Source organism: Bradyrhizobium liaoningense (assembly GCF_018130785.1).
In the GTDB taxonomy this organism is placed as follows: domain Bacteria; phylum Pseudomonadota; class Alphaproteobacteria; order Rhizobiales; family Xanthobacteraceae; genus Bradyrhizobium; species Bradyrhizobium liaoningense_A.
The window spans coordinates 56,354-107,500 of sequence record NZ_JAFCJT010000004.1; the positions used below are offsets into that span (position 1 = coordinate 56,354).

52 protein-coding genes (1 of these 52 running past the window's edge) are annotated in these 51,147 nt (G+C 64.4%); 20 read left to right on the top strand and 32 right to left on the bottom strand.

From position 1 onward, the window contains the following. The 7 genes from JQ627_RS12535 to JQ627_RS12565 all read right to left on the bottom strand — a co-directional run. Positions 1 to 325: the 5' end (the start) of a metal ABC transporter solute-binding protein, Zn/Mn family gene (locus JQ627_RS12535; RefSeq protein WP_212484523.1), read on the bottom strand. Its footprint begins 539 nt before the window's first position; the window shows 325 of its 864 coding nt (coding positions 1-325); the start codon lies at positions 323 to 325; its stop codon lies beyond the left edge, outside the window. 2 nt (positions 326 to 327) lie between these two features. Further along, entirely contained in the window at positions 328 to 1,197 is an 870-nt protein-coding gene (locus JQ627_RS12540; RefSeq protein ID WP_212484524.1) for a metal ABC transporter permease, read from the bottom strand. A 6-nt stretch (positions 1,198 to 1,203) separates the two neighbouring features. Further along, positions 1,204 to 1,962, bottom strand: coding sequence for a metal ABC transporter ATP-binding protein (locus tag JQ627_RS12545; protein ID WP_212484525.1), 759 nt, complete (start codon positions 1,960 to 1,962; stop codon positions 1,204 to 1,206). A gap of 2 nt (positions 1,963 to 1,964) precedes the next feature. Then, positions 1,965 to 2,213, bottom strand: a complete 249-nt coding sequence (locus JQ627_RS39015; protein WP_249143061.1) for a hypothetical protein — start codon at positions 2,211 to 2,213, stop codon at positions 1,965 to 1,967. 44 nt (positions 2,214 to 2,257) lie between these two features. Continuing rightward, positions 2,258 to 2,758 carry a hypothetical protein gene (locus tag JQ627_RS12555; protein ID WP_008138982.1) on the bottom strand — a complete coding sequence of 167 codons (501 nt, stop codon included), beginning with the start codon at positions 2,756 to 2,758 and terminating at the stop codon, positions 2,258 to 2,260. Then, positions 2,755 to 3,366 (bottom strand): permease, encoded by a 612-nt coding sequence (locus JQ627_RS12560; RefSeq protein WP_212484527.1) that lies wholly within the window; start codon positions 3,364 to 3,366, stop codon positions 2,755 to 2,757. Before JQ627_RS12560 ends, JQ627_RS12555 begins: the two co-directional genes overlap by 4 nt. A gap of 281 nt (positions 3,367 to 3,647) precedes the next feature. Next, positions 3,648 to 4,244 (bottom strand): superoxide dismutase, encoded by a 597-nt coding sequence (locus JQ627_RS12565; protein ID WP_212484528.1) that lies wholly within the window; start codon positions 4,242 to 4,244, stop codon positions 3,648 to 3,650. A gap of 243 nt (positions 4,245 to 4,487) precedes the next feature. On the opposite strand from JQ627_RS12565, the gene JQ627_RS12570 reads away from it, so the two are divergent. The 3 genes from JQ627_RS12570 (at position 4,488) to JQ627_RS12580 (ending at position 7,010) form a co-directional block, all read left to right on the top strand. Continuing rightward, on the top strand, positions 4,488 to 5,015 hold the full coding sequence (locus JQ627_RS12570) for a GNAT family N-acetyltransferase (protein WP_212484529.1): 528 nt from the start codon (positions 4,488 to 4,490) through the stop codon (positions 5,013 to 5,015). Positions 5,016 to 5,098: 83 nt separating this feature from the next. Then, positions 5,099 to 6,484, top strand: a complete 1,386-nt coding sequence (locus JQ627_RS12575; protein ID WP_212484530.1) for an MATE family efflux transporter — start codon at positions 5,099 to 5,101, stop codon at positions 6,482 to 6,484. A gap of 91 nt (positions 6,485 to 6,575) precedes the next feature. Further along, entirely contained in the window at positions 6,576 to 7,010 is a 435-nt protein-coding gene (locus JQ627_RS12580) for a DUF2147 domain-containing protein (RefSeq protein WP_212484531.1), read from the top strand. Between the two features lie 4 nt (positions 7,011 to 7,014). Here the strand turns inward: JQ627_RS12580 and JQ627_RS12585 are convergent, their stop codons facing one another. Then, positions 7,015 to 8,160 (bottom strand): DUF3095 domain-containing protein, encoded by a 1,146-nt coding sequence (locus JQ627_RS12585; protein WP_212484532.1) that lies wholly within the window; start codon positions 8,158 to 8,160, stop codon positions 7,015 to 7,017. Positions 8,161 to 8,385: 225 nt separating this feature from the next. On the opposite strand from JQ627_RS12585, the gene JQ627_RS12590 reads away from it, so the two are divergent. Then, positions 8,386 to 8,772 (top strand): hypothetical protein, encoded by a 387-nt coding sequence (locus tag JQ627_RS12590; protein ID WP_212484533.1) that lies wholly within the window; start codon positions 8,386 to 8,388, stop codon positions 8,770 to 8,772. 4 nt (positions 8,773 to 8,776) lie between these two features. Here JQ627_RS12590 and JQ627_RS12595 read toward each other — a convergent pair whose 3' ends face one another. The 5 genes from JQ627_RS12595 to JQ627_RS12615 all read right to left on the bottom strand — a co-directional run bounded on the left by JQ627_RS12595 (position 8,777) and on the right by JQ627_RS12615 (position 13,404). After that, positions 8,777 to 8,986: a hypothetical protein gene (locus JQ627_RS12595; RefSeq protein ID WP_212484534.1), complete on the bottom strand. Its 210-nt coding sequence runs from the start codon at positions 8,984 to 8,986 to the stop codon at positions 8,777 to 8,779. Between the two features lie 126 nt (positions 8,987 to 9,112). Then, complete coding sequence (locus JQ627_RS12600; RefSeq protein WP_212484535.1) at positions 9,113 to 9,835, bottom strand: SDR family NAD(P)-dependent oxidoreductase; 723 nt, start codon at positions 9,833 to 9,835, stop codon at positions 9,113 to 9,115. Beyond that, entirely contained in the window at positions 9,828 to 11,210 is a 1,383-nt protein-coding gene (locus JQ627_RS12605; RefSeq protein ID WP_212484536.1) for a class I adenylate-forming enzyme family protein, read from the bottom strand. Before JQ627_RS12605 ends, JQ627_RS12600 begins: the two co-directional genes overlap by 8 nt. Next, complete coding sequence (locus JQ627_RS12610) at positions 11,197 to 11,442, bottom strand: acyl carrier protein (RefSeq protein ID WP_015688794.1); 246 nt, start codon at positions 11,440 to 11,442, stop codon at positions 11,197 to 11,199. Before JQ627_RS12610 ends, JQ627_RS12605 begins: the two co-directional genes overlap by 14 nt. A 147-nt stretch (positions 11,443 to 11,589) precedes the next feature. Next, on the bottom strand, positions 11,590 to 13,404 hold the full coding sequence (locus JQ627_RS12615; RefSeq protein ID WP_212484537.1) for a long-chain-acyl-CoA synthetase: 1,815 nt from the start codon (positions 13,402 to 13,404) through the stop codon (positions 11,590 to 11,592). A 283-nt stretch (positions 13,405 to 13,687) separates the two neighbouring features. Between JQ627_RS12615 and JQ627_RS12620 the strand changes: the two genes are divergently transcribed. Further along, positions 13,688 to 14,386, top strand: coding sequence for an SGNH/GDSL hydrolase family protein (locus JQ627_RS12620; RefSeq protein WP_212484538.1), 699 nt, complete (start codon positions 13,688 to 13,690; stop codon positions 14,384 to 14,386). A 44-nt stretch (positions 14,387 to 14,430) separates the two neighbouring features. Here the strand turns inward: JQ627_RS12620 and JQ627_RS12625 are convergent, their stop codons facing one another. After that, positions 14,431 to 14,700 carry a DUF3551 domain-containing protein gene (locus JQ627_RS12625; protein WP_014491751.1) on the bottom strand — a complete coding sequence of 90 codons (270 nt, stop codon included), beginning with the start codon at positions 14,698 to 14,700 and terminating at the stop codon, positions 14,431 to 14,433. Positions 14,701 to 14,726: 26 nt separating this feature from the next. Continuing rightward, entirely contained in the window at positions 14,727 to 14,999 is a 273-nt protein-coding gene (locus JQ627_RS12630) for a DUF3551 domain-containing protein (RefSeq protein WP_212484539.1), read from the bottom strand. A gap of 427 nt (positions 15,000 to 15,426) precedes the next feature. Here JQ627_RS12630 and JQ627_RS12635 point away from each other — a divergent pair, with 427 nt between their 5' ends. Next, on the top strand, positions 15,427 to 18,561 hold the full coding sequence (locus JQ627_RS12635; protein WP_212484540.1) for a multidrug efflux RND transporter permease subunit: 3,135 nt from the start codon (positions 15,427 to 15,429) through the stop codon (positions 18,559 to 18,561). Between the two features lie 43 nt (positions 18,562 to 18,604). Here JQ627_RS12635 and JQ627_RS12640 read toward each other — a convergent pair whose 3' ends face one another. The 5 genes from JQ627_RS12640 to JQ627_RS12660 all read right to left on the bottom strand — a co-directional run bounded on the left by JQ627_RS12640 (position 18,605) and on the right by JQ627_RS12660 (position 24,026). After that, positions 18,605 to 19,591: an integrase core domain-containing protein gene (locus JQ627_RS12640; RefSeq protein ID WP_212484541.1), complete on the bottom strand. Its 987-nt coding sequence runs from the start codon at positions 19,589 to 19,591 to the stop codon at positions 18,605 to 18,607. Between the two features lie 186 nt (positions 19,592 to 19,777). Then, positions 19,778 to 21,655, bottom strand: a complete 1,878-nt coding sequence (gene htpG / locus JQ627_RS12645; RefSeq protein ID WP_212484542.1) for a molecular chaperone HtpG — start codon at positions 21,653 to 21,655, stop codon at positions 19,778 to 19,780. A gap of 137 nt (positions 21,656 to 21,792) precedes the next feature. Further along, a complete protein-coding gene (locus JQ627_RS12650) occupies positions 21,793 to 22,218 on the bottom strand; it encodes a hypothetical protein (protein ID WP_212484543.1) in 426 nt (141 codons plus the stop codon). A 251-nt stretch (positions 22,219 to 22,469) separates the two neighbouring features. Then, the gene (locus JQ627_RS12655) at positions 22,470 to 23,069 is read right to left on the bottom strand and encodes a nuclear transport factor 2 family protein (protein ID WP_212484544.1); all 600 of its coding nucleotides are present in this window, start codon (positions 23,067 to 23,069) and stop codon (positions 22,470 to 22,472) included. 150 nt (positions 23,070 to 23,219) lie between these two features. Next, positions 23,220 to 24,026: a response regulator gene (locus tag JQ627_RS12660; RefSeq protein ID WP_212484545.1), complete on the bottom strand. Its 807-nt coding sequence runs from the start codon at positions 24,024 to 24,026 to the stop codon at positions 23,220 to 23,222. Between the two features lie 220 nt (positions 24,027 to 24,246). Here JQ627_RS12660 and JQ627_RS12665 point away from each other — a divergent pair, with 220 nt between their 5' ends. Then, entirely contained in the window at positions 24,247 to 24,480 is a 234-nt protein-coding gene (locus JQ627_RS12665; protein ID WP_014491705.1) for a NepR family anti-sigma factor, read from the top strand. Next, on the top strand, positions 24,480 to 25,028 hold the full coding sequence (locus tag JQ627_RS12670) for a sigma-70 family RNA polymerase sigma factor (RefSeq protein WP_014491704.1): 549 nt from the start codon (positions 24,480 to 24,482) through the stop codon (positions 25,026 to 25,028). The genes JQ627_RS12665 and JQ627_RS12670 overlap by 1 nt, the downstream gene beginning before the upstream one ends. Before the next feature lie 100 nt (positions 25,029 to 25,128). Here the strand turns inward: JQ627_RS12670 and JQ627_RS12675 are convergent, their stop codons facing one another. The 8 genes from JQ627_RS12675 to JQ627_RS12710 all read right to left on the bottom strand — a co-directional run bounded on the left by JQ627_RS12675 (position 25,129) and on the right by JQ627_RS12710 (position 34,296). Next, positions 25,129 to 25,830: a nitroreductase gene (locus JQ627_RS12675; protein ID WP_212484546.1), complete on the bottom strand. Its 702-nt coding sequence runs from the start codon at positions 25,828 to 25,830 to the stop codon at positions 25,129 to 25,131. Between the two features lie 141 nt (positions 25,831 to 25,971). Continuing rightward, positions 25,972 to 27,216 (bottom strand): acyl-CoA dehydrogenase, encoded by a 1,245-nt coding sequence (locus tag JQ627_RS12680; RefSeq protein ID WP_212484547.1) that lies wholly within the window; start codon positions 27,214 to 27,216, stop codon positions 25,972 to 25,974. Between the two features lie 138 nt (positions 27,217 to 27,354). After that, positions 27,355 to 28,596 carry an acyl-CoA dehydrogenase gene (locus JQ627_RS12685; protein ID WP_212484548.1) on the bottom strand — a complete coding sequence of 414 codons (1,242 nt, stop codon included), beginning with the start codon at positions 28,594 to 28,596 and terminating at the stop codon, positions 27,355 to 27,357. A gap of 15 nt (positions 28,597 to 28,611) precedes the next feature. Continuing rightward, positions 28,612 to 29,739: an acyl-CoA dehydrogenase family protein gene (locus JQ627_RS12690; protein ID WP_212484549.1), complete on the bottom strand. Its 1,128-nt coding sequence runs from the start codon at positions 29,737 to 29,739 to the stop codon at positions 28,612 to 28,614. Positions 29,740 to 29,882: 143 nt separating this feature from the next. Further along, a complete protein-coding gene (locus tag JQ627_RS12695; protein WP_212484550.1) occupies positions 29,883 to 31,754 on the bottom strand; it encodes an AMP-binding protein in 1,872 nt (623 codons plus the stop codon). 44 nt (positions 31,755 to 31,798) lie between these two features. After that, a complete protein-coding gene (locus JQ627_RS12700; RefSeq protein WP_212484551.1) occupies positions 31,799 to 32,605 on the bottom strand; it encodes an enoyl-CoA hydratase/isomerase family protein in 807 nt (268 codons plus the stop codon). A 194-nt stretch (positions 32,606 to 32,799) separates the two neighbouring features. Continuing rightward, on the bottom strand, positions 32,800 to 33,558 hold the full coding sequence (locus JQ627_RS12705) for an SDR family NAD(P)-dependent oxidoreductase (protein WP_212484552.1): 759 nt from the start codon (positions 33,556 to 33,558) through the stop codon (positions 32,800 to 32,802). A gap of 54 nt (positions 33,559 to 33,612) precedes the next feature. Next, positions 33,613 to 34,296, bottom strand: coding sequence for a TetR family transcriptional regulator (locus tag JQ627_RS12710; RefSeq protein WP_212484553.1), 684 nt, complete (start codon positions 34,294 to 34,296; stop codon positions 33,613 to 33,615). A 128-nt stretch (positions 34,297 to 34,424) separates the two neighbouring features. Between JQ627_RS12710 and JQ627_RS12715 the strand changes: the two genes are divergently transcribed. Then, positions 34,425 to 35,597 carry an acetyl-CoA C-acetyltransferase gene (locus JQ627_RS12715; RefSeq protein ID WP_212484554.1) on the top strand — a complete coding sequence of 391 codons (1,173 nt, stop codon included), beginning with the start codon at positions 34,425 to 34,427 and terminating at the stop codon, positions 35,595 to 35,597. A 101-nt stretch (positions 35,598 to 35,698) separates the two neighbouring features. Then, entirely contained in the window at positions 35,699 to 37,243 is a 1,545-nt protein-coding gene (locus tag JQ627_RS12720) for an acyl-CoA synthetase (RefSeq protein WP_212484555.1), read from the top strand. A 128-nt stretch (positions 37,244 to 37,371) separates the two neighbouring features. Here JQ627_RS12720 and JQ627_RS12725 read toward each other — a convergent pair whose 3' ends face one another. Continuing rightward, on the bottom strand, positions 37,372 to 37,914 hold the full coding sequence (locus tag JQ627_RS12725) for a methylated-DNA--[protein]-cysteine S-methyltransferase (protein ID WP_212484556.1): 543 nt from the start codon (positions 37,912 to 37,914) through the stop codon (positions 37,372 to 37,374). 139 nt (positions 37,915 to 38,053) lie between these two features. Here JQ627_RS12725 and JQ627_RS12730 point away from each other — a divergent pair, with 139 nt between their 5' ends. After that, complete coding sequence (locus JQ627_RS12730) at positions 38,054 to 38,872, top strand: alpha/beta fold hydrolase (RefSeq protein WP_212484557.1); 819 nt, start codon at positions 38,054 to 38,056, stop codon at positions 38,870 to 38,872. A gap of 2 nt (positions 38,873 to 38,874) precedes the next feature. Then, entirely contained in the window at positions 38,875 to 39,687 is an 813-nt protein-coding gene (locus tag JQ627_RS12735; RefSeq protein WP_212484558.1) for an alpha/beta fold hydrolase, read from the top strand. A gap of 169 nt (positions 39,688 to 39,856) precedes the next feature. Here the strand turns inward: JQ627_RS12735 and JQ627_RS12740 are convergent, their stop codons facing one another. After that, a complete protein-coding gene (locus tag JQ627_RS12740) occupies positions 39,857 to 40,312 on the bottom strand; it encodes a carboxymuconolactone decarboxylase family protein (protein WP_212484814.1) in 456 nt (151 codons plus the stop codon). Positions 40,313 to 40,411: 99 nt separating this feature from the next. Here JQ627_RS12740 and JQ627_RS12745 point away from each other — a divergent pair, with 99 nt between their 5' ends. The 5 genes from JQ627_RS12745 to JQ627_RS12765 all read left to right on the top strand — a co-directional run bounded on the left by JQ627_RS12745 (position 40,412) and on the right by JQ627_RS12765 (position 45,918). Then, entirely contained in the window at positions 40,412 to 41,269 is an 858-nt protein-coding gene (locus JQ627_RS12745) for a sigma-70 family RNA polymerase sigma factor (protein ID WP_212484559.1), read from the top strand. A gap of 87 nt (positions 41,270 to 41,356) precedes the next feature. Further along, positions 41,357 to 42,613, top strand: a complete 1,257-nt coding sequence (locus JQ627_RS12750) for a M20/M25/M40 family metallo-hydrolase (protein ID WP_212484560.1) — start codon at positions 41,357 to 41,359, stop codon at positions 42,611 to 42,613. A gap of 194 nt (positions 42,614 to 42,807) precedes the next feature. After that, entirely contained in the window at positions 42,808 to 43,485 is a 678-nt protein-coding gene (locus JQ627_RS12755; protein ID WP_212484561.1) for a GntR family transcriptional regulator, read from the top strand. Positions 43,486 to 43,649: 164 nt separating this feature from the next. Then, positions 43,650 to 44,450 carry a phytanoyl-CoA dioxygenase family protein gene (locus tag JQ627_RS12760; RefSeq protein ID WP_212484562.1) on the top strand — a complete coding sequence of 267 codons (801 nt, stop codon included), beginning with the start codon at positions 43,650 to 43,652 and terminating at the stop codon, positions 44,448 to 44,450. A gap of 160 nt (positions 44,451 to 44,610) precedes the next feature. Next, positions 44,611 to 45,918, top strand: a complete 1,308-nt coding sequence (locus JQ627_RS12765; RefSeq protein ID WP_212484563.1) for an NAD(P)H-dependent oxidoreductase — start codon at positions 44,611 to 44,613, stop codon at positions 45,916 to 45,918. Between the two features lie 457 nt (positions 45,919 to 46,375). On the opposite strand, the gene JQ627_RS12770 is transcribed toward JQ627_RS12765, so the two are convergent. Next, positions 46,376 to 46,585, bottom strand: coding sequence for a hypothetical protein (locus JQ627_RS12770; RefSeq protein WP_212484564.1), 210 nt, complete (start codon positions 46,583 to 46,585; stop codon positions 46,376 to 46,378). Between the two features lie 42 nt (positions 46,586 to 46,627). Between JQ627_RS12770 and JQ627_RS12775 the strand changes: the two genes are divergently transcribed. Then, positions 46,628 to 47,017: a hypothetical protein gene (locus tag JQ627_RS12775; protein ID WP_212484565.1), complete on the top strand. Its 390-nt coding sequence runs from the start codon at positions 46,628 to 46,630 to the stop codon at positions 47,015 to 47,017. Between the two features lie 142 nt (positions 47,018 to 47,159). Here the strand turns inward: JQ627_RS12775 and JQ627_RS12780 are convergent, their stop codons facing one another. Beyond that, positions 47,160 to 48,245, bottom strand: coding sequence for an SDR family oxidoreductase (locus JQ627_RS12780; protein ID WP_212484566.1), 1,086 nt, complete (start codon positions 48,243 to 48,245; stop codon positions 47,160 to 47,162). A gap of 293 nt (positions 48,246 to 48,538) precedes the next feature. On the opposite strand from JQ627_RS12780, the gene JQ627_RS12785 reads away from it, so the two are divergent. Together JQ627_RS12785 and JQ627_RS12790 are read left to right on the top strand one after the other, a co-directional pair. Then, a complete protein-coding gene (locus JQ627_RS12785) occupies positions 48,539 to 49,630 on the top strand; it encodes a TRAP transporter substrate-binding protein (RefSeq protein ID WP_212484567.1) in 1,092 nt (363 codons plus the stop codon). A 327-nt stretch (positions 49,631 to 49,957) separates the two neighbouring features. Continuing rightward, positions 49,958 to 51,049, top strand: a complete 1,092-nt coding sequence (locus tag JQ627_RS12790; protein ID WP_212484568.1) for a TRAP transporter substrate-binding protein — start codon at positions 49,958 to 49,960, stop codon at positions 51,047 to 51,049. The last annotated feature ends 98 nt before the right edge of the window (positions 51,050 to 51,147 follow it).

Here is a 51,147-nt window from a genome sequence, read left to right on the forward strand (position 1 = left end):
TGAGCGGTGCGATGCCGGCACTCGCGGTGACCACCTGCGCCTTGCTTGCTGCGGACTGCACCAGACGCGGCAGCCAGCCCTCCAGCCCGAGCCCGTTGACGATGACGAGTTTTGCCTCCGCGATCCGCTTCGCATCGCCCGGCGCCGGCGTATAGACGTGAACGTCGCTGTCGGCGCCAACCAGCGTCGTCAGATTGATGCGGTCGCCGCCGACATTGCGGACGAAATCGGCGAGGATCGAGAAGCTGGCGACGACATTGAGCCGCTCCGCGGCGTGCAGCGGCGAGGCGATCAGCAGCAAGGCAGAGAGCAGCAGGAAGCGCATCGTCACGCCTCCAGATGCCGGCCAGGAAACATTTGCCTGACGAGGCCGCCGACGCGGCCGAACAGGACGGAGACGATGTAGAGCACCGTCGCCACCAGAATGATCGCGGGGCCCGAGGGCACGCGGGTCTGGAACGACAGCACGAGGCCTGCATAGCCCGAGAGCGCGGCGGCAACGACCGCGATGCAGATCATGACGGTGAGATCGCGCGACCAGAACCGGGCAATGCCGGCCGGCAGGATCATCAGGCCCACCGCCAGCAACGTGCCAAGCGCCTGAAAGCCGTTGACGAGATTGATCACGACGAGCGCGAGGAAGGCGAGATGCGCGGGGCCACCGGCGCGGCTGACGGTACGCAGGAACAGCGGATCGACACTCTCGATCACCAGCGGGCGGTAGATCACGGCGAGCACGAGCAGCGTGACCGTGGCGTTGAAGGCGACCACCAGCAGCGTCTGGTCGTCCATGGCGAGAATGTTGCCGAACAGCACGTGCAAGAGGTCGATGTTGGTGCCGTTGATCGAGACGATGGTCACACCAAGCGCCAGAGACGCCAGATAGAAGGTCGCAAGCGAGGCGTCCTCCTTCAGCCCGGTCGAACGCGCGACGAGGCCGGCGAGGATCGCGACGGCAAAGCCTGCAATCAGGCCGCCGGCGGTCATCGCAAACAGATTGAGGCCGGAGAGCAGGAATCCGACCGCCGCGCCGGGCAGGATCGCATGCGCCATTGCGTCGCCGACGAGGCTCATCCGGCGCAGCATCAGGAACACGCCGATCGGCGCGCCCGCCAGCGACAGCGCGATCACGGCGGCGAGCGCCCGCCGCATGAACTCGAATTCGGTGAACGGACCGATCAGCGCGTCATAGACCATCGGATATCAAGCCGCCCGCGAGCCGATGTCGTCGGCGGCGCAGGCGGCAGCGCTGTCGTCAAAAGCCTCGCACATCCGCATCGCGACCATCAGGTTTTCCGGCGTCAGCACCTCCGCCGTCGGTCCCCAGGCCACGGGGCCGCGCGCCAACACCAGCGTTTCGGTGAAATGGTTGCGCACCATCTCCATGTCGTGCAGCGCCGCCAGCACGGTGCGGCCCTCGCCGTGCCAGTGCTTCACCAGCGCGAGCAGATCGGCCGTGGTCTTGCTGTCGATGGCGTTGAAGGGCTCGTCCAGCACGATCAGCCTCGCATTCTGGAGCAGCACGCGCGCGAACAATATGCGCTGCATCTGCCCGCCCGAGAGCGTGCCGATCGGACGGTTCTCGAAGCCATTGAGACCGACGGACGCGATCGCGCGGAGGATTTTTTCGCGCGCCGCCTTGCCGATGCCGCCGAACAGGCCGGCATCGCGCCACAGCCCGGTGCCGACGAAGTCGAACACCGAGATCGGGAAGCTGCGGTCGATCTCCGCGCTCTGTGGCAGATAGGCAATATCGCGGGAGTCGAGCCCGCCGAGATGGATGCTGCCGTCGAGCGGCCTGACGATGCCAACGATGCCGCGCAACAGCGTCGACTTGCCGGCACCGTTGGGGCCGATCACGGCGACCAGCGCGCCGGCGGCGACCTCGCCGTTGAGATGATGCACGGCCGGGTGGCGGTCATAGCCGAGCGTGACGTTGTGAAAGTGCAGCGCCGCCGCCATGGTCACCTCATCGCCAGCAAGACCACGCCCCAGAGCACGGCACAGACGGCAAGCGCGGCCGCGAGGCGGCCGGCCAAGGTCATGCGCAGGATCGACCAGGGCGCGTCCTGGGCCGGATGGGGCGAGGCCGCATCATGGACATGGGCGTGGGTGTGGTCGTGCCCATGCGAATGCCCGTGGTCGTGCGCATGACCATGGGAATGGCCATGAACGTGGTCGTGGTGATGGGCGTGGGACGCGGCGGGGACCATGCCGAGGACGTTATATTATAACATTACTCCTGTCCACGCCGGGCTCAGGGCTTGCCGATCACCATCGCGATGGCGGCGGCGACGAAGGGGAACGGCACCGAGACGGCGCAGCGGAACCAGACGAACCGGGCCGGCATGAACGGTATTTCCCACAAAATCACGCGCTGGAAGGCAAACAGGGCCCAGGCGACGACATAGGCGACCACCTGCGGCACCCCGCCGCCCGACTTCAACGCCACCGTGCCGATGGAAAAGCCGATCACGGGCCCGCCGGGGGTGGCGGCGCCGGCGACCACGGCGGTTGCGACCCCAAGCCAGCCGCTGTCCGGGCCGAGCCAGCCGGTGATCACCTCCTGCGGGATGATGGCGGCGATGTAGCCGGAGCCGATCACACCGAGCGCGATCCGCGGCACGATGTTGATGAAGTCCATCGAGCCTTCGCGCAGCGAGGCCTTGAACACCGGAGGGCCACGGCGGAAGGCGATCAGGCCGACGCCGAACACCGAGCCCCACAGCAGGATGTCGATGAGAAGCGCTGCGCTCAATTCTCGTCGTCCCTCGCCGCCGACTGCGGATAGACCCGGACATAGACGAAGCGGCCGAGCGCGCCGGCGAGCACCGGGAGCGGCAGCGAGATCAGGATCCGCCACAGCGTGAAATCGGTGCCCATGATCGGGATTTCCCAGGCGACCGCCCGGCCGTAGCCGATCAGGGTCCAGCTCACGACCATGGCGATGGTGGCGCCGAAATCGGCGCCGACCGCGAGCAGCGCGCTCGCCACCGGATAGGCGGTGAAGGGGCCGCCCGGCAGGATCGCGCCGAAGGCGGTGCCGATCAAAAGGCCCATCAGGCCGGATTTCGGCCCGAGCGAGCGCGAGACTTTTTCGTGCGGCAGGATTTCGGAGATGAAGGCCCCGAGCAGGCAGCCGGCGAGTACGCGCGGCAGGATGCCGCCGAACAGCGAGAGGTCGTGCGTGAGAATCTCCAGGACGCCATCGGTGCCGTCACGTCGCCAGACGAGACCCGCGCTCACCGCCACCAGCGCCGCGATGATGATGGTCGACCAGCCGATCGGCTTGCGCACGCGCCCCGGCCGCGGCTCGGACTCCGCGTCCTCGGCAGGCGCCGGATTGTTCGGGGAAGGTTCTGACAACGGCTCGGTCGGATCGAGGGTGATGCCCGTTCTGATTACGGGCGGCGTCCACGCGATGCAAACGGTACGATCACAGGCCGATGTGCGCACTGCGCAGGGCAATTCCGCACAGCAAAAAGGCGACCGTGTGAGCGGCCGCCTTTTTGTCATTCCGGGGCGCGCGAAGCGCGAGCCCGGAATCCATTTGTCCACGCGGACTGACGCCCGATGGATTCTCTGATGCGCAATTGCGCATCATAGCTCGGCGCTGACGCGCCGCCCCGGAATGACGGAGTAAAATCTCAGACCTTGTTGAACAGGGACTCGACGTATTCCCAGTTCACGAGGTTCTCGACGAACGCCTTCAGATAATCCGGACGGCGGTTGCGATAGTCGATGTAGTAGGAGTGCTCCCAGACGTCCACGCCGAGGATCGGGGTGGCGCCGTGGACCAGCGGATTCTCGCCGTTCGGGGTCTTGGCGATCTCGAGCTTGCCGTTCTTGACCTGGAGCCAGGCCCAGCCGGAGCCGAACTGGCCGACGCCGGCCGCCTGGAAGTCGGCCTTGAACTTTTCGAAGCCGCCGAGGTCCTCGTTGATCTTCTTTTCGAGCTTGCCGGGCAGCTTGGTGCCGCCGCCGTTGGGCTTCATCCAGCTCCAGAAGTGGATGTGGTTATAGTGCTGGCCGGCATTGTTGAACACGGCCGGATTCTTACCGAACGAGCCCTTGACGATCTCCTCAAGGGACTTGCCTTCCCATTCGGTGCCCTTAAGCGCGTTGTTGCCGTTGGTGACGTAGGCCTGATGATGCTTGTCGTGGTGGAATTCCAGCGTCTCCTTCGACATGAACTGGCCGAGGGCGTCATAGGCGTAAGGGAGTGGGGGCAGCGTGAATGTCATGGGTTGTTGTCCGCAACTGATGGGGAACGAGGCTTAACGGTCACCCCTTATAGAAGGTTCCGCGGCCGTTAAATACCGCCAATTTGCGAAAACGCGTGATGGGGACCCTTGGCCGGATTGCATAAAATCGTCGCAGCACGCGCCGGTCCGTCAACCGCGCGGTTCGCAGTAAAATATCATTGCGTTTGAAGTGCTTATGACAGAACGAATGCGCCACGGAGCGGAGCTACGAAGGACGAAGCCATGAGCATCGAGATCGACATCCTGAACGGCGACGCCTCGTGGCCGATCGCGGAGCCGCTGCATCAGGCGGTCTGGGGACCACACATCGTCGCAGATAAGCCCTGGGCTCGCGTCAAATGGGCCAATGCCGACCTGCGCGTGCTGATCGAGACGCCCGAGGACGGCCTCGTCTGCCATGTCGGCGTCTACTTCCGCACCGTCACCTGGAACGGGCAGAAGGTCCATGTCGGCGGCATCGGCGGGGTCTGCACGCGCGAGGACCGGCGCGGCCGCGGTTATGCGACCGTGGCGATCGACGCAGCCGTGCACACCATGCGCGCCAACGAGGCGGTCCGCTTCGCACTGCTGTTCTGCGAGCCACACAATTTTGCGTTCTACGAGACCCGCAGCTGGCTGCCCTTCAAGGGCGAGGTCTATTGCGAGCAGCCGGATGGGCGGATCCGCTTCGACCACATGGCGCCGTACGTCTTCAACATCGTCCGCGCCCCGACGCTTGGCACCATCGACCTATGCGGCCTGCCCTGGTGAGCCCTGCGTGAGGGGAGGACTGGCGCGAAGCTGCTGCGCCCTATAAAATGTCGGTCATCATCCAATATTCCGCCCGGTGAGACATGACGATCGACGCCTCCGCAGACGCCGCGCCGCCGCGTGCCCCGGTAGCCTCCCCAATCGCCAGTCTGCTGACGGCGCCGATCCTGCCGACACTGTTGCGGCTGGCGATCCCCAACATGATCGCCATGGTCGGAAGCACGCTGGTTGCGATTGCGGAGACATCCTATATCGGCCGGCTCGGCACCATTCCGCTCGCGGCGATCGCGCTGGTGTTTCCGTTCGCGATGCTGACGCAGATGATGAGCGCGGGCGCGATGGGCGGCGGCGTCTCGTCTGCGATCAGCCGCGCGCTCGGCGCAGGGGATCGTGACCGCGCCGCGACGCTGGCGCTGCATGCCACCATGATCGGCCTCTGCGGCGGACTATTCTTCACGGTGATGATGCTCGCTTTCGGCCGCAGCTTCTTCACGCTGCTCGGCGGACGCGAGCGCGTGCTCGATGAGGCCAGCGGCTATTCGCAAATGCTGTTCTCCGGCGCGGTCGCGATCTGGCTCGTCAACACGCTGGCCTCGGTGATCCGCGGCACCGGCGACATGCGCCTGCCTTCGATGATTCTGATCGGGACGAGCGCGCTCCAGATCGCGCTCGGCGGCACGCTGGGACTCGGCCTGTTCGGCGTGAAGCAATTCGGCATGCCGGGTGTCGCCGCCGGCCAGTTGATCGCATTCAGCTGCGCGGCGATCTTCTTCCTCTGGTATCTCCTGTCCGGCCGCAGCCGGCTGCCGCTGAATTTCCGCGCCTTCCATTTCGAGCGCGCGATGTTCCTGGATATCCTCAAGGTCGGCGCGGTGGCCTGCCTGTCGCCGCTCCAGACCGTGCTCACGATTCTGATCTTCACAAAAATCCTCGCGACCTTCGGCACCGAGATGCTGGCCGGCTACGGCATCGGCTCGCGGCTGGAATTCCTGCTGATCCCGATCACCTTCGCCTTCGGCATCGCCTCGGTGCCGATGGTCGGCATGGCGATGGGCGCCGGACACGTGAAGCGCGCACGGCGTGTCGCCTGGACCGCGGCGGCTGCTTCGGGACTCACCGTCGGCCTGATCGGCCTCGTCATCGCGCTCGATCCCGCCTTGTGGGTGTCGCTCTTCACCGGAGATCCCGGCGTCACCGCGGCGGCGCACAGCTATTTCCACTGGGCGGGTCCGGCCTTCGTGTTCTTCGGCATGGGCGTGTCGCTGTACTTCTCCTCGCAAGGCGCGGCACGCGTCGGCGGTCCGGTGCTCGCCTCCACGGCGCGACTTCTGATCGTCGCGATCGGCGGCATCGGCCTGATGATGGCGCAGGCGCCGGCCTGGACCTTGTTCGCACTGATCGGCGGCGCCATGGTCGTGTTCGGGCTTTCGACCGCAGCCTCGGTCGCCTTCGTCCGCTGGGGCAAATAAGCGCAGGCAATACGCGCAGGAATGTGATTCCATCCAGCGTTGCACTATCCTGCTAGGCTGCTATGGAGGCGCTCCACTTCGGGGCCTCTCCATGACTTCCAGATTCGCTGTTCTCATCGTCCTCCTGGCTGCGCTGCTTGGCGCGACGGCCGCCCACGCGCAGAGCGCCGACGGGACCTGGCTCACCCAGGCCGGCGATGCGCGCGTCAAGATCAGCAAATGCAGCGGCGGCATCTGCGGCCATATCGTCTGGTTGCGGGAGCCCTATGACACCGCAACTGGCCAGCCTGCAACCGACAGCAAGAACCCCAATCCCGCGCTCGCCAAACGCGCGATGATCGGCCTGCCGCTGTTCAGCGGCATGGAGCCCTCAGGGCCGAACAAATGGTCGGGCCAGATCTACAATGCCGACGACGGCGGCACCTATGCGAGCAGCGTCACCATGACAGGCGCGGACGCGCTGCGGGTCGAAGGCTGCGTCGGCGCGCTCTGCGGCGGCGAGACCTGGACGCGCGCGGGACGCTAGCAGCTCACGCCATCATCGCCTTCAGCGCTGTGGCCGCCGAGGCATAACCGCCCCGCGCGCCATCGATGAAATGGACGTGGTCGCTACGCAGGGCCGATGGCGTGAAACAGGTCATCATCGCGGCGTCCTGCTGGTAGAGGCCGTAGCGCACGATGCCGTCGCGCGCCGCAGCCGCGAGCCGGTCGCTCAGCGCGCGCTCGAGCTGCGGTGTGCAGTCGAGGATCATGCGCAGGCCGTCATCGTATTTGCGAAAGTCTGAATTCTCGACCACCTGGCGCTTGTAGACGTTTGGCACGAAGCCGCCGACCTTGAGGTCGAAACGCATGATCAGATAGACGAACAGCGTGTAGGCCAGCACGCGGGCGCGGCGCGCGACAAGCGGACCGCCGCGTTTGGTGCGGGCTTCAAAGTCCAGCCCCTGCGGCGGCCATTTCAGTGGCGGCCCCTGCGGCGGCACTGGGCGGCCGCCATCCGGACTGCGCTCCACGAGATGGATGATGTCCTCGATCACCCTGCGGAAGGCATGCGGATCGGCACCACGCGCCGGCATCACCAGCAGCGACAGGATCAGGCCGCGCGCAGCCGGAATCACCTCGAATCGGCAGGACAGGCCGGACAGATCGGGCTGCGTGCCCGCCGGCGCCTCGACGACCGCGAACTCGCCGCGCTTCATGGCGGCATCGGCCCAGGCGAGCCCGCCGCCAGAGAACATCGCATAGGACAAATTGTCCGACGGACCGAAGCGTGCGACGCGCACGTCGAGCCCTTGCGCGCGAATCGCACTCACCGGCACCAGCGCGACGCGCATCTTCAGATCGAGATCCTCCCGCACCCAGGTCGCGGTCGCAGCCAGCGCCTCGCGCGCGCGTTCGACATCGGAAGGCGCAACCGCAAAGCTCGCGCCATCGCCGCCGAACACGAAGGGGAACTCGCGCCCCTCCAATGCGTTCGTCGCCGCCGCGATCACGGCGGCGCCGGCCATATTCACCGCCTTGTAGCGCTGCCCCGCGATGGCCTTGCTGGAATCGACGATGTCGGCAACGCCGATGCTCCAATCATCCGGCAGCGGCGCATAGAGCGCGGGGTCCATCAGGCTGGTGAAGCCGCGGAAGACGGGAATGCCGCCATAGAAGGATTCGCCTGATGTCATCGGGGGATGCCGGATGGTTGGGAAGCGCGTCCGAGGAAGATACGAGGCAGGATCGATCCGGGTTCACCGGCCGGCGCCCCTCTTTCGATTCCCGATCATTGGCCGAAATGCACCCGGACAACAAGATCGCGTCGCGCTGCAAATGCCGCGCTCCGTCATTGATCGACGTCAAACAGCCGGCCGGAAGAGCGGCTATGGTTGGGGCATCTCCAGAGATTGCATGGGATGATCGAAGTGCCCGACTTCGGCAACAAGGACTCGACCGCTCCGGTGCGCCCGCGCACGGGGCTCGACCCACTCAGCGCGGTGAAGATGCCGGAAGGACTGACCGCGGCCGTCGACGCCTGGGCTGAAGCTCATCACCTGTCGCGTTCGGCCGCGATCTGCAAGCTGGTCGAACTGGGGCTGAAGGTCGCGCCGCCGGCATTCACGCCGGCCCAGCCGATCGCATCCGACGCCACCAGGATCGAGGCGCTGGCCGTGCACGAGATCGAGCAGCTGCTCGACCCCGCATTGCCCACGGACGAACGCGAACGCCGCATCCGCCGCCTGACCGAAGGGCCACCGGAATTTTCACACCAACGGATTGACCTGCCGAAGCAACGGACGTGAACGCCTAGTGCAGCTTTTCGTCCTCGCGCTTGCGCAGGGCATCGAGAGAGGCGTCGTGGCAGCCGACCAGGCGTACGAATTGCTGCGGATACATTTCATGGCCGTGTCCGCCGGAATTCTGATGCGTCATCGGGGGGCAATGGACATCGTCCGCCTTTGCGCGAGGCTCCTCGGTCCGGCCGTGATTTGAAGCGGTCATGTTTGAGGTGGCCATGGACTGCTCCCTGTCAATTGGGGCAGATCGATTGACATAACGCAATCGATTGCGGGGCATCTTACGACCAAATCCGGCTTGATGTCATTGCGCCGGATCAACTCAATTGTGGCGGCGGAGTTCCGCTTACGCGGTATTCCCCGCGTCGACCGTGAACACGGTGCCGGTGACGTTGCGGCCGCCCTCGCCCAGCAGATATTCCACCATGCGCGCAACATCGTCGGTCTCCGGCAGGCGACGCAGCGCACTGCGGCTGGCGATGCGCTTGCGTCCTTCGTCGGAGAGATTCTGCGTGAGCTCGGTGTCGATGAAGCCCGGCGCGATCGCATTCACGGTGATGCCGAGCTTGCCGACCTCGCGCGCGAGCGAACGGGTGAAGCCGGTGGCGGCGGCCTTGGTCGCGCCGTAGACGGAGAGGCCGTTGTAGCCCGTGGTCGCGATGATCGAGGAGATGTTGATGATGCGGCCGGCGCCGTCCGCCATCATCTGCCGCGCGACATATTTCGTGAGAATGATCGGCGACAGCACGTTGAGCTGCACCAGCGCCTCGATCTCGGAATTGTGCATGGTGGCGAGCAGGCCTTCGGTGCCGAGGCCGGCATTGTTGATGAGGCCGTAGGTCGGGCCGAACTCGTCGCGGACAAGCTTTGCGAAAGCCGGGATCGCGTCGATCACGGCGAGGTCGCAGGCGCGGAAATGCAGGCGCCCTTCGGAGAGGCCGATCGCCGCCTTGAGCTCTTCGCTCTCGCGCCGTGCCGCCGCAATCACGTTATAGCCGGCATCGACCAGCCGCTTGCAGATCGCGAGGCCGATGCCGCGGCTGCCGCCGGTGACGAGGACATTATGCATCGGTGCGCGCCAGTTTGCCGGCCGGGGTGACGTCGAGTGCCTCGACGAAACGGATCACCGCCGGCACCTTGTGAGAGGCAAGCTGCGCGCGGCACTGATCCAGGATCTGGTCACGGATCTCTTTCGTCCGCGCCTGATCGGTGCCGTCGGCGAGGATCACGTCGGCCACGACGATGCCGCCTGTGATCGGGCTACGGCGCGATTTCGCCCGCGACATCCGCACGTCGGGATGACGATTGATGACCGCCTCGATCTCCTCGGGGTGAACCTTCAGCCCGCCGATATTGATGATGCCGCCGCGGCGGCCGACGAAATAATAGCGGTCACCGCGCAACTCGACGATATCGCCGCTGTCGACGAACCCGTCGCCATCGGTCAGCGCGGCCGCATTGCGGCCGATGTAAGCATGTGCCGTGCGCGTCGAGCGGATGCGCAGCGAGCCATCGACGACCTTCATCTCGACGCCGTTGCGGCTGCCGAGATAATCGGCCGGAAAGCCCTCCAGCCCGTCATTGACGGCGAAGCCGACGCCCGCCTCGGTCGAGGCATAGGCGTGACCGACGGAGGCATTGGGGAACGCGGCCTGCAGGCCGTCGAGCACCGCCTGGTCGGCGATCTCGCCGGAGAGGCGGACATAGCGCGGCGCGAACTGTGCAGCCGAGCCGCTCATCAGGAGCTTGCGCCAGTGCGAGGGCGTGCCGGAGATATGGGAGACGCCGCGCGCGTTCAGCCGCGTGACGTGATCGCCGAGCGCCTCTTGCGGATCCGACAGCACCATCGAGCCGCCGGAGAGCACGGCGCGCAGGAAGATCTGAAGACCGCCATAGCGGCGAATGTCGTAGAACGTCGCCCACACCGGCGCGGGTCCGCGTGCAGGGCCTTCGGCGACGATGGCGCCGGTCAGTGCTTCCAGCGTATGGCCGACGATTTTCGGCACGCCTGAGGTGCCCGACGTGAGCATCAGCCATTCGGTCGCGCGCTCGGTCCTGGCAGGTGCGGCGGCCTGAAGCGGCAGTTGCGCGGCGACCACGAGCGATACGTCGGTCTTGCCCCAGTGATCGGGCTCATCGGTGACGACCGCATCGATGCCCGCATCGGCGATCAGAGCTTCGAGATAGGCCGGGTTGAGATCAGGCGGACACAGCAGCATGCGACGGGCGATGCCGTCGAGCTCGATCATGGCAAGGCCCGACCGGAGCTGATCGGACAATTTCAGCAAGACGGCGCGACCAGACAGCTCGCGCAGGCGGCCGCCCATGACCGTGTACGACAGGATGTCCGTCAGCGACACGACATGGTGCGCATCCGACAGCGTGCGGCCCGTCAGCTCCACGCCAAGATGGTCGCGGAGCGCAAAGATCTCACGCGGGGACATTTTCGTAGGCCCGCACGAAATCGCCCACGGTGGCGGGGAACGCTGCGTCCTCGGAAATGGTGAAGGGATCGACGCCCGTCTCGTCCTCGAGGCGCGCCACCAGGATCGCGAAGGCGAGCGAATCGAAACCGGTCTCGTGCAGGGACAGATCGTCCGAGAGGGCGGGAAGCGTGACGTGCTGCTCTTTGGCGATCTGCTGGATCGCCTCGATGACCTTAGACCTTACCGACATGGCTGGCTCCCTCTTGTTATTGACGGTTCGTGTTGCGGCGGCTCTTGATGACCGCCTCCCCATGGCCCGTGTGTTTACCCGACAGAAGTAAATGGCCTCTTGGACAATTCAGATAAAATTGGACCTATCTGACGGATTTTCGCGGCGTTAGAGCCTGATCGAGCCATCGACGATCTGCGAATACGTGCCGGCATCGAGCGCGACATAGGTCCCCGACTTCGGGTCCGCCATGAACAGCGGATCGCCTACCCCGGCCGGATCGAACCCCTCCCGGGCCAGTTCGCCCTTCTTCTGCTTGAACGTCTCGGTCGCATCGAGCTCACGGGAGATGCGGACGAAGACGGGGCGGGCGTAGGCCGGCAAGCGCTGCGCGAGATGGGCGGGCAGCCTCTCGATGTCAAACCCCTCGTTCACGACGATCGCGCTCATGCCGGCGCGGCCGTCGGAGCCGGGGATGCTGACGCCATAGGTGGTGGCGTCGACCACGCCGGTGAAGTCGCGCACGGCGTCGTTGACCTCCGATGTCGCGACGTTCTCGCCCTTCCAGCGAAAGGTGTCGCCGATGCGGTCGACGAAATGGAAGAAGCCCTTGTCGTCGAGCCGCATCAGATCGCCGGTGCGGAACCAGGCGTCGCCCTTGGCGAAGACGTCGCGCAGGACTTTCTTCTCGGTCTCGCCGGCGTCCGTATATCCTTCGAAGCGGCCACCGCCCTCGTCCGCGGTGCCGATGCGCCCGATGGCTTCGCCGGCCTCGCCGCGGGCGCAGGCGAGACAAAAGCCCTCGTCATTGCGCAGCGGCGCACCGCTGTCTGGATCGAGCTTGACGAGACTCGCAGGAAAACGATGCGCGAGCAGCGGCGGGATGCGGCCGATCGCGCCCGGCTGGCCCTCGACGTTGAACAGCGAGAAATTGCCTTCCGTCGCCGCGTAGAATTCGAGGATGCGCGGAATGGCGAAACGGGTCTGGAAATCTTCCCAGATGTCGCCGCGAAGCCCGTTGCCGCAGGCAAGACGCAGGCGATGCCGGTTCTCGTATTCGGACGGCGGCGCCTTCAGAAGGTAACGGCAGAGCTCGCCGATATACTGGAATAGCGTGCAATCATGCCGCACGATGTCGGGCCAGAAATTCGAGGCCGAGAATTTTTCCGCGATCACCACCGAGCCGCCGGCAGCCAGCATGCTGCACGGCGCGACGATGCCGCCGACCGAATGGAACAGTGGCAGGCAATCATAGAGCCGGTCCTGCGGCGTGGCGCCGGTGAGGCCGGCGAACCAGAAGCCCCAGGTCAGGATGCGGCGGTGGCTTATGCTCGCCGCCTTCGGCAGGCCGGTGGTCCCGGAGGTGTAGATCAGCAAGGCACGGTCGTTGATCGAGACGTCGCCATGCTCCTCCGGGGAAAGCGGAGCATCGTCGAGCGCGGCGACCGCGACGTCGATGGCGCGTTCGCTGCGGGAATCACCATGGGTCCACACTTTTGCTGCGGTCTTCAGGTGTGGCGTTGCGCTCTCCAGCGTCTCCGTCAGCTCATGTGCAACGATGATATGCGATGGCTTTGCAACGTCGATGCAATGCGCGAGCGACTGGCCGACCAGCTTGGTGTTGATCAGAGCGACCACGCCGCCGACGCGGCTGATGCCGAGCCACGCGGCAACGTAGTCGATGCCGTTCGGCATCATCAACGCGACGGTATCCCCCTTGGCCACGCCGACCGAGCGCGCCCAGCGCGCATAGCGGTTGATGCGCTTCGAGAGGCCTGCATAATCGAGGTCTGCGTCGTCCGTGACCAGCGCGGTGCGATCGGGCTGACGCCGCGCCCAATCGTCGACGACGTCGGCGAACATCCGGCCCGGCAGCGTCTCGATGCGCGCGGTGAGCTCGATCGCCTTCAGCCAGATCTTTGAGGCCGAAGCTGCGCGCGCGGCTTTCGGTTGCTCGATGACGCCGATGGTCATGCCATTCAATCTTTCGGAACGTATCTGGTTTCCGGCAGCTTAGCTCGCACGCTTTGCCCAGGTGTTAAGAGACAAGGTAAAAGCAGGTTAGTGGGCGATTAACTCTAGCCATCCAGCGCGGGCGAGTTCGGCGGCATACTCACGGCGAAGACCGAGCGCTGGCGCAAGGTGGTCGAGTTGTCGGGGATCAGGACGGCGTAACGATCCGGCCTCGCCGAGGCTAGGCGCCTCCTGGTAAACGGGCTATGCTTTTCTACCCTGCGTTGTCAGGACTGCGAAAGGGAGGCGTCCCGTGGCTCTCGATCCGTCAGAGTTTCCGGTCCAGGCCGCGCCGTTCGAGCAGCCCCTGACGAATTTTGCCAGCCGCGTGAAGGGTGGGCAGGCCAGGGTAGTTGCGATCGGCTCGTCAACCACGGCGGGCGAAGGAGGCATCGCTCCGTATCCGCAGCGGCTGCTGGCGGATCTTCGGATCAAATTTCCAAATGTCGCAATCGAGGTGATCAACCGGGGCGTCGGCGGCGAAGACGCCCCGTTGGAGCTGAAGCGGTTCGAGCACGACGTCTTCGATCTCAATCCCGATCTCGTCATCTGGCAAGTCGGCACCAATTCGGTGTGGCAAGCCGGCGGTCCCTCGTTCGCGGACACCACGAAGGCCATCCGCGAAGGTGTCGACCAGCTGCTCGGCGCGAAGCGGATCGACGTGATCCTGATGGACCTTCAATATGTGCCTGCGGTGCTGACGCCGGCCAAGCGCCAGAAAGCGGACGCCATGGTCGCGGCGATCAGCCAGATCGCCTACGAGAAACAGGTCAACGTCTTCCGCCGCTTCGCGCTGATGAAGGGCTGGCACGAGGTCGCAAGGATCTCGTTCGACCGTTTGGTCGACCCGGGCGATGACACGAGGCTGCACGCCAGCGACTGGACCACGGACAAGATGACCTGGCAATTGACCGACGCGATCTTCGCCGCGGCGGCGCCGCACGGCACCTAGTCCTGCATGCTCCGTCGGACCGGACTCCGAACGAGCGATAGGCGCTAGCCGCCTCGCCTGTAACGTGGGCGCGGCGGCGCAGCGTTGACCGGATAATACGGATTGACGTCACAGCTCGCCGAGCGGCCTGACGCCGTGGCGCGGCACTGCGGCAGCGACGTGAAGGAGCAATCGTACCACTCCCCGCCGCCACCGTTCGCGCCTGAGTAGACGTGCATGCAGACCGGAAAGCTGGGATCGAAGGTCTGCGCATGCGACGGCGCGGCCATGAGCAATGCACCGACGAACGCGATCAGGCCGAATGAGCGAAGCATGAAAAATATCCCCGACATCGCAATCGCTAGTTCGACTTCTTGTGACGCCGGCGCGGCGGCGGTTCATCGAAGACATAGTAGGGATTGACGTCACAGCTCGCCGCGCGGCCCGACGCCGTGGCCCGGCACTGCGGGATTGAGGTGAACGAGCAGTCGTAATAGTCGCCGCCACCGCCCCGGCCGCCCGAAGTATAGACGTGCATGCACACCGGATAGCGCGGATCATAGGTCTGGGCGTCGGCATCTGCCGCCGCGAACAGCGCGGCAATCGCGGTGAGGGTCAGGAGAGGCAGGCGCATCGGACATTTCCTCGAATCGGTGGCAACGGCACGCGTTATGCCATTTCGATATGGCACAACGGCGCGGAAGAAGCGATTGTTCCTGTTCATACCTCTCCCGCTTGTGACACGTGGCGAAACAGATGAGACACAGCGCCGCAACGATGCGAAAAGCCGGAAAGCACCCCGTAATCAACCTGCGCAAAACGCATAACTCGCTGCAGCTGTCCTTCGACAAAGGTCGCAAGCATCCGTTGCAGGAATCCGTTCGCAGGCCGGAGCGAACGGACTAGTCTTTCGATCACAACGCCGGCCCCGGACCGACGACGTTCCAGGGCAATCAACAAGCAAATGGGCTGAAGGAAACGCACATTCGCGCTCGGGCTCTCGGGCGCGACTCCGCCGTGAGCGGGGAGAAGATGCGCTGGCCAGTCTGTGGTCTCAGGGCATGCAAGAGAGCTTCTCGTCTCCGTTCATCCGCTATCCGATCGGCACCTCACTGCTGATGGCGGGCATCCTGTTCGTAGGCCTCGTGGCCTATCCGCTGCTGCCGGTTGCGCCGCTGCCCCAGGTCGACTTTCCGACCATCCAGGTCTCCGCGTCGCTGCCGGGCGGCAGCCCCGAGACCATGGCCTCTTCCGTGGCGCAGCCGCTCGAGCGCCAGCTCGCGCAGATCCCCGGCATCACACAGATGACCTCGACGAGTTCGCTCGGCTCGGCGTCGATCACCATCCAGTTCGATCTCAACCGCCTGATCGATGCCGCGGCCAACGACGTGCAGGCCGCGATCAACGCGGCGAGCGGGCAGTTGCCGAAGAACCTGCCCTCGCCGCCGACTTATCGCAAGGTCAACCCGGCAGACTCGCCGATCATGATCCTGTCGGCGACCTCCGACACGCTGCCGCTGACCACCGTCAGCGACCGCACGGATGCCCAGCTCGCCCAGCAGATCAGCCAGATCCCAGGCGTTGCGCAGGTGTTCGTCGGCGGGCAGCAGAAACCTTCGGTGCGCATCCAGATCGATCCGGCCAAGCTCGTCGCCAAGGGGCTGTCGCTGGAGGACGTGCGCAGCCAGATCGCGATCGCCACCGCGGACAGCCCGAAGGGCAACATCGACGGCCCGCGGCGCTCCTACACCATCTACGCCAACGACCAGCTGCTCGAGGCCACGCACTGGAAGGACGTGATCGTCGCCTATCGCGGCGGCGCGCCGTTACGGATCCGCGACATCGGCGAGGCCGTGTCGGGGCCGGAGGACATGAAGACCGCGGCCTGGGCCGACGGCAAGCGCGGCGTGTTCCTGGTCATCTTCAAGCAACCCGGCGCCAACGTCATCGAGACCGTCAACCGCATCAAGGAGAAGCTGCCGCGGCTGATCGCGGCGATCCCGCCTGCGATCAAGATCAAGATCATCAGCGACCGAACCATCACCATCCGCGCCGCGGTCGACGACGTGCAGATCACGCTCATGATCACCATTGCTCTCGTGGTGATGGTGATCTTCATTTTCCTGCGCAGCTTCTGGGCCACGATCATCCCGAGCATCACGGTGCCGCTGGCGCTGCTCGGCGCCTGCTCGCTGATGTGGGTGTTCGGCTATTCGCTGGACAATCTCTCGCTGATGGCGCTGACGATTGCGGTCGGATTCGTGGTCGACGACGCGATCGTGATGCTGGAGAACATCACGCGCTATGTCGAGCGGGGCGAGACCCCGCTCGCCGCGGCGTACAAGGGCGCGGCCGAGATCGGCTTTACCATCGTCTCGATCAGCATCTCGCTGGTCGCCGTGCTGATCCCGCTGCTGCTGATGGGCGGCATCATCGGCCGGCTGTTCCGCGAGTTCGCGGTGACGCTGTCGATGGCGATCTTCGTCTCGCTCGTGGTCTCCCTCACCCTGACGCCGATGATGGCGTCGCGCTTCCTGCGCGCCGACCACGAGGCGCGGCGCGGCCGCTTCTACCAGTGGAGCGAGCGGATGTTCGAGCGGCTGCTCGGCGCTTACGAGCGCGGGCTGGACCTCGCGCTGAAGCACAGCTTCGTCACGCTGTGCGTCTTCTTCGGCACGGTCGCACTGTCGGCGCTTCTGTTCATCCTGATCCCGAAGGGCTTCTTCCCGCAGCAGGACAACGGCTTCCTCACCGCGGTGTCCGAGATGCCCCAGGATATCTCCTTCACCGAGATGAAGCGCCGGCAGGAGGAGCTCAATGCCATAGTGCAGGCCGACCCCGCCGTCGATTCCATCGCGATGTTCATCGGCGGCGGCGGCACGGCGCTGAATTCGGGGCGCATGTATGTCACGCTGAAGCCGATCGGGGAGCGCGATGCCAGTGCGCAAGCGATCATCGCGCGGCTGCGGCCGAAGCTCGCCGAGGTCGAGGGCGCTCGGCTCTATATGCAGGCCTCGCAAGACGTGCGCCTCGGCGGGCGCGCCACCCGCACCCAGTTCGAGTTCACGCTCCAGGACGCCAATCTCGCCGAACTGAACGAATGGGCGCCGAAGATCCTGGCCGGCATGAGAGGCCTGCCGCAACTCCGCGACGTCGCCACCGACCAGCAGACGGAGGGCACGACACTGCAGCTCACGATCAATCGCGACACCGCCGCACGCTACGGCATCCAGCCTCAATTGATCGACGACACGCTCTACGACGCCTTCGGCCAGCGTCAGGTTGCGCAGTATTTCACCCAGACCAACAGCTACCACGTGGTGCTCGAGATCACGCCCGCGCTGCAGGGCCGGCTCGAGGCGCTCGAGAAGCTCTACATCAAATCGCCGCTGACCGGAGACCAGGTGCCGCTCTCGGTGATCTGCAACTGGACCAACGTGCCGGTGCGGCCGCTCGCGATCGCGCATCAGGGCCAGTTTCCGGCCGTCACGATCAGCTTCAACCTCGCCGAAGGCGTGGCCCTGGGACAGGCTACCGATGCCGTGCTGCGCGCGGTCGGCACGATGGGCGCGCCGCCGACGCTATCGACGAGCTTCCAGGGCACCGCGCAGGCGTTCCAGCAATCGCTCGGCACCGTGCCGATGCTGATCCTGGCCGCGCTCGTCGTCGTGTACCTCGTGCTCGGCGTGCTCTACGAGAGCTACATCCACCCGCTGACCATCCTGTCCACGCTGCCGTCGGCCGGCGTCGGCGCGATCGCAATCCTGATGATCTTCGGCTTCGACTTCAGTCTCATCGCCCTGATCGGGGTCATTCTGCTGATCGGCATCGTCAAGAAGAACGGCATCATGATGGTGGACTTCGCCATCGCCGCCGAGCGCGAACAGCATCTGACGCCGGAGCAATCGATCCGCCAGGCCGCGCTGCTGCGCTTCCGTCCGATCATGATGACGACGATGGCGGCGCTGCTGGGCGGCGTTCCGCTGATGCTCGGAACCGGCACCGGCGCCGAGATCCGCCAGCCGCTCGGCTATGCCATGGTCGGAGGCCTCCTGGTGAGCCAGGCGCTGACGCTGTTCACGACCCCCATCGTCTATCTCTACCTCGACCGCTTTTCCAACCTGCTTTCGCGCTGGATGGAAGAGAAGCCGGAGGCGGAGGCAGCTACCCCCAAGCAGAAGGATGCGGCGGAGTGAGCCGGCACGGTTCTGCGGCCTCCGTCATTGCTGTCGATGTTCGCTAATTCGCTGATTGGATCGCGGTAGTCTTGGTCGCGGCGAAGGCCTTGGGAGTTTGTCCTGCCAAGGCCTGATGGGGTCTATGGTTGTTGTAGTAGACGAGGTACTCGAACAGTTCGTTGGCGAGGTGGTCGAGATTGTCGAAGGTTGCGCCTTCGATGACGTCCTCATCGAGGGTGCGCCAGAAGCGCTCGACTTTGCCGTTGGTCTGCGGCCGATAGGGCCTGGTGTAGCGGTGTTTGATGCCGAGTTCGAGCAGCATGGCCTCGAACGGATGCTCGTCCGGCCTGGTGCGGGCGGCGAACTCGGCGCCGTTGTCGGACAGGATTTCCTGGAAGACGAGCCCATAGGTGATGTTGAGGGTGTTGATCATCTTCAGGGTCTTGAACATGACCGGCAGCGCCTTCTTGGACGTCAGGACCTCGGCCCAGGCCAGGCGCGAGCAGCTGTCGATCAGGCTGATGAGGTAGGCCGTGACCGGGGGTGGCGCGAGGAACATGTCGCGCGGCAATTGATGCAGGTCGACGTGGCCCAGCTCCCCGAGCTTGTCCTTGATAATACGACGTTTCTCCTCACGCATCGCCGGCGTGCGGCGGTTCAGGCGGTAGCGTTTCAGCACCCGGTAGATCGTGATCGGCGAAGGTACCGTCTCGCGCGTTTCGCGCAAGACGGCATGAATCTCATAACGGTTCATACCTCGCTTGCGATGGGCGACGATCTCCGCCTCGATCCCTTCCGGCTCGCGCCGTTCCCGCCACTTCGGACCGCGCCGCCGCGGCAGCAGATCGGCTTCCTCGCCGCTCTGCAGATAGCGATTGTAATACTTGCGGAACGTCTGCGAGCAGGTCCCGTGGTGCCGGTAGAAGTCGCCGACCCGCTTGAACAGCGGCGATCGGCCAGCCTTCACCGCCTCGTACTCCGGAATCAGAAAACGCCACTTCTGTAGATAGTTGCGCTCAATCGTCCGGTCGTAGCTATTATCCCGCATCGGATCGGCCTCCAGTGGAGCGATCCAATCAGCGAATTAGTGAACATGCACAATTGCGAGCCAACGGGTCCGCGCGAAGCGCGGCCCGATGACAGGCTCAGCGAAGCAATCCAGGACTGCCGCCGCGGGGACCGTCTGGATTGCTTCGTCGCTTCGCTCCTCGCAATGACGAGCAAGGCGTTCCGCCTACCCGCCCAGCCCCTGCAGTACCAGCCGGTTCAGCCTTGCCGCAAACGCGGCAGGATCTTCGGGCAATTCGCCGTCCAGGATCTGCGCCTGTTCGAGCAGGAGCAGGCTGAGATCGTCGACCGCCCTCGAGCCGGCCTGCGCCCTGGTGATCGCTGTCACCAGCGGATGGCGCAGATTGATCTCGAGGATCGGCCTGGTGCGCATGCCGCGGTTCTGCTGCGACAGGATGCGCTCGAGCTCGCGGCTCGGGCCCTCGCTGTCGGCGACGAGGCAGGAAGCGGAACTGGTGAGGCGCGTCGAGACCTTGACGTCGCTGACACGCTCGCCGAGCGCGGCCTTTATCACCGCGATGGTGGCGGCCTCGTCGGCCGCCGGCTCGTCCTGCTTCGCCTCGTCTGTCTCGTCGACGCGCGGGATCAGGTCGAGATTGAGATCACCCTGGCTCAGCGATTTCAGCGGCTTGCCCTCGAACTCCGATGGCATCGAGGTCCAGAAGGCGTCGACCGGATCTGACAGCAGCAGCACCTCGATGCCGCGCGCAGTCGCAGCTTCCAGCCGCGGATTGGACTTCAGCCGCTCGATGCTGTCGCCGACGAGATAGTAGATCTCGGTCTGGTTCGGCTTGAAATCGGCGATGACGTCCTTCAGCGAACGCTTCTCGCCCGAGGTGGTGGTGAAGCGCGACAGGGACAGCAGCTTTTCGCGCCGCTCGAAATCCTCGTAGATGCCTTCCTTCAGCACTGCGCCGAAGGCGTCCCAGATCCTGGCAAAATTCTCCGGGTCCTTGTCGGCAAGGCTTTCGAGCTCGGACACGACCCGGGTCGCCACGGCTTTCCGGATCTGCGCGAGCTGCGGATTGTTCTGGAGCATCTCGCGCGAGATGTTGAGCGGAAGATCCTCGCTGTCGACCACGCCGCGGATGAAGCGGAGATAGCCCGGCAACAGATCGGCATCGTCGGTGATGAAGACGCGACGGACGTAAAGCTTCACCCGGCCCTTGCGGTTCGGCTCGAACAGGTCGAACGGCTTCGTCGACGGCGCAAACAGCAGCACGGCGTAGGAATAGCGTCCCTCGGCGCGGTAGTGCAGCGTCATCGCGGGATCGTCGAAGGCGGATGCGATCTGCTGATAGGCCTTCTTGTAGTCCTCGGCCGTCAGTTCGGACTTGGAGCGCTGCCACAGCGCGCTCGCCGAGTTGATCTGGCGCGGCTCGCCCTCTTCCGGCACCAGCTCGATCGGAAACAGGATGTTGTCGGAATAGGCACTGACGACGCGCTCGATCTCGTACGTCTCGAGATACTTCTTCGCGTCGTCTTTCAGGTGGAGGACGATCTCGGTGCCGCGTGCCACGCGCGCCGCTTCCTCATCGCTTGCGTGCGCAATCTCGAAGCCGGAGCCGCCGGAGGACGTCCAGGTCCACACGTCGCTCTCGCCGGCACGGCGGCTGACGACGACAATCTTCTCAGCGACCATGAAGGCGGAATAGAAGCCGACGCCGAACTGGCCGATCAGACCGAGGCCGTCCTTGGCCTCCTTCAGCTTCGAGACGAACGCCTTGGTGCCGGAGCGGGCGATAGTGCCGAGATGGTCGATCAGCTCCTGGCGCTCCATGCCGATGCCGTTGTCGGCGATGACAAGCGTTCCCGCCGTCTTGTTCGGGACGATCCGGATCTTGGGCGCGTCGCCCTCGCCCAGCAGCGCCGGATTGGCGATCGCTTCATAGCGCAGCTTGTCGCAGGCATCCGAAGCGTTGGAGACGAGCTCGCGCAGGAAGATGTCGGTCTCGGAATAGACGGAGTGCACCATCAGGTGCAAAAGCTCGGAAACCTCGGCCTGGAAAGGCTGCGTATGCGCGGCCGTATCTGACGTCGTCATGCGTTTACCCGGTCAATCAAAAGGGGAAGAAACCCGGCATATAACGCGAGGGGATGGGGGATCAAGTGGACGTAAGATATCGCCCTCCCGGAGGGAAGGCGATTTGTCCATGATGGCCAAGGGGCGGTGAAGCAGGATCAGGTCACACAGCGACCGGGCTGGAGCAGCTTTGCGACCTCGGTCAGCGAGCTGACCATCGGTTCGCAGGCAATCGTCGGCCTCTTGCGGCCCTGCTTCTGGTTCTGGAGCAGCATCGGCGGCTTGGCGTTGCCGGTCTCGATGACAGCGGGGACCCGCAGCAGCACCGACGTATCAGCCAGATCGTTCAGCCGCATCGACACGGTGCGGGTGGGGACCGGGGCCTGCTTGACGTCGGCGAACCGGTCGGCCTTGCCAGAACGGTTGACATTGTGACCCACATCTTGCGTGGACCTGTCGGCGACCGCCTGCCAGCGGGCGGCCAGATCATGGCCGGAGGCCAGCTGCACGGCACCAACTTGCACCGCACCAAGCGTCGCGGCAATCGCGATGGCACCCAAAAATACCTTTTGAAACTGCAACATGGCTGTCGATCCCTCGCCCCATGGCGATCGCGGGAACAACGCGATGGGAGGATCGGGGGTTCTCGGCGATTACGATCACTTAACCGTGTGCGAAATTCACCGCAGACCGCACAAAAAAATTTGCAACCGCTTGGAACGACTCTCGGGCCCGAGAGTCGTCTCAACAGCCGGCTATTCCCCCCTGCCCCATAAGCCGGCGACGTAGGGCGCGACTGTGGTGATGCCAGTCGCGCCTTACTTTTTTCTGGGCCTCACTTCGCCTTCGCCGCCAGCCAGTCCCGCCCTTCGCCATAGAGCTTCTCGACCTCAGGCCCCGTGAGGCCCGGCATGTCGCGCTTGACCTTGTAGCCGATCAGCTCCTGCATGTAGGCGAGGTGGCGGTAGCCTTCGGGCAGCGCGGCCAGCGCCTGCTGGTCGAGGCGAAGTGTCGCGGCGGGATCGACCGGGTCGATCCGGTCCTTCTCGTAGATCGGCTGGCGGCGGACGATGGCCCATTTTCCATGCCGCTTCTCCAGGAAATCGTAGAAGCGTCCGGTGCAGACGACGTCGCAGAGCACGTCGTGCACGGGTGCGCGCTGCGAGATCGTCATCTTGGTTTGCGCGATGGCCCGCTCGCCTGCGAGATCGATGCTGGTGCCGCCGAGGAAATGCAGAATGCGCACGCCCTTGGCAAACCCCTCCTGGCTGACGCGCATGAAATCCCGCGCCGGTCCCTGAAACCAGGTGGCGGACATCCAGCCTTCTTCGTGCCAGACCGTGGCGAAGCGATCCCAGTCGCCGGCATCGCGCCACACCGCCCAGTTCTCGACGAGGTCGCGGATGGCGAGGCGGTCGAGGAGCGCTTGGTCCATGGGCACATCTCCGATTGGGGCGATGCATGAGGTATGAGCGGCGAACTCGATGGCCGTCAAGCTTGGCAAGCGGGCACGAAAAATCCGGCGTGCCCTGCAGCACGCCGGATCCGATCGTATTCGCGAAATTTCAGACCGTCGGCGCCTTGCTTACGCCGCCGGCGCCTTGGGCGCGCGATTGCGGGAGTTGCGCTGGAAGAACAGCGCCTGGCTCGCCACCGCCGACACCATCGCGGGCTGGAACGGCTTCGAGATCAGGAACGCCGGCTCGGGGCGCTCGCCGGTCAGGAAGCGTTCCGGATAGGCGGTGATGAACACCACCGGCACCTCGAAGGTGCGCAGCAGCTCGTTGACGGCATCCAGGCCCGACGAGCCGTCGGCGAGCTGGATGTCGGCGAGGATCAGGCCGGGCCGCTTGTTCTTGGCCAGCGCCACTGCATCGGCATGGGTGCGCGCGACGCCGACGACGTTGTGGCCGAGATTCTTCACGAGGCTTTCGAGGTCCATGGCGATGAAGGTCTCGTCCTCGATGATCAGCACGTCGGTGGCGATCTCGGCCGCCATCTCGCGTCCCGCAGCATCCGCAAGCCGGCGCGTCTCGGCGACGTCGGTGCCGAGGACAAAGCCGACTTCCTCTTCCGAGAAACCCTCGAGCGAGAGCAGCAGGAACGCCTGCCGCGGCAGGGGCGTGATGTTCGACAGGCGCCGCTCCGGCGGCATCGGCAACGTCGTCACCTCGGCATCGTCGTTGACGGAAACCGAATTCCAGATCTGGGTGAACAGCCGGAACAGGCCGGCGCGCGGTCCGTGGCTCTCGTCGAGCACCGACGGATCTCCCAGCATGGCTTCCAACATGGCTGCGACATAGGCGTCACCGGAGGCCTGGCTGCCGGTCAGGGCGCGCGCATACCGGCGCAACAACGGCAAGTGTTCAGCAACAAGCTGTGAACGGGACATCCCCACTCCATTCATCTTCGGGCCAACCTTGAAGAACCAGGCAACACGAGGGGAGGCCCGGTTCCCCTGCTGGGCTGACTACGCCTCAGGCCAAGAAAAGTTCCGCTTATCTGGGAACTTTTTGTCGAACCTCGAATTGTGCCTATCCAGGGAACGGCTCCCGGTTGAGAGAACTTCTCGATTTTACAGTTACTTAACTCGGGGAAACGTGGAACAGGTCATGAAAGATCTCAAGTCTCAAGCCAGCAAAAGCACGACCCCCGGCAAGGGAGGCCTAACTCCGGAGATTCAATCCCGGATCGGCCACCAGTTGCGCGCCATGTACGATGATGTGGTGCGGCAGGGGGTTCCGGACCGGTTCGCGGAACTGATCAAGAAGCTTGATGCGCCGGGAGGCGCATCCCAAGTGGGAACGGATGGGGGCTCCAACGACAACAACAATGGGAGGGATTAATGCCTCTCACCGACTCCCTGCGTGACGACATCCTCGCGGCCGTGCCCAGTTTGCGCGCGTTCGCGATCTCGCTGAGCGGTAATGCCGACCGTGCCGACGATCTGGTGCAGGAAACGCTGTTGCGTGCGCTCGCCAACATCGACTCGTTCCAGCCCGGCTCCAACCTGCCAGCGTGGCTGTTCACGATCCTTCGCAACCTGTTCCGCTCTGACTATCGCAAGCGGCGGCGGGAGGTGGAGGATGCCGAAGGCAACTACGCCAAGACGCTGAAGACGCAGCCCTCGCAGAACGCGCATCTCGAGTTCGAGGAGTTCCGCGGCGCGCTCGAGAAGCTTCCGCAGGACCAGCGCGAAGCCCTGATCTTGGTCGGCGCCTCCGGCTTCTCCTATGAGGATGCAGCCTCGATCTGCGGCTGTGCGGTCGGCACGATCAAGAGCCGCGTCAATCGCGCGCGCTCCAAGCTCGCCGCGCTGCTCTATGTCGACGGCGCCGAGGATTTTGGGCCCGATGAGACCGTGCGCGCCGTAATCGGCGGCAGCGGCGGATAGCGGCCGGGTCAATCGGACCGAGACGAATGTGAAGGCGGCCGTTTCTGCGGCCGCCTTTGCGTGCGCGGAAAGCTAAAGGCGCAGGCCCAGAGCCACTCGATCACTCTTCCACGAAGGCCACGGTGTCCGCCACGCGCGCGCGCGAGGTACGGTAGTTGTTGACCTTGTGCGCGTTGTCGGCATAGCCGAACGAGATGCCGCAGACGACGCGGCGGTCGTCGGGCAGCTTGAAGTGGCTGCGGATCAGGCTGGAATGGCGCGCGAGCGCCGCCTGCGGAATGGTGCCGAGCCCGAGCGCCTGCGCCGCGAGCATGAAGTTCGAGACATAGGCGCCGCAATCGATCGCACCGTAGATGCCGAGCGGCTCATTGGTGTGGATGATCGCGACATGCGGCGCACCGAAGAAATTGTAGTTTTCCAGCGCCTGTTTTGCGTAGGCGCTTCTGTCGCCGCGGGCGATGCCGAGCGTGTTGTAGAGCTGGAAGCCGCTCTCGCGGCGGCGCTCGAGATAGACGCCGACATATTCGCGCGGCGGGGTGAAGTCGTAATCGTCACCCAATCCGCCCGACGCTTCCTTGTAGATCGCCTGGCGGAAGCGCTCCTTGGCCGCGCCACTGGCGATGATGACCTGCCAGGGCTGGCTGTTGCACCAGGACGCCGTGCGCTGCGCGGTGGTCAGCACATGCTCGATGGTCGCGCGATCGACCTCCTTGGCTAAGAAAGCGCGGACGGAGTAGCGCTCGTTGAGGAGTTCCTCGAGCACGTCGATGCGGTCTTGGCTCTGGTTCACTTTAGCGTCCATGGATCAGCTCGCATTGTTTTCTTCGTGGGGTGGGCAAAAACGCGCCAGCGCCGTGCCCACCGCCAAACGTGCTCCGGCGCATCTGCATATGGTGGGCACGCTTCGCTTTGCCCACCCTACGAGATACAGCGAGAGGCTGGATCAACGCCCCTTGGTCGGGATCTTGTTATACGGCACATCCTTGTCGACGCGGATGTCGCCCGGCAATCCCAGCACGCGCTCCGCGATGATGTTGCGCAGGATCTCGTCGGTGCCGCCGGCGATGCGCATTGAGGGCGAGGACAGCAGCATCTGCTGGAACTGGCCCTGCACCGTCTCCTCGTCGGTGCCGGTGAGAGCGCCAGCCGCGCCCTGGAGGTCCATGGCATAGGTTGCGATGTCCTGGAGCATCATGCCCGAAACCAGCTTGCCGATCGAATTTTCCGGGCCCGGCCGCTCGCCCTTCGACAGCGCCGAGATCGCGCGGTAGCTGGTGTATTTCAGCCCGCTCGACTTCACCGCCCAGCTCGCAAGTTTCGAGCGCACGGCCGGATCGTCGATGGCGAGCCCGTCCTCCAGCATCAGGTTGGAGCAGAACTCGAACAGTTCAGGGACGCCGGTCGCAAGCCGCGAGCCGATCGACATCCGCTCGTTCATCAGTGTCGTCAGCGACACGCTCCAGCCCTCGCCGACGGCGCCGAGGCGCTGGCTGTCTGATATCACCACATCCGTGAAATAGACCTCGTTGAACTCCTGCATGCCGTTGGCCTGCTTGATCGGGCGGACCTCGACGCCGGGGCTCTTCATGTCCAGGAAGAACATGGTGAGGCCCTTGTGCTTGGGCACGTTCGGATCGGTGCGTGCGATCAACAGGCCGAAGTCGGAATAATGCGCGCCAGAGGTCCAGATCTTCTGGCCGTTGACGACCCAGTTGTCGCCCTTCTTTTCCGCGCGCGTCCGCAGACCGGCGACGTCGGAGCCGGCGGACGGCTCGGAGAACAGCTGGCACCAGATCTCCTCGCCGGAGGCGAGCTTTGGCAGATGACGGCGCTTGGCATCCTCGCTGCCAAAAGCCATCACGGTCGGGCCGCACATGCCCTCGCCGATCTGGAATGGCTGCGTCAGCTTGCCGTAGACGCCCTCTTCCTGCTGCCAGATGACGCGCTCGATCGGCGTGGCGCCGCGGCCGCCATATTCCTTTGGCCAGTGCAGGCAGGCCCAGTTGCCCTCGAACTTCTTCTTCTGCCAGGCCTTGCCGACATCGACGATGTCGTGCTTCGCAAGCCGGATGCGGCCGAGCGAGGATTTTGACAGCTCGGCATGCAGTTCCTTCGGCGCGTTGGCCTCGACCCATTGGCGCGCGGTCACGCGGAATGCGGCTTCCTGCGGGGTATCGTCGAAATTCATCTTCGAGCTCTCCTCTTTCGTGCCCCGGACGCTGCGCAGCGCGAAGCGGTGCGCTGCAGAGCCGGGGCCCATTGTAGCCTTCTAAGTCCCGGCTCTGCGAAGCAGCGCTACGCGCTGCATCGCGTCCGGGACACGGACTCATCTTCCCTTCGTCGGGATCTTGTTGAACGGCACGTCCTTGTCGACACGGATATCGCCGGGCAGGCCCAGCACCCGCTCGGCGATGATGTTGCGCATGATCTCGTCGGTGCCGCCTTCGACGCGGGTGCCGGGCGCGCGCAGCAGCATCGCCTGGAAACGGCCGGCGAGCTCGCCATCCTCGGCGCTGACGACGCCGCTTGCACCTTGCAGATCCAGCGCGTAGGTCGCGACGTCCTGGATCATCGAGCCCGCCACCAGCTTGCCGATCGAATTCTCCGGACCCGGGCGCTCGCCCTTCGACAGCGCCGAGATCGCTCGCATGCTGGTGTATTTCAGCCCGCTCGCCTTCACGGCCCAGTTCGCGAGCTTCGAGCGCACCGCGCGATCCTCGATCGCCGGGCCGTCATCAAGCATCAGGCTGGAGCAATATTCGAACAGCTCCGGGAACCCGGTCGAGACGGCCGCGCCGATCGCGCTGCGCTCGTTCATCAGCGTGGTCAGCGAGACGTTCCAGCCGTCACCGACCTCGCCGAGACGCTGATGATCGGGAATGCGGACGTTGGTGAAATAGACCTCGTTGAAGTCGGATGCGCCGCTCGCCTGCTTGATCGGCCGCACCTCGACGCCCGGGCTCTTCATGTCCAGGAAGAACATGGTAAGGCCCTTGTGCTTGGGCACGGTCGGATCGGTGCGGGTGAGCAGGATGCCGTAGTCGGAATAATGCGCGCCCGACGTCCAGATCTTCTGGCCGTTGATCACCCAGTCATCACCGTCCTTCTCGGCGCGCGTGCGCAGGCCCGCGACGTCCGAGCCGCCGGCCGGCTCGGAGAACAGCTGGCACCAGACCTTTTCGCCGGAGGCGAGCGGCGGGAGGTACGTGCGCTTATGCTCCTCGCGCGCGAACGCCATCATGGTCGGCCCGCACATGCCGTGGCCGATGATGAACATGCGGGAGAGCTGGCCGAACGGCCCCTCTTCCTGCTGCCAGATCACGCGCTCGATCGGCGACGAGCCGCGGCCGCCATACTCCTTCGGCCAGTGCAGGCAGGCCCAGCCGGCATCGGCCTTCTTCTTCTGCCAGGCCTTTGCCACTTCGAGGATGTTGGCGTTCTTGAGCTGGGTGCGGCCCAGCGAAGACTTGCGCAGCTCTTCCTCGTATTGTTTGGGCGCATTCGCGCCGATCCAGGCGCGGGCGGTGGCGCGGAATTCGGCTTCCTGCGGGGTGTCGTCGAAGTTCATGACGTGATCCTTCGCTTACGCCGCGTTCTTCTTGCGCATGCGGTCGATCAACTGGTCTTCCCAATAGCTGAGGCTGCCGAGCCCCAACGCCATCGCGTTGGCGCGGCGGTAGTACATGTGGCAGTCGAACTCCCAGGTGAAACCCATGCCGCCGTGAACCTGGATGTTGTTCTTGGCGCAGTGCTGGAACGCCTGTGTCGCGCTGATGCGCGCGGCGGCGGCCGCTTCCGGTAATTCGCTGGCGTTGGTCGAAAGCGCCCAGGCGCCGTAATAGCTGTTGGAGCGCGCCAGCGTGGCCGAGACATACATGTCGGCCAGCATGTGCTTGACCGCCTGGAACGAGCCGATCTGGCGGCCGAAAGCGATGCGGTCGAGCGCGTAGTCGCGGCCCATCTCAAGCGCGCGGTCGGAACCGCCGACCTGCTCGAAGGCGCACAGTACCGCGGCACGGTCGAGCACCTGAGTGAGGATGCTCCAGCCTTCGCCGGTGGCACCGAGCGGCTCGGCCTTGCAATCCCTGAAGGTGATCTCGGCCTGTCCGCGGGTCGGGTCGAGATTGGTGAGGCTTTTCACCTCGACGCCACCCGCCTTGAGGTCAACCAGGAACAGCGAGATGTCACCGTCGCGTCCGCTCGATCCCGTGCGCGCGGCAACCACAGCAAAGTCGGCGACCGTACCATCGGCAACCGGCTTCTTGACGCCGTTGAGCACGCCGTTCGCAGCGGTGAGCTTGACGTTCTTCGGCGACGGATTGCCCTTGCCCTCGAACAGCGCCAGCGTGCCGATCGCCTCGCCCGCGGCGATCGCCGGCAGCCATTTCTTCTTCTGCGCATCGCTGCCCGCGATCAGCAGTGCCTCGGCGGCAAGATACACGGTCGAGGAGAAGGGCACCGGCGCGTTCGCCCTGCCCATTTCCTCTGCGATCACGCAGAGCTCGAGATGGCCCGCACCGGCTCCACCGAACTCCTCGGGGATCGCGACGCCGAGGAAACCCATCTCGGCGAGGCCCTTCCACAACTCCTTGTCGTAGGGCGCCTTGCCGTCGAGCACGGCGCGCACCGCCTTGGGCGAGCATTTTTCGGCGAGGAATTTGCGCGCCTGGTCGCGGAGCTGCTTCTGGTCGTCTGAGAAATCGAAATTCATGGCGGGCTACCTTTTTCTTACTGTCATTCCGGGGCGCGACGAAGTCGCGAGCCCGGAATCCATTTCGCCGCGCGCTTGCGGCCTGATGGATTCCGGGTTCGCGCTAGGCGCGCCCCGGAATGACGATTGGAGACAGTCTTGATTCATCGCAGCACGATCACATCCTGGTCCGGCTTGTCCGCATAGAGCCGCTCCACCAGCGCCGCACGACGTTCCAGGCCCGCGCGCTGGTTGATGTAGCCCTTGTCGGTGAGCTCGTTGCCGTCGATCGAGGGCGGCTCGGCCATCAGCATGGCACGGGCGATAATGCGGCTGCTGGCGCCTTCACATTCCTTGTTGTGGGTCTCCAGCCCGCGCTTGAAGCAGGCGACCACCTCGGGATGTTTTACGGCATCCTCAAAGCTGAGATCGGCACTGCCGACAAGCTGGCGACAGGCGTGCAGGTTTGGCCAGGCGAGCAGTCCGATGAAGGCGCGATCCTGTCCCGCAACCAGCGCGTCATGCACGACCGGCGTCGCGGCCGCGATCGCATCGGTACGCAGCGAGCCGACATGGACGAAGGTGCCGGTGGTGAGCTTGAAATCCTCGACGACGCGGCCGGCAAAGATGATGCCCTTCACCGGATCGGAATCGTCGACGAAGATGCCAGCGTCACCGATGCAATAAAAACCTTCCTCGTCGAACATCTTCTTGGTCAGGTCCGGCTGACCGAAATAGCCGGGCGTGACGTTGACGCCGCGCAGGCGCAGCTCGTATTTCGAGCCGCACGGCACCATCTTCAATTCCACGCCGGGGAACGGCAGGCCGATCAGGCCGACGCGCTCGGTGTCCCAATAGGTACCGGTCGAGGTCGGCGCCGTCTCGGTCGAGCCCCAGCCGGTGTAGAACACGATGCGCTCGCCGGTCGTCCTCACGGCGAGGGCCTGCATGCGTTCATAGAGATCATCGGGTAGCCGCGCGCCGCCATAGGCCATGATCGAAAGGTTCTTGAAGAACGAGCGGCACAGCGCGTCGTCCTTTTCCATCGCAGCCGCGAGCGCGGCATAGCCGGCCGGCACGTTGGCGTAATAGGTCGGCGAGATCTCGCGTAGATTCTTGATGGTTTCCTCAAGCTGGCCCGGCATCGGCCGGCCGTCGTCGATATAGAGCGTGCCGCCGTCGACCAGCACCGGGTGAAACGCGGCATTGCCGCCCATGGTGTGATTCCACGGCATCCAGTCGAGCACGGTGGCCAACGGGCCGCCCGCGGTGCGTGGCCGCACCTGCATCATCATCGCCGCATTGGCGCACATCATCTCCTGCGTGTTGATGACGGCCTTGGGCATGCCGGTCGAGCCGGACGTGAACAGCAGCTTGCCGACGGTATCCGGCGTGATCTTCGCGATCGACGCGTCGACGTCTGGGGTCACGGGCGTTGCCGCGAGTTCGGCAAAGCTGACGCTCTTGACGCCGTCGCAGGGGCGCACGACGTGAACGACGGTGACGCCGGCGAGGTCGAGCGCCTTCAGCGCCTTCTCGAAGGTCGGGCCGTCCTGCACCATCACCACGGCCGGCTTGATCAGGTCGAACAGGTATTTCAGCTTGACGTGATCATGACTCATCAAGGAGTAAGCCGGTGACACGGGAGCCGCCGGCGAGCGCGCCTGCATCGCGGCCTGCGTCATCAGCGCATGCTCGATCGAATTGCCGGAGAGGATCGTGACCGGGCGCCCCTCAAGCTTGAGATCGAGAAGCGCCTGCGTCAGCGCATCCACAGTGCGCTTGGCTTCGCCATACGACACCTTGCGCCATTCGCGGTTCGCTCCGCCGCGCTGCGCGAGCCAGATGCGCTCGGGCGCCTCCTTGGCCCATTTCGCCAGCGAGGCCGGAAGATGCGTCTCGTAAGCCTGCAGCGGAATGCGCGACTTCAGCACCACCGTGCCGTCGTCGCGGCGTTCGACGTCGATGTCGCGCGCGAGCCACTCGACCTTGCGAAAGGCGGGCTTCGTCATCACTGCCGCCGCGCTTCCACTCATTTTGCGTCTCCCGGAATTATCGTCCTTTGCGGATCGTTCTCGTTTCAGCGCCTGATATAGACAGGCTTTCGCTTCTCAAGGAAGGCCCTGATGCCTTCCGAAAATTCCTCGGAGCGACTGCACAGGACCTGATTGCGGTCCTCCATCGCGATGACGGCTTCCAGCGATCCCGCGTCGACGCTCATGTTGAGACATTCCTTTGACAGGCGCAGCCCCACGGGCGAGGCCGTCATCATCGCATCGACATAGGGCGCAGCAGCAGCATCGAGCCCGTCTTCATCGACGACCTCGGAGACGAGTCCGACCGCGAGCGCGCGTTCGGCGCCGATGAAACGTCCGGTGAGGATCAGCTCGGAGGCGACGGAAACGCCGACAAGCCGCGGCAGAAAGTAGCTGGTGCCGATGTCGCAGCCGCCAAGGCCGAGCTTGATGAAGGCGCAGTTCATGCGCGCCGATTTCGTCGCGATGCGGATGTCGGACGCAAGCGCCAGCGCAAACCCGCCGCCGGCCGCCGCGCCCTGCACCAGAGAGATGATCGGCTGCGGACAGCGCCGCATCAGCATCACGATGTCCGCGATGCGCCGTTGCGAATCCAGGGACTCCGTGACGCCGGGCGGCTCCTGCTGCCCGGCACGGCGCGTCATCGCCGCCTTGAGATCGAGGCCGGCGCAAAAGTTCTTGCCTGCTCCCTTCAGCACGACGACGCGTGTATCGCGGTTGCGCTGGAGGCTCTGAAAGTAGACGTTGAGCGCATCGATCAGCACAGGATCGAGCGCGTTGAGGTTTTCAGGACGATTGAGCGTCACCGTGTCGACGCCGTCGTTGTGCTCGATCAGCAGCGGTTGGGACATGGGAGCGCTCCTGCTTGCCGCCGATCGCGGTGCCGATTGCTGCGCCCTCTCCCCTTGTGGGAGAGGGCATGATCGCTGTGAGCCCAGAGTTCGCTTGGGTGAGGGGTCTGTCTCCGCGGAGAGAACCCCTCATCCGGCGCTTCGCGCGACCTTCTCCCACAAGGGGAGAAGGACGGCAGCGGAGTACGCCTCTACTACCGCGGCGCCATGCGGATGGCGCCGTCGAGGCGGATGGTCTCACCGTTGAGCATCGGGTTCTCGACCATATGCACGGCAAGCGCACCGTATTCCTTGGCATCGCCGAGGCGCGAGGGATGCGGCACCTGGGCCCCTAAGCTCTTGCGGGCTTCCTCGTTCAGACCCATCAGCAGCGGCGTGAAGAACAGGCCGGGCGCGATGGTGTTGACGCGGATCTTCTGGCTGGCGAGGTCGCGCGCGGCCGGCAGCGTCAGGCCGACGACGCCGCCCTTCGAGGCCGAATAGGCGATCTGGCCGATCTGACCTTCGTACGCGGCAACCGAAGCGGTGTTGATGATGACGCCGCGCTCTTCACCGACCGGCTCGATGGTGACGAGGCGCTCGGCGAACAGACGCAGGCAGTTGAAGGTGCCGATCAGGTTCACGTTGATGATGCGCGCGAACTTTTCGAGCGGATAGACGCCGTCGCGGCCGACGATGCGCTGCGAGCCACCGATGCCGGCGCAGTTCATCAGCACGCGGGCAACGCCATGCGCGGCTTCCGCCTTCGCGATCGCCGCCTTGATCTGCTCCTCGCTGGTGACGTCGGCATGAAGCGCGACGCCCTTTACCTCGGCGGCGACCTTCTCGGCGTTGTCCTTGTTCTGGTCGATCACGCCGATCTTGGCGCCCTTGGCCGCCATGGCGCGGGCGGTCGCTTCGCCGAGACCCGAACCACCGCCGGTGATGAGAACGGCTACGTCTTTCAACTGCATCGCTTGTACCTTTCCTTGGGCGTTTCTTCTCTAGACTTGAGAGTGATGGCCGGATTATCCGGCCGCGGCAGCTTCCCCGGCTTGCGTGAGGATGCCGCCGCAGATCAGCGTTTCCATGTGCTTGATGTATTGCCGGCAGACGTCATCGGTGACCGGACCGACGCCGGTCGCGCGAGACATCGCGTGCCGGCCAAAGAACAGGTGATCGCAGGCGCCGATCAGGCTGGTGTAGAACAGCACCGGATCGGTCGCGCGGAACTCGCCGCGGCTGACGCCCTCAGCGAGCAGCCGGCGATGAAAATCCAGCAGCGGCGCGACGAAGAATTTTGAGACTTCGTCGGCGGAGCCCGCAACGCTTTCGTGCAGGAGGTAGTGGATCAGCCGGTTCATGTAGGGGAACCGATGATAGGCTCGGATGATACCGGCGATATGCAGCCTCAGCTTCGCCGTCGACGTGATCGGCTGCGCCAGCAAATATTCGAGATTGGACATCTCGGTCGCGGCATCGCGCGCGAGCAGCGCAAGCAACAGGCCGTCCTTGTTGCCGAAATGATATTTGACCAGTGCGGCATTGGCGCCCGACTTCTGCGCGATGTCGGAGAGCGAGATCTCGATGGACGAGCGTTCGATCATCAGCTCGCTCGCGGCCACGAGCAATTTCTCTGCCGTGGAATTTTTTCCGCTGGGGAGCCTGTTCGGTACGCTGGTAGTCACGGAAATCCCTGTTCTGCCCCACATGAGCGGGCCGCAGATAAGCCGAAGCAGCGCCTCATCACAAGAGTTAATTGATCGATTGACTAAACGATATCCCGTCCCTTAAATCCGCGCCGACAACCCAATTCAGAACAATCCAGGGAGAGACCGAAATGGCCGAGGCTTACATCGTCGCCGCTGCGCGTACCGCGGGCGGGCGCAAGGGGGGCCGCCTCGCCGGCTGGCATCCAGCCGATCTCGCCGCGAAAGTGCTGGACGAGCTGGTCGATCGCACCAAGGTCGATCCCGCCATCGTCGAGGACGTGATCATGGGCTGCGTCATGCAGGTCGGTGAGCAGTCCAACAACGTCGCACGCAACGCGATCATGGCCTCGAAGCTGCCGGAGAGCGTGCCGGGCACCTCGATCGACCGTCAGTGCGGCTCCTCGCAGCAGGCGCTGCACTTCGCGGCGCAGGCCGTCATGTCCGGCACGATGGACGTGGTGATCGCCGCCGGCGTGGAATCAATGACGCGCGTGCCGATGGGCCTGTCCTCGCAGCTTCCGGCCAAGAACGGCTTCGGCAACTACAAGAGCCCGGGCATCGAGGCGAAGTACCCGAACATCGTGTTCAGCCAGTTCACCGGCGCCGAGATGATGGCGGAGAAGTACGGGTTGTCGAAGGATGATCTCGACGAGTACTCCTTCAACAGCCATCAGCGCGCGATCGCGGCGACGCAAGCCGGCCACTTCAAGAAGGAGATCGTGCCGCTCGAAATCACCCGCGCCGACGGTAGCAAGGACACCCACCACATCGACGAAGGCATCCGCTTCGACGCCACGCTCGACGGCATCAAGGGCGTCAAGCTGATCGCCGAGAACGGCAAGCTCACCGCGGCCAGCGCCAGCCAGATCTGCGACGGCGCCTCCGGTGTGATGGTGGTGAACGAGCGCGGCCTCAAGCAGCTCGGCCTCACACCGCTCGCCCGCATCCATCACATGACCATGACCGGCGGCGATCCCGTCATCATGCTCGATGCTCCGCTGCACGCCACCAAGAAGGCACTGGAGAAGGCCGGCATGAAGATCAGCGACATCGACCTGTTCGAAGTCAACGAGGCCTTCGCCTCGGTGCCGACCGGCTGGCTGAAGACCACCGGCGCCGATCCGGACAGGCTCAACGTCAATGGCGGCGCCATCGCGCTCGGCCATCCGCTCGGCGGCTCCGGCACCAAGCTGATGACGACGCTGGTCCACGCCCTGCACCAGCGCGGCAAGCGTTATGGTCTTCAGACCATGTGCGAAGGCGGCGGCATGGCCAATGTGACGATCGTCGAACGACTGTAAGAAGAAAAGCGAAGAACAAATGGCGAGTGGTGAGTGGTGATGGGGAGCGGCTTCCGCCCCTATCGCCATTCACCGCTCGCCTCTTTTTTTGAGGAAACGCCATGACCCATCCGTCCGTCTACGCCAAGACCACCCCCAACAAGGTCGCCTACCAGATGGCCGGCACCGGCAAGGCGATCACCTATCGCGAGCTCGACCAGCTCTCGAACCAGGGCGCGCAGCTTTTCCGCTCGCTCGGCCTGAAGGCCGGCGACCACATCGCGCTGCTGATGGAAAACCGCCTCGCCTTCATGGAGATCTGCTGGGCGGCGCAACGAAGCGGGCTCTATTACACCGCCATCAGCCGTTATCTGAAGCAGGACGAGATCGACTACATCATCGGCGATTGCGGCGCCAAGGTCGTGATCACCACGCCGAAATGCGCCGACCAGATCAAGGCCCTGATCAAGGGGACCGCAGGCGAGCCGATCTTCTACATGGTCGACGAGCCCCTGCCCGGCTTCCGTTCCTACGATAAGGAAGCGTCCGCACAGCCGACAACGCCGATCGCGGACGAAGTCGCCGGCTACGACATGCTGTATTCGTCGGGCACCACCGGCCGGCCGAAGGGCATCAAGAAGGCGTTCGAAGGCAATAAGATCGACGTGCCGAACGCCTTCCTGCGCGTGCTCTGCGCCGACATGTGCGGCATGAACGCCGGGAGCACCTATCTCTCGCCGGCGCCGCTCTATCACGCGGCTCCCTTGCGCTTCAACATGATGGCGATCGTGCTGGGCGGCACCTCCATCATCATGGAGCATTTCGACGCCGAGGATTTTCTCAGGCTCGTCGAAAAGTACAAGGTGACCCAGTCACAGCTGGTGCCGACCATGTTCGTGCGCATGCTGAAGCTGCCGGATGAGGTTCGCACCAGGTATAATGTCTCGACGCTGAAAGGCGCGATCCACGCTGCTGCGCCATGTCCCGTCGACGTGAAAGCAAAAATGATCGAATGGTGGGGGCCGATCCTGATCGAGTACTACGCGGGCTCGGAAGGCAACGGCGTCACCGTCTGCAACTCGCAGCAATGGCTGGAGCATCGCGGCAGCGTCGGCCGCGCCGTGGTCGGCAAGATCAAGATTCTGGACGAGAACGACGAGGAGCAGCCGGTGGGCGAGATCGGCACGGTCTATTTCGCCGACGCGCCCGCGTTCACCTATCACAACGACCCCGAGAAGACGAAGAAGGCCTACAACGCCAAGGGATGGTCGACGCTCGGCGATGTCGGCTACCTCGACAAGGACGGCTTCCTGTTCCTCACCGACCGCAAGTCCTACATGATCATCTCGGGCGGGGTGAACATCTACCCGCAGGAGACCGAGGACGTGCTCATCACCCACCCGGAGATTGCCGACGTCGCCGTGTTCGGCGTGCCGAACGAGGAGATGGGCGAAGAGGTGAAGGCGGTGGTGCAGCCGCACGACATGACGCGCGCCGGCAAGGAGCTCGAGGCCGACCTGATCGCCTACTGCAAGACCCGCCTCTCCGCGATCAAGTGCCCGCGTTCGATCGATTTCGAAGCCGAGCTGCCGCGCACGCCGACGGGTAAGCTGGTGAAGCGGCATCTGCGGGACAAATATTGGCCGAAGGCGGCGGCGAAGATCTAGAGATTTCGTAGGGTGGGCAGAGGGGCGAAGCGCCGTGCCCACCATCTCTCCCGATTATGACCGACTGGTGGGCACGCTTCGCTTTGCCTACCCTACGGCACCGCTTCCGGGGCGCGAGACCTTGAGCCTCAATCAAACAGACTCGGCGTGTGGTTCACCAGTGCGCCTTCGATCTCGAGCATCTTCAGCTTCGTCACCACGCCGCCATTCGCCGAGAAGCCGCCGGGCTTGTTGCCGGCCGCCAGCACCCGATGGCAGGGCACGACGATCGGGCACGGGTTGCGGCCGAGCGCCTGGCCGACATCGCGCGACAGCTGGACGCCGCCGAGCTGCTTGGCGATGTCGCCATAGGTGATGGTCTTGCCCGGCGGGATGGCGCGGGCGATCTCGTAGACGCCGCGGTTGAAGTCGGGCACGCCGTCGAGATCGAGCGGAATGTCGGTGAGATCATCCGGCTCGCCCGCAAGCAATTTTGTGATGCGGTCGATCGCCTGCTGGACCTCGGCGGTCGGCTCGGCCTCGCTGGCGTCAGCGTGGCGCTGGCTGATGCGGGTGCGGATCTTGTCCTCGCCGCCCATCGGCAGTTGCGTGCCGTTGATACCACGCGGGCCCCAGGCGATGGCGCAAAGGCCGATCCTGGTGTCGAACAGGGCAAAATGCTGGTCGGTCATGGCTTGGTTCCTGAGCTTGCGTCCCCGTCGCATGCCCCCATTGTGATCTCCGCCTAAATCTAGGCTTGGAAATAGTTGCGATCCACCCGGTTTCCGGGAATCTTGCACAGGAGTTCCTGCCCCTTCCCGCGAGTCCAGAATGCAAAGCCTCCACGTCAATGGATACGACATGCCCTATCTCGACGTGGGCGAAGACAGGAGCCGGCCGCCGCTGGTCTGTGTGCATGGCTCGCTCAATGACTTCCGCATCTGGGGCTGCGTGCTCGGGCCGCTGACGCAGCGGCACCGGGTGATCGCTGTCAGCCTGAGGCACTTCTTCCCGGCAAGATGGGACGGCGTCGGCGACACCTACTCGATCGCCCAGCATGTCCAGGACGTCATCGCCTTCATCGAGACGCTCGACCTCGGTCCGGTCGACCTGATGGGCCATTCCCGCGGCGGGCATATCTGCTTCCGCGCGGCGCAGGCGCGTCCCGATCTGCTGCGGCGGCTGGTCCTGGCCGAGCCGGGCGGCGAGCTCGATGCGAGCCTCGATCCGGACTACGTCGGCGGCCCCTCGCCGCTGCTGGCGCGCTTCACGGCCTCGGCGGAGAAGATCGCGGCCGGCGATGTCGACGGCGGCCTTGCCGTGTTCGTCGACACGCTGGAGGGCGCCGGCACCTGGCCGCGGTTGCCGGCAATGGTGAAGCAGAATCTGCGCGACAACGCCTATACGCTGATCGGCCAGGTCCGCGACAACCGGCCGCCGTTCTCGAAGGCGGATGCGGAATCGATCAAGATGCCGACGCTGTTCATCCTTGGCGCACGGACCAAGGGCCTGCTGCCGAAAGTGCTGCATGCGCTTGCCGCGCACGTGCCCTACTCCAGGACGGCGATCATCCCGAACGCGACGCATCCGATGTTCGAGCAGGCGCCGCAGAAATACTCCGAAGTTGTCCTGGACTTCCTGGCGAGCTGATCATGCAGACATTTCGCGTCAACGGTTACGACATGGCCTATCTCGAAGTCGGCGAGGGCTATCCGCTGGTCTGCGTGCACGGCACGCTCGGGGATTTCCGCACCTGGTATTCGGTGCTCGGCCCCTTATCGAAGAATCATCGGGTGATCTCGGTCAGCCTGCGGCACTTCTTCCCCGAGCATTGGGACGCCGTCGGAGACGACTACAAGATGGCGCAGCACGTCGCTGACACGATCGCCTTCATCGAGCAGGTCAAGCCCGGACCGGTCGACCTGATGGGCCATTCGCGCGGCGGCCACATCGCCTTCCGCGTCGCGCAGGCGCGGCCTGATCTGTTGCGCAAGCTGGTGCTGGCCGAGCCGGGCGGCGATCTCGACGCCAGCCTGCCGGTGCCGGAGGGCACGCCCGCGCATCCGCCGCTCGCCGCTCGCACCGCGCGTTCGGTCGAGATGATCCGCGCCGGCGATCTCGACGGCGCGCTGCAGAATTTCTACGAGGGCATCGAAGGCGACGGCTCCTGGCGGCGCGTACCGGCAGCCGCCAAGCAACAACTGCGCGACAACACGCTCACCTTCCTCGGCCAGATCAACGAGCAGCGCAGGCCCTACACGCTCGCGGATGCGCAGGCGATCCGGACGTCGACGCTGCTGATCGGCGGCGGCGCGACCACCGGCAGCCTCTCTGTGATGTGGCGCGTGCTGGCCGAGCACATCGCAGGCAGCAAGACGGCGGTGATCGAGAATACAGGCCACTGGATGTTCGAGCAGGCACCAATGGAGTTCGGCGAGGTCGTGAACAGGTTTCTGGCGGAGTAGCTCTCTTTCTTCCTTCTCCCCTCTTGTCCGCCGAAGCCTTCAGGCGAAGGCGGATGTGGGAGAAGGATCACATCTGCAAATGAGTCTGCGGAGAAATACCCCTCACCCAAGAGAGTTCGTATCTCCCAGCGGCGCTGCCTTCTCCCGCAAGGGGAGAGGGCACAGAAACTCACACCTTGCAGACACCGACGGGCATCTTGATCGTCGCGTTCAGCCGGTTCCAGACGTTGATCGTCGCGATCGAGAGGATCAACGTTGCGAGTTCGCGTTCGTCGAAATGCTTGTCGGCCTCCATCCAGATCGTATCCGGCACCGGGTCTTCGCGATCGGCAATGCGTGTGACGGCTTCGGTCAGCGCCAGCGCGGCGCGCTCGGCGTCGGTGAAATAGGGCGCATCGCGCCAGGCCGACACCGCGAACAGCCGCTCGTCGGTCTCGCCCAGCTTGCGGGCGATCTTCGGATGCATGTCGACGCAGACGCTGCAGCCATTGATCTGGCTGGCGCGCAGGTGCACCAGTTCCAGGAGCTTTTCCGGCAGGCCCTGCTTGGTCAAATTGCCGAGGGATTGAAGGTGGTTCATGGCCTCAGGCAGGACCATGACGGGGTGGTTCATGCGCGCATGCATCATCTTGCGTCTCCGTTGGGGAATTTCGACGGTTCCGGTCACATCGACCGGATTGGCTTCGTCATGGGCATGACGGATCGCGATGTGGGAGTGTGACCGATGACGGAAGAAAATTTTCTCAGCCACCAGTTCGAAGCCAGCAGGGACCATTTGCGCGCGGTCGCCTACCGGATGCTGGGTTCCCGCGCCGAGGTCGACGACGCCGTGCAGGAGGCCTGGCTGCGGGTCAGCCGCTACGATATGTCTGATGTCGCGAACCTGCGGGGCTGGCTGACCACCGTGGTCGCGCGCATCTGCCTCGACATGCTGCGCGCACGCAAATCGCGGCGCGAGGATCCGATGGGCCCGCACGTGCCCGAGCCGGTCGACGAGACGCGGGAGCGCGAGGCCGAGATGGCCGATTCCGTCGGCGCGGCCCTCCTCGTCGTGCTCGAGACATTGCAGCCGGCGGAGCGGCTCGCCTTCGTGCTGCACGACATGTTCGCAGTCCCGTTCGAGGAGATCGCGCCGATCGTCGGTCGCTCGGTCGACGCCTCGCGCCAGCTTGCGAGCCGCGCGCGGCGGCGCGTCCAGGGTGCGCCGGTGCCGGAGGCGGATCTGTCGCACCAGCGCAAGATCGTCGACGCCTTCCTCAAAGCTTCGCGCGAGGGCAATTTCGAGGGCCTGTTGGCCGTGCTCGATCCCGACGTCGTGTTTCGCGCCGACGACGCCGCGGTGCGGCTCGGCACGCTGCCGCAGATCCGCGGCGCGGATGCCGTCGCGCAGCTCTACAAGGGCCGTGCGCAGGCTGCACGGACGGCGCTGGTCGACGGCGAGATGGGCGTGGCCGTCATCCTCGGCGGACATCTGCGCATCGCGCTGCGCGTGACGTTCAATGGCGACCGCATTGCCGGGATCGAGGCGCTCGCCGATGCCGACCGGATCGCGGCCCTGGAGGTGGAGGTGCTGGAGCGCTAGCGGAACGTGGCATCCGGACAGCCCCGATGCTACGCTGAAGTCCAATCGCGCGCGGTGCCAGCGCTCAAGACGCGAAAGGATGCTTCCATGACAGCTCGCTTCATTCCCCTGCTCGCTTTGTCCCTGCTCAGCCTCGCCGCCGGCAGCACTACCGCGCTTGCGGCCGCCGACGAGAAGCTCAAGGCCGCCGCCGAGCAGGAGAAGGCGCCGCTGATCGAGACGCTGCGCGACATGGTGATGATCGAGAGCGGCAGCAGCGATGCCGAAGGCCTGAAGAAGATGGCCGACTTCACCGAAGCGCGCTTGAAGGCGCTGGGCGCCACCATCGAGCGGCGCAAGACCACCGCGGGTACGGGCGCCGACATGGTGATCGCCACCTTCCAGGGCACCGGGTCGCGAAAGCTGATGCTGATCGCGCATATGGACACGGTCTATCAGCGCGGCATTCTCGGAAGCGAGCCGTATCGTGTCGACGGCAACCGCATCTACGGCCCTGGAATCGCCGACGACAAGGGCGGCATCGCCGTGGTCCTGCACGCGCTCAAGATCCTGAAGGACGCCGGCTGGCAGGACTATGCCAGGCTCACCGTGTCCTTCAATCCGGATGAAGAGGTCGGCTCGATCGGGTCGGGCGAGATCATCGCAGAGCTCGCCGACCAGCACGACGTGGTGCTCTCCTGCGAACCGACGGTCGCCGCGCCGGCGGCGAAGAATGACGGGCTGCTGCTGGGAGCGAGCGGCACCGCCACCGCGAAGATGGAGGTGACGGGCCGCGCCTCGCACGCCGGCGCCGCGCCCGATCTCGGCCGCAACGCGCTGATCGAGCTCGCGCATCAATTGCAGCAGACGAAGGACGTGGCGAAGTCGATCCCGGGCACGCAGCTCAACTGGACCACGGCGCAGGCCGGCACGGTGCGCAACCAGATTCCGGAAAAGGCCGAGGCCGGCGCCGACATCCGCCTCACCATCCCCGATGGCATCGCCAAATTGCAGGCGGCGCTCGACGCGAAGGTGAAGGAGAAGTTCGTGCCCGACACCGAAACGAGGGTGACGATCACGGCGGGCCGCCCGCCCTTCGTCGCCAGCGATCGGGGCCGTGCTCTGGCGCAGGAGGGGCAGGCGATCTATGCCGAGATCGACCGCAAGCTCGACATCGCCGAGATGACCGGCGGCGCCACCGATGCCGGCTATGCCAACCGTAGCGGCAAGGCGGTCGTGGTCGAGAGCTTCGGCCTCGCCGGCTTCGGCTATCACGCGCGCGACGAGTTCATCGACACCAACTCGATCGTGCCGCGGCTCTATCTGATGAGCCGGATCCTGATCGAGCAGGGGAAGAAGAAGTAGGCGCTCGGCCCCGCCAGGCCCTTTTGGCGAAAACAACCCCATGCACAGTAGACGAGCCTCGCGATATCAATGACTTAGCGGGACGCCAAATGACGCCCTAAATGGGCGCCACAGCCCGTCTTGACGCCCTCCCCCTCGCGGAGTACCTTCGAACACGGAATTCCGTATTCCCTTTGGCATTCGGAGCTGCCGGCGTGATCCCTCTCGACCCGCTCCCGAACCTGATCGACCAGGTCTATGCGCGGATCCTGGAGGCGATCTCCGACCGCACGCTGCAGCCCGGCCAGCGCATCCGGCAGAACGAGCTCGCCGACAAGCTCGGCGTCTCGCGTCAGCCGGTGTCGCATGCGCTGCATCTGCTGCACCGGCAGGGCCTCGTCGCCGAGAGCGGCCGTCGCGGCTTTGAAGTCACCCAGCTCGACCCGTCGCGCATCCGCCAGCTCTACGAGGTGCGCGGCGCCATCGACGCGCTGGCCGCCCGGCTCGCTGCTCAGCGCGCCGCAAGCGACGCGGCGGGACGCGCGCGGCTGGACGCAGCCCTTGCCGCCGGACGCCGCATCGACCGCAAGACGTCGCTCGCCGAGCTGATCGTGCTCGACGTCGATTTTCATCGCGCGATCTATCAGCTCGCGGGCAATCCCGTGATCGAGGAGACGATCGCGCCGCAATGGCCGCATATGCGCCGCTCGATGGCGACGGTGCTCTCCGAGCTCGATTATCGCGGCAGCGCATGGGCCGAGCATGCCAACATCGCAAAGCACATTCTCGCAGGCGACGCGAAGGCGGCCGAGCGCGCCGCGCTGGCGCATGCGCAGACGGCAGGGCGAAAGACCGAGGAGAGATTGAGGGCGACGGACGAAGCGGCGGCGTAGCGACAAGCGCCGTCATTCCGGGGCGATGCGCAGCATCGAGCCCGGAATCCATTGGGCCTCGGAGACTGCAGAGAAATGGATTCTCAGGTGCGCAATTGCGCACCGTAGCTCGCGCTTCGCGCGCCCCGGAATGACGAGAAAAACAAAACCAAGGAGGACGACCCATGAAACTGTCCGAGGCACAATTGGAGTTCTTCCACCGCGAGGGCTGGCTGTTCCTGCCCGAATTGTTCAGCCAGGAGGAGGTCGACTTCCTCGCGCGCGAGGCGGTCGGCATCTATGACGCCAACCGGCCAGAGGTCTGGCGCGAGAAGAGCGGCGCGCCGCGCACGGCCTTTGCCGCGCATCTCTACAACGATGCCTTTGGCGTGCTCGGTGCGCATCCGCGCATGATCGAGCCGGTCGAGCAATTGTTCGGCGAGCCGGTCTACATGCACCAGTTCAAGATCAACGCGAAATCGGCCTTTACCGGCGACGTCTGGCAATGGCACCAGGATTACGGCACCTGGAAGCGCGACGACGGCATGCCCGAGCCGCGCGCGATGAACATCGCGATCTTCCTCGACGAGGTGATGCCGATCAACGGTCCCTTGATGCTGGTGCCGCGCAGCCAGAACGCCGGCGACCTCCAGGCCTCGCACGACCTTGCAACAACGTCCTATCCGCTTTGGACGCTGGACGAGGACACGGTGACGCGCCTCGTCAAGCAGGGCGGCATTGTCGCGCCCACAGGCAAGCCCGGCGGCATGTTGATGTTCCACGGCAATCTCGTGCACGGCTCGGCCGGCAACATCACACCCTATCCGCGCAAGATCGTGTACCTGACGCTGAACGCGGTCTCGAACTACATCCGCACACCGACCCGGCCGGAGTATATCGCCCATCGCGACTTCGCGCCGATCAAGACGGTGGACGACGACGCGCTGGTGCGGCTGGCACGGGCACCGCGGCAAGCGGCAGAGTAAACAGGTCTCGTGCCCCGGACGCAGCGCAGCACGTCAGTGATGCGCTGCTGAGCCGGGGCCCACACTACACAAACAGCTTTCCTCTGGGTCCCGGCACTGCGGAGCAGCGTTTCACGCTGCGCCGCGTCCGGGACACGATCATTGCTCAGGATACATTCCCATGAACCTCTTCCGCCTCCTCCAGGCCCGCGCCAGCGCCGGCAAGCCTGTCCGCGTCGCGCTGATCGGCGCCGGCAAGTTCGGCTCGATGTTTCTGGCGCAGGTGCCGCACACGCCGGGGCTGGAAGTACCCATCATCGTCGATATCGACCGCGACCGCGCGCGCGAGGCCTGCCGCACCGTGGGCTGGGATGCGGCGCGGATTGCCGCGACCGTGTTCACCGATGATGGCGCGCGCGCCATCGCCGGCGGCGCGATGGACGTGGTGGTGGAAGCGACCGGCAATCCCGCCGTCGGCATCCGCCACGCACGCGCGGCAATCGCCGCGGGCAAGCATATCGTGATGGTGAATGTCGAGGCCGACGTGCTGGCGGGCCCACTGCTCGCCGAGGAAGCGCGGAAGGCGGGCGTGGTCTATTCGCTCGCTTATGGCGACCAACCGGCGCTGACGGCCGAGATGGTCGACTGGGCACGCGCCATCGGTTTTCGCGTGGTCGCAGCCGGCAAAGGGACAAAGTATCTGCCGGCCTATCACGACGTGACGCCTGACGGCGTCTGGCAGCACTATGGTCTCACCGCGGACGAGGCGCAGTCGGCCGGCATGAACCCGCAGATGTTCAACTCCTTCCTCGACGGCACCAAATCGGCGATCGAGATGGCCGCCATCGCCAACGCCTGCGGGCTCGACGTGCCCGCGAGCGGCTTGCTGTTTCCGCCCTGTGGCGTCGACGATTTGCCACACATCATGCGGCCGCGCGAACGCGGCGGCGTGCTGGAGCGGTCGGGCGTGGTGGAAGTCGTCTCCTCGCTCGAGCGCGACGGCCGGCCGGTGTTTCGCGATTTGCGCTGGGGCGTCTATATCGTGCTGGAGGCGCCGAACGACTATGCCGCCGATTGCTTCAGGCAATACGGCCTGAAGACCGACGGCAGCGGACGCTTCGCGGCGATGTACAAGCCATACCATCTGATCGGGCTCGAGCTGAACATCTCGATCCTGTCGGCGGCGCTGCGGGGCGAGCCGACCGGCCAGCCCTATGGCTTCCGCGGCGACGTCGCCGCCGTGGCCAAGCGCAATCTGCGCGCCGGCGAGATGCTGGACGGCGAAGGCGGCTACACCGTGTGGGGCAAGCTGGTGCCGGCGGCCGCGAGCCTGAAGGCGGGCGCCCTGCCGATCGGTCTCGCACATCGCCTGAAGCTGAAGCACGACGTCGGCCATGGCGAGATCGTGCGCTGGAGCGATGTGGAGTTCGACGCCAACAACGAGACGATCAGGACTCGAAAGGCGATGGAGACGGCGTTCGCGAAATAACGGCTAGAACTGCCCCGGTTGAGCGGGTGGACCGGGCCATTCGATTGCAAATTGTTCGGATTATTCCTTGCGAACAAGTCCTGCCTCATAACGCCGCTCGGGCCCGCATCAATTGATGGTGGCATTCCGCGAACATCACGGGTTGGCGCGACTATGACGCCGGTCCGAACGACACAATTTGCGGGATAGCCAACGTGTTGGCAGTAAGTTGCAGCACTCGCTGCCTGCATTGCTTCCAACTGAGAAGCCAATGATTAGCGACGCTGACAAGGCAATTGATCGCTTCATTCTTGCCTCCTGTCGCTGATCCACGGAAGAGATTTATAGATGAAGCGTAGCTATGCCAAAGCCGTGAATGTTGAACCATGAGTTCGGCTTCGCGATCAGAAGCCGGCATCGGCCGCAGCCCGCGCTATGTCCAACCGTGTGCGGACTCATGATTACAGCAGGTTGCGTCCTATTCGACCACGATAGCGTTGGCTTCGGCCTCCTCCAAATTCTTGCGCTGGTCATAGCGATTGATAGCCCCGAGAAGCCAATGGTCAGGCCGAGCAGTGTCAGGATAGTGGTCGCGAATGATGACACCGGGATGCTCGTTCTGTTCGTGCTCGCCCAACGGGTCACGTCGATTTGATGTTTTGCGCGCAAAAAAACCGGATACTGACACACGTGGCATCTTGCACCACGGTCCAACCGTAAGGAGCAATCCATGATAAATCTAAAAATTGTTGGTGCGGTCGTTGTTGTGGCATCTGCCCTGTCCAGCTCTGCTGCACAGGCGCAGTGGTACAACTCCAATCCGGACGCATGCCAAGCTGAATTCGCCAGCTGCACGGGTCTTGGAACGGGGACCACCCCCGACTATCGATATCGGCCATCAACTCGGCGAACGGCATATCGCCAGCCGGCAGCGGCGAACGCGACTGTCGGCAACTGGGGCAATTCCTACGCCATGTCGCCCGGCATGCCGTACGGCATGTCGTACGGCGAGATGGGCTGGAACGGCAGCTGGAGTACGTATGCTGCCCGCAACGGCATCGTCTGCCGGCCCGGCACCTATTTCAAGGGTAGCGACGGCCTCCAGCATCTCTGCCAGTAGGTCATCTGCTCTGACGTTAAACCGCTCAGGCGGCTCCAAGGGCGCCGCCTGTTTCGTGCCGGAGTTGTGGTCTCGCCGAAATCAGCATCCAGGTCACGCGGTGGGTGCACGACTGGATGGACTGCCTTCGTAGTAACGATCTCTATGGAAGCAGCCGGCTCTTCTTGGCTTGCTTGAACCACTTCCGGAACATGTCCTCGGTGTCCATCATCTCGGTGAAGCCGGCGCGGTTGATCTTCACGGTCGAGACGATCGAGGGCGGACCGGACTCGGTCTGGCCATAGCGCATGCTGTAATCGGCATACTGGAACGAGAGGCCGACGAAGTCGGTGAGGTCCGGCGACAGGAGGTCATGCTTGCGTCGCAACGCATCCCAAGAAGAGACCCAATTGGGAAACTCCTTGGCGAGCGATAGCGGGATCGGCTTGCCGGGCTTCATCTCCAGCGCATCGGCCACCGCGGGCCAGATGTTCTCCCAGGTGAAGACATCGCCATTGGTGACGTTGAAAGCTTCGTTCCGTGCCGCCTTGGCCTCGCCCGACCAGGCGATCGCGCGCGCGAGGAGATCGACGTCGACGGCCTGCGCCACCCGCGCGGCGCCGCCGGGAAAGTCGAGCGGCCTGCCCTGCTCGCGCAGCATCGCGGCATAGACGCCGAGTGGCGGGATGAGATCCATGGCGCCACCCATGGCGAGGCCGACGATGAGAACGGGGCGCAAGATGCTCCAGTGCCAGGCTTTCCCGGCCTGGAGCTCGCGCAGGAAGCTTTCCTGCGCCCAGTAGAAGTTGGGCTGCTCGTACATCTCGGAGCGGCCTTCGCGCGCCGGCACCGTCAGGGGGCGAACGTGAACACCGTAAGCCTTGGTGCCCTGCAACAGAGCGACGTGCTTGAGGTCCGGCGCGACCGGCTCGAGCGCGGCCATCAAATTGCGCAGCATCAAATCATTGGTCTTGATCTGCTGCGGGTCGCGCCAGCCGTCGACGAGCTGCGGCGCCTCGTAGAGCGCGGCGTAGATCAAATGGGTGGCGCCCTGAAGCTCCGCTGCGGCGCGGCGGCAATCGGCTTCGCTGGTGAGGTCGATGGGGACGTGGCGGGCGCCGTAGAGGTCGCGCGGCTTGCGTCGCGACAGCGCGATGACCTCGCAAGGGCTGGATGTGCCGAAGTGTCGCAACGCGGCGTTACCGACGAGACCGGTTGCCCCAGCGACCAGGACCTTTTTGCCCGTCATGCGCGAGCCTCCCTTTTGTTATCGCCTAATCGCGTAGCAGATCGCTGATGGTTCCGACTTGCGTCTGCCCTCATTCGCAGTTGCGAGGAGGGCATGAGACTTGATTATCGCAGGGCGACCGGTCATCCTTGCTGACGGAACCGCAATGATCGGAATTCCAACAAAAAGAGCCCATCAGGGCCATTCGGAAACGCTCAAACAATCTCAACAAGAGAACGTCGATCGTCGACAAAGACAAGACGACAGCAAGATCGTTCCCTGGTCGAAGCATCGACGCAATGGAAGGGATACGCATGAAACGTCGTGATTTTCTGAAGGTGACAGGCGTCGGCCTGGCCGCGAGCACAGCCGTCGCTGCGCCCGCGATCGCGCAATCGTCGCCCGAGGTCAGGTGGCGCTATGCCACCAGCTGGCCGAAAGCCCTCGATACGCTCTATGGCGGCTGCGAATATTTCTGCAAGCAGGTCGCCGACATTACCGACAACAAATTCCAGATCCAGCCTTTTGCGGCGGGCGAGATCGTCCCGGGCCTGCAGGTGCTCGACGCCGTGTCGAACGGCACGGTCGAGATCGGCAATACCGCGCTTTATTACTATTGGGGCAAGAACCCCGCGTTCACGTTCGCAACCGCCCTTCCGTTCGGATTGAACACGCGCCAGCAGATTTCCTGGCTGCTGTGGGGCGGCGGACAGGATCTCGTCAACGATCTCCTGAAAGAGCACAACGTCTACGGCATCCCGACCGGGTCGACCGGCGCGCAAATGGGCGGCTGGTTCAGGAAGGAGATCAAGACGGTCGACGACCTCAAAGGCCTGAAGATGCGCATCGGCGGCTTCGCCGGCACGATCCTCGCCAAGCTCGGCTGCGTGCCACAGCAACTCGCCGGCGGCGACATCTATCCGGCGCTGGAGAAGGGCACCATCGACGCGGCCGAGTGGGTCGGTCCCTATGACGACGAGAAGCTCGGCTTCGCCAAGGTCGCGAAGTACTACTACTATCCCGGCTGGTGGGAAGGCACGAGCCAGGGCCACAACATCATGAACATCGAGAAGTGGAACGCGCTGCCCAAGCACTACCAGGCGGCGATCGATGCGGCGTCACGTGACACCTTCACTTGGATCACCGGCAAGTACGATGCGGTGAATGCTCCGGCGCTGAAGCGGCTGATCGTGAACGGTGCGATCCTCAAGGGCTTTCCGCAGGAGGTCCTCGAGGCGTGCTACAACGCAGCCAACGAGATCTATGCGGACCTGTCCAAGACCAATCCGCATTTCGGCAAGATGCATGCGAGCATGATGGCTTTCAAGAACGACTCGTTGCCTTGGACGCAGGTGGCCGAGCTGAGCTATGACAGCTTCATGGCGCGGATGCGGACCAAGACGTGAGGCGGTAGACGACTCCCACGACTAAAGAATGAGAACCCCGGAGATGGTGACATCTCCGGGGTTTTACGTGTTTTGGCTCTGGTTTCGAACCAAAGCCGGCTGGCCAGATCGGCTTCGCAACTGCGAGCACGCTACGACGCTTGATTATCGCAAGGCGACCGGTCATCCTGATGGCCGGAACCGCAACGCACGGGATCCACAAAGAGCCCTGAAGGGCCGTCGGACACGCTCACACCTTCACCAAAAGACAAGTCGGTTATCGGCGAAGCAAAGACGACACGAAGATCGTTCCCTTAGTCGAGCAATCGGCACAACGGAGGGATACGCATGAAACGTCGTGAATTCCTGAAAGTGACAGGCGTTGGCCTGGCGGCAAGCACAGCGGTTGCTGCGCCGGCCATCGCGGAATCTTCGCCGGAAGTGAGATGGCGGCTGGCCGCGAGCTGGCCCAAGGCGCTCGATACGCTCTACGGCGGTTGCGAGTATTTCTGCAAGCGCGTCGCTGAGGCCACCGACAACAAATTCCAGATCCAGCCGTTCGCCTCCGGTGAGATCGTCCCGGGCCTGCAGGTACTCGACGCTGTCTCGAACGGCACGGTCGAGATGGGCAACACCGCGCTCTACTATTATTGGGGCAAGAACCCCGCCTTCACCTTCGGCACCTCGCTGCCGTTCGGACTGAACACGCGGGCGCATATTTCCTGGCTGCTGTTCGGTGGCGGCACCGAGATGCTCAACGACCTCCTGAAAGAATACAACGCGCTCGGCATTCCAACCGGTTCGACCGGCGCCCAGATGGGCGGCTGGTTCCGGAAGGAGATCAAGTCGATGGAGGATTTCAGGGGATTGAAATTCCGCGTCGGCGGCTTCGCCGGCACGATCATCGCCAAGGTCGGCGGCGTGCCGCAGCAGATCGCAGGTGGCGACATCTATCCGGCGCTGGAGAAAGGCACGATCGATGCTGCCGAATGGGTGGGGCCCTATGACGACGAGAAGCTCGGCTTCGTGAAGGTCGCAAAATACTATTATTATCCGGGCTGGTGGGAAGGCACCGGCCAGGGCCACAACGTCATTAATCGCGACAAATGGAACGCGCTGCCGAAGCACTATCAATCCGTGATCGAGATGGCGTCGCGCGACACCTTCACATGGGTCACCGGCAAATACGACTACGTCAACCCGTCTGCGTTGAAGCGCCTGCTGGTGGCCGGTGCGATCCTAAAGCCGTTCCCGCAGGAAGTGCTGGAGGCCTGCTACAACGCCGCCAACGAGATCTACGCCGATCTCAGCAAGACCAATCCGCACTTCAACAAGATGTACACGAGCCTGTCGGCATTCAGGAACGAGTCGCTGGCGTGGATGCAGGTCGCCGAGCTCAGCTATGACAGCTTCATGATGCGGATGCGGACACGGACGTAAGCGTCTGACGATTCGTAAGGTTGGAAACGACGAAAGCCCCGGAGATGCCTCCGGGGCTTTTTTATTCCGGGAGAGTGGGATTAGGGGAGAGCCCGGAC

What these genes read in the sequence shown, in the direction of transcription:
- JQ627_RS39015 (WP_249143061.1), bottom strand. Translation starts at nt 2,213, where the DNA reads ATGGTCCCCGCCGCGTCCCACGCCCATCACCACGACCACGTTCATGGC.
- JQ627_RS12750 (WP_212484560.1), top strand. Translation starts at nt 41,357, where the DNA reads ATGACAGCTCGCTTCATTCCCCTGCTCGCTTTGTCCCTGCTCAGCCTC.
- JQ627_RS12760 (WP_212484562.1), top strand. Translation starts at nt 43,650, where the DNA reads ATGAAACTGTCCGAGGCACAATTGGAGTTCTTCCACCGCGAGGGCTGG.
- JQ627_RS12730 (WP_212484557.1), top strand. Translation starts at nt 38,054, where the DNA reads ATGCAAAGCCTCCACGTCAATGGATACGACATGCCCTATCTCGACGTG.
- JQ627_RS12575 (WP_212484530.1), top strand. Translation starts at nt 5,099, where the DNA reads ATGACGATCGACGCCTCCGCAGACGCCGCGCCGCCGCGTGCCCCGGTA.
- JQ627_RS12630 (WP_212484539.1), bottom strand. Translation starts at nt 14,999, where the DNA reads ATGCGCCTGCCTCTCCTGACCCTCACCGCGATTGCCGCGCTGTTCGCG.
- JQ627_RS12590 (WP_212484533.1), top strand. Translation starts at nt 8,386, where the DNA reads ATGATCGAAGTGCCCGACTTCGGCAACAAGGACTCGACCGCTCCGGTG.
- JQ627_RS12680 (WP_212484547.1), bottom strand. Translation starts at nt 27,216, where the DNA reads ATGAATTTCGACGATACCCCGCAGGAAGCCGCATTCCGCGTGACCGCG.
- JQ627_RS12585 (WP_212484532.1), bottom strand. Translation starts at nt 8,160, where the DNA reads ATGACATCAGGCGAATCCTTCTATGGCGGCATTCCCGTCTTCCGCGGC.
- JQ627_RS12570 (WP_212484529.1), top strand. Translation starts at nt 4,488, where the DNA reads ATGAGCATCGAGATCGACATCCTGAACGGCGACGCCTCGTGGCCGATC.
- JQ627_RS12610 (WP_015688794.1), bottom strand. Translation starts at nt 11,442, where the DNA reads ATGTCGGTAAGGTCTAAGGTCATCGAGGCGATCCAGCAGATCGCCAAA.
- JQ627_RS12635 (WP_212484540.1), top strand. Translation starts at nt 15,427, where the DNA reads ATGCAAGAGAGCTTCTCGTCTCCGTTCATCCGCTATCCGATCGGCACC.
- JQ627_RS12685 (WP_212484548.1), bottom strand. Translation starts at nt 28,596, where the DNA reads ATGAACTTCGACGACACCCCGCAGGAAGCCGAATTCCGCGCCACCGCC.
- JQ627_RS12745 (WP_212484559.1), top strand. Translation starts at nt 40,412, where the DNA reads ATGACGGAAGAAAATTTTCTCAGCCACCAGTTCGAAGCCAGCAGGGAC.
- JQ627_RS12775 (WP_212484565.1), top strand. Translation starts at nt 46,628, where the DNA reads ATGATAAATCTAAAAATTGTTGGTGCGGTCGTTGTTGTGGCATCTGCC.
- JQ627_RS12715 (WP_212484554.1), top strand. Translation starts at nt 34,425, where the DNA reads ATGGCCGAGGCTTACATCGTCGCCGCTGCGCGTACCGCGGGCGGGCGC.
- JQ627_RS12705 (WP_212484552.1), bottom strand. Translation starts at nt 33,558, where the DNA reads ATGCAGTTGAAAGACGTAGCCGTTCTCATCACCGGCGGTGGTTCGGGT.
- JQ627_RS12625 (WP_014491751.1), bottom strand. Translation starts at nt 14,700, where the DNA reads ATGCTTCGCTCATTCGGCCTGATCGCGTTCGTCGGTGCATTGCTCATG.
- JQ627_RS12690 (WP_212484549.1), bottom strand. Translation starts at nt 29,739, where the DNA reads ATGAATTTCGATTTCTCAGACGACCAGAAGCAGCTCCGCGACCAGGCG.
- JQ627_RS12640 (WP_212484541.1), bottom strand. Translation starts at nt 19,591, where the DNA reads ATGCGGGATAATAGCTACGACCGGACGATTGAGCGCAACTATCTACAG.
- JQ627_RS12605 (WP_212484536.1), bottom strand. Translation starts at nt 11,210, where the DNA reads ATGTCCCCGCGTGAGATCTTTGCGCTCCGCGACCATCTTGGCGTGGAG.
- JQ627_RS12740 (WP_212484814.1), bottom strand. Translation starts at nt 40,312, where the DNA reads ATGCATGCGCGCATGAACCACCCCGTCATGGTCCTGCCTGAGGCCATG.
- JQ627_RS12785 (WP_212484567.1), top strand. Translation starts at nt 48,539, where the DNA reads ATGAAACGTCGTGATTTTCTGAAGGTGACAGGCGTCGGCCTGGCCGCG.
- JQ627_RS12565 (WP_212484528.1), bottom strand. Translation starts at nt 4,244, where the DNA reads ATGACATTCACGCTGCCCCCACTCCCTTACGCCTATGACGCCCTCGGC.
- JQ627_RS12720 (WP_212484555.1), top strand. Translation starts at nt 35,699, where the DNA reads ATGACCCATCCGTCCGTCTACGCCAAGACCACCCCCAACAAGGTCGCC.
- JQ627_RS12660 (WP_212484545.1), bottom strand. Translation starts at nt 24,026, where the DNA reads ATGTCCCGTTCACAGCTTGTTGCTGAACACTTGCCGTTGTTGCGCCGG.
- JQ627_RS12655 (WP_212484544.1), bottom strand. Translation starts at nt 23,069, where the DNA reads ATGGACCAAGCGCTCCTCGACCGCCTCGCCATCCGCGACCTCGTCGAG.
- JQ627_RS12580 (WP_212484531.1), top strand. Translation starts at nt 6,576, where the DNA reads ATGACTTCCAGATTCGCTGTTCTCATCGTCCTCCTGGCTGCGCTGCTT.
- JQ627_RS12695 (WP_212484550.1), bottom strand. Translation starts at nt 31,754, where the DNA reads ATGAGTGGAAGCGCGGCGGCAGTGATGACGAAGCCCGCCTTTCGCAAG.
- htpG (WP_212484542.1), bottom strand. Translation starts at nt 21,655, where the DNA reads ATGACGACGTCAGATACGGCCGCGCATACGCAGCCTTTCCAGGCCGAG.
- JQ627_RS12665 (WP_014491705.1), top strand. Translation starts at nt 24,247, where the DNA reads ATGAAAGATCTCAAGTCTCAAGCCAGCAAAAGCACGACCCCCGGCAAG.
- JQ627_RS12700 (WP_212484551.1), bottom strand. Translation starts at nt 32,605, where the DNA reads ATGTCCCAACCGCTGCTGATCGAGCACAACGACGGCGTCGACACGGTG.
- JQ627_RS12650 (WP_212484543.1), bottom strand. Translation starts at nt 22,218, where the DNA reads ATGTTGCAGTTTCAAAAGGTATTTTTGGGTGCCATCGCGATTGCCGCG.
- JQ627_RS12540 (WP_212484524.1), bottom strand. Translation starts at nt 1,197, where the DNA reads ATGGTCTATGACGCGCTGATCGGTCCGTTCACCGAATTCGAGTTCATG.
- JQ627_RS12675 (WP_212484546.1), bottom strand. Translation starts at nt 25,830, where the DNA reads ATGGACGCTAAAGTGAACCAGAGCCAAGACCGCATCGACGTGCTCGAG.
- JQ627_RS12710 (WP_212484553.1), bottom strand. Translation starts at nt 34,296, where the DNA reads ATGTGGGGCAGAACAGGGATTTCCGTGACTACCAGCGTACCGAACAGG.
- JQ627_RS12725 (WP_212484556.1), bottom strand. Translation starts at nt 37,914, where the DNA reads ATGACCGACCAGCATTTTGCCCTGTTCGACACCAGGATCGGCCTTTGC.
- JQ627_RS12600 (WP_212484535.1), bottom strand. Translation starts at nt 9,835, where the DNA reads ATGCATAATGTCCTCGTCACCGGCGGCAGCCGCGGCATCGGCCTCGCG.
- JQ627_RS12790 (WP_212484568.1), top strand. Translation starts at nt 49,958, where the DNA reads ATGAAACGTCGTGAATTCCTGAAAGTGACAGGCGTTGGCCTGGCGGCA.
- JQ627_RS12765 (WP_212484563.1), top strand. Translation starts at nt 44,611, where the DNA reads ATGAACCTCTTCCGCCTCCTCCAGGCCCGCGCCAGCGCCGGCAAGCCT.
- JQ627_RS12545 (WP_212484525.1), bottom strand. Translation starts at nt 1,962, where the DNA reads ATGGCGGCGGCGCTGCACTTTCACAACGTCACGCTCGGCTATGACCGC.
- JQ627_RS12735 (WP_212484558.1), top strand. Translation starts at nt 38,875, where the DNA reads ATGCAGACATTTCGCGTCAACGGTTACGACATGGCCTATCTCGAAGTC.
- JQ627_RS12780 (WP_212484566.1), bottom strand. Translation starts at nt 48,245, where the DNA reads ATGACGGGCAAAAAGGTCCTGGTCGCTGGGGCAACCGGTCTCGTCGGT.
- JQ627_RS12670 (WP_014491704.1), top strand. Translation starts at nt 24,480, where the DNA reads ATGCCTCTCACCGACTCCCTGCGTGACGACATCCTCGCGGCCGTGCCC.
- JQ627_RS12595 (WP_212484534.1), bottom strand. Translation starts at nt 8,986, where the DNA reads ATGGCCACCTCAAACATGACCGCTTCAAATCACGGCCGGACCGAGGAG.